Source organism: Mesorhizobium alhagi CCNWXJ12-2, from assembly GCF_000236565.1.
GTDB classification, from domain to species: Bacteria; Pseudomonadota; Alphaproteobacteria; order Rhizobiales; family Rhizobiaceae; genus Allomesorhizobium; species Allomesorhizobium alhagi.
Map to the genome: position 1 here is coordinate 1 of NZ_AHAM01000096.1, position 47077 is coordinate 47077.

The 47077-nt window shown below is 62.9% G+C and carries 57 protein-coding genes; 9 read left to right on the plus strand and 48 right to left on the minus strand.

The features are described 5' to 3' along the window. A partial coding sequence (locus MAXJ12_RS11960; protein WP_008836122.1) for a TolC family protein occupies positions 1-549 on the minus strand: 549 nt, incomplete at its 3' end. A 185-nt stretch (positions 550-734) separates the two neighbouring features. Continuing rightward, complete coding sequence (locus MAXJ12_RS11965; protein ID WP_008836123.1) at positions 735-1409, minus strand: protein-L-isoaspartate O-methyltransferase family protein; 675 nt, start codon at positions 1407-1409, stop codon at positions 735-737. 301 nt (positions 1410-1710) lie between these two features. Here MAXJ12_RS11965 and MAXJ12_RS11970 point away from each other — a divergent pair, with 301 nt between their 5' ends. Continuing rightward, positions 1711-1929 (plus strand): hypothetical protein, encoded by a 219-nt coding sequence (locus tag MAXJ12_RS11970; RefSeq protein WP_008836124.1) that lies wholly within the window; start codon positions 1711-1713, stop codon positions 1927-1929. Here the strand turns inward: MAXJ12_RS11970 and MAXJ12_RS11975 are convergent. Beyond that, on the minus strand, positions 1917-2234 hold the full coding sequence (locus MAXJ12_RS11975) for a hypothetical protein (protein ID WP_008836125.1): 318 nt from the start codon (positions 2232-2234) through the stop codon (positions 1917-1919). The genes MAXJ12_RS11970 and MAXJ12_RS11975 overlap by 13 nt on opposite strands. Before the next feature lie 4 nt (positions 2235-2238). Between MAXJ12_RS11975 and MAXJ12_RS11980 the strand changes: the two genes are divergently transcribed. Then, positions 2239-2448 (plus strand): hypothetical protein, encoded by a 210-nt coding sequence (locus MAXJ12_RS11980; RefSeq protein ID WP_008836126.1) that lies wholly within the window; start codon positions 2239-2241, stop codon positions 2446-2448. Positions 2449-2462: 14 nt separating this feature from the next. Here the strand turns inward: MAXJ12_RS11980 and MAXJ12_RS11985 are convergent, their stop codons facing one another. Continuing rightward, positions 2463-3356, minus strand: coding sequence for an ATP-dependent DNA ligase (locus tag MAXJ12_RS11985; protein ID WP_040585990.1), 894 nt, complete (start codon positions 3354-3356; stop codon positions 2463-2465). Between the two features lie 554 nt (positions 3357-3910). Here MAXJ12_RS11985 and MAXJ12_RS11995 point away from each other — a divergent pair. Continuing rightward, complete coding sequence (locus MAXJ12_RS11995; RefSeq protein ID WP_008836129.1) at positions 3911-4486, plus strand: hypothetical protein; 576 nt, start codon at positions 3911-3913, stop codon at positions 4484-4486. Positions 4487-4718: 232 nt separating this feature from the next. On the opposite strand, the gene MAXJ12_RS12000 is transcribed toward MAXJ12_RS11995, so the two are convergent. From MAXJ12_RS12000 to MAXJ12_RS35145, 6 genes are all read right to left on the minus strand, one after another. After that, on the minus strand, positions 4719-4982 hold the full coding sequence (locus tag MAXJ12_RS12000; RefSeq protein ID WP_008836130.1) for a hypothetical protein: 264 nt from the start codon (positions 4980-4982) through the stop codon (positions 4719-4721). Positions 4983-5032: 50 nt separating this feature from the next. After that, the gene (locus tag MAXJ12_RS12005) at positions 5033-5413 is read right to left on the minus strand and encodes a DUF1515 family protein (protein WP_008836132.1); all 381 of its coding nucleotides are present in this window, start codon (positions 5411-5413) and stop codon (positions 5033-5035) included. A 125-nt stretch (positions 5414-5538) separates the two neighbouring features. Further along, entirely contained in the window at positions 5539-5832 is a 294-nt protein-coding gene (locus tag MAXJ12_RS12010) for an SNARE-associated domain-containing protein (RefSeq protein ID WP_008836133.1), read from the minus strand. Further along, on the minus strand, positions 5832-5966 hold the full coding sequence (locus MAXJ12_RS39615; RefSeq protein ID WP_008836134.1) for a hypothetical protein: 135 nt from the start codon (positions 5964-5966) through the stop codon (positions 5832-5834). Before MAXJ12_RS39615 ends, MAXJ12_RS12010 begins: the two co-directional genes overlap by 1 nt. Continuing rightward, positions 5966-6286 (minus strand): ubiquitination-like system serine protease family protein, encoded by a 321-nt coding sequence (locus MAXJ12_RS12015; RefSeq protein ID WP_008836135.1) that lies wholly within the window; start codon positions 6284-6286, stop codon positions 5966-5968. The genes MAXJ12_RS39615 and MAXJ12_RS12015 overlap by 1 nt, the downstream gene beginning before the upstream one ends. Then, entirely contained in the window at positions 6286-7401 is a 1116-nt protein-coding gene (locus MAXJ12_RS35145; RefSeq protein WP_008836136.1) for an N-acetylmuramidase domain-containing protein, read from the minus strand. The genes MAXJ12_RS12015 and MAXJ12_RS35145 overlap by 1 nt, the downstream gene beginning before the upstream one ends. A gap of 509 nt (positions 7402-7910) precedes the next feature. Here MAXJ12_RS35145 and MAXJ12_RS12025 point away from each other — a divergent pair. Both MAXJ12_RS12025 and MAXJ12_RS12030 read left to right on the plus strand, forming a co-directional pair. Continuing rightward, on the plus strand, positions 7911-9725 hold the full coding sequence (locus MAXJ12_RS12025; RefSeq protein ID WP_008836137.1) for a tetratricopeptide repeat protein: 1815 nt from the start codon (positions 7911-7913) through the stop codon (positions 9723-9725). Positions 9726-9737: 12 nt separating this feature from the next. After that, a complete protein-coding gene (locus MAXJ12_RS12030) occupies positions 9738-9947 on the plus strand; it encodes a hypothetical protein (protein WP_008836138.1) in 210 nt (69 codons plus the stop codon). Here MAXJ12_RS12030 and MAXJ12_RS12035 read toward each other — a convergent pair. From MAXJ12_RS12035 to MAXJ12_RS12080, 11 genes are all read right to left on the minus strand, one after another. Next, positions 9944-13186 (minus strand): hypothetical protein, encoded by a 3243-nt coding sequence (locus MAXJ12_RS12035; protein WP_139043871.1) that lies wholly within the window; start codon positions 13184-13186, stop codon positions 9944-9946. The two genes, MAXJ12_RS12030 and MAXJ12_RS12035, sit on opposite strands and share 4 nt — an antisense overlap. 77 nt (positions 13187-13263) lie before the next feature. Further along, entirely contained in the window at positions 13264-15939 is a 2676-nt protein-coding gene (locus MAXJ12_RS12040; RefSeq protein WP_008836140.1) for a DUF6950 family protein, read from the minus strand. Positions 15940-15947: 8 nt separating this feature from the next. Continuing rightward, entirely contained in the window at positions 15948-16550 is a 603-nt protein-coding gene (locus MAXJ12_RS12045; protein WP_008836141.1) for a hypothetical protein, read from the minus strand. After that, the gene (locus MAXJ12_RS12050; protein WP_008836142.1) at positions 16550-17287 is read right to left on the minus strand and encodes a hypothetical protein; all 738 of its coding nucleotides are present in this window, start codon (positions 17285-17287) and stop codon (positions 16550-16552) included. The genes MAXJ12_RS12045 and MAXJ12_RS12050 overlap by 1 nt, the downstream gene beginning before the upstream one ends. 1 nt (position 17288) lies before the next feature. Continuing rightward, positions 17289-20594 (minus strand): phage tail length tape measure family protein, encoded by a 3306-nt coding sequence (locus tag MAXJ12_RS12055; RefSeq protein ID WP_008836143.1) that lies wholly within the window; start codon positions 20592-20594, stop codon positions 17289-17291. Next, a complete protein-coding gene (locus MAXJ12_RS12060) occupies positions 20591-20896 on the minus strand; it encodes a phage tail assembly chaperone (RefSeq protein WP_008836144.1) in 306 nt (101 codons plus the stop codon). Before MAXJ12_RS12060 ends, MAXJ12_RS12055 begins: the two co-directional genes overlap by 4 nt. A gap of 23 nt (positions 20897-20919) precedes the next feature. Further along, positions 20920-21339 carry a hypothetical protein gene (locus MAXJ12_RS12065; RefSeq protein ID WP_008836145.1) on the minus strand — a complete coding sequence of 140 codons (420 nt, stop codon included), beginning with the start codon at positions 21337-21339 and terminating at the stop codon, positions 20920-20922. Between the two features lie 100 nt (positions 21340-21439). After that, the gene (locus MAXJ12_RS12070) at positions 21440-22909 is read right to left on the minus strand and encodes a phage tail tube protein (RefSeq protein WP_008836146.1); all 1470 of its coding nucleotides are present in this window, start codon (positions 22907-22909) and stop codon (positions 21440-21442) included. Positions 22910-22984: 75 nt separating this feature from the next. Continuing rightward, the gene (locus tag MAXJ12_RS37610) at positions 22985-23158 is read right to left on the minus strand and encodes a hypothetical protein (protein WP_157999630.1); all 174 of its coding nucleotides are present in this window, start codon (positions 23156-23158) and stop codon (positions 22985-22987) included. Continuing rightward, a complete protein-coding gene (locus tag MAXJ12_RS12075; RefSeq protein ID WP_008836148.1) occupies positions 23158-23568 on the minus strand; it encodes a hypothetical protein in 411 nt (136 codons plus the stop codon). The genes MAXJ12_RS37610 and MAXJ12_RS12075 overlap by 1 nt, the downstream gene beginning before the upstream one ends. After that, positions 23568-24194: a hypothetical protein gene (locus MAXJ12_RS12080; RefSeq protein WP_008836149.1), complete on the minus strand. Its 627-nt coding sequence runs from the start codon at positions 24192-24194 to the stop codon at positions 23568-23570. Before MAXJ12_RS12080 ends, MAXJ12_RS12075 begins: the two co-directional genes overlap by 1 nt. 53 nt (positions 24195-24247) lie before the next feature. Between MAXJ12_RS12080 and MAXJ12_RS36705 the strand changes: the two genes are divergently transcribed. After that, positions 24248-24469 (plus strand): hypothetical protein, encoded by a 222-nt coding sequence (locus MAXJ12_RS36705; RefSeq protein WP_139043872.1) that lies wholly within the window; start codon positions 24248-24250, stop codon positions 24467-24469. A gap of 8 nt (positions 24470-24477) precedes the next feature. Here MAXJ12_RS36705 and MAXJ12_RS12090 read toward each other — a convergent pair whose 3' ends face one another. From MAXJ12_RS12090 to MAXJ12_RS12200, 23 genes are all read right to left on the minus strand, one after another. After that, the gene (locus tag MAXJ12_RS12090) at positions 24478-24828 is read right to left on the minus strand and encodes a hypothetical protein (RefSeq protein ID WP_008836151.1); all 351 of its coding nucleotides are present in this window, start codon (positions 24826-24828) and stop codon (positions 24478-24480) included. Between the two features lie 229 nt (positions 24829-25057). Next, positions 25058-25495 (minus strand): hypothetical protein, encoded by a 438-nt coding sequence (locus tag MAXJ12_RS12095; protein WP_008836152.1) that lies wholly within the window; start codon positions 25493-25495, stop codon positions 25058-25060. 3 nt (positions 25496-25498) lie between these two features. Next, positions 25499-26122 carry a hypothetical protein gene (locus MAXJ12_RS12100; protein WP_008836153.1) on the minus strand — a complete coding sequence of 208 codons (624 nt, stop codon included), beginning with the start codon at positions 26120-26122 and terminating at the stop codon, positions 25499-25501. Positions 26123-26134: 12 nt separating this feature from the next. Continuing rightward, the gene (locus MAXJ12_RS34370) at positions 26135-26602 is read right to left on the minus strand and encodes a hypothetical protein (RefSeq protein ID WP_008836154.1); all 468 of its coding nucleotides are present in this window, start codon (positions 26600-26602) and stop codon (positions 26135-26137) included. After that, positions 26595-28001 carry a class I SAM-dependent methyltransferase gene (locus tag MAXJ12_RS12110; protein WP_008836155.1) on the minus strand — a complete coding sequence of 469 codons (1407 nt, stop codon included), beginning with the start codon at positions 27999-28001 and terminating at the stop codon, positions 26595-26597. The genes MAXJ12_RS34370 and MAXJ12_RS12110 overlap by 8 nt, the downstream gene beginning before the upstream one ends. A gap of 63 nt (positions 28002-28064) precedes the next feature. After that, positions 28065-28487 carry a hypothetical protein gene (locus MAXJ12_RS34375; protein ID WP_008836156.1) on the minus strand — a complete coding sequence of 141 codons (423 nt, stop codon included), beginning with the start codon at positions 28485-28487 and terminating at the stop codon, positions 28065-28067. An 81-nt stretch (positions 28488-28568) separates the two neighbouring features. Continuing rightward, on the minus strand, positions 28569-29867 hold the full coding sequence (locus MAXJ12_RS12120; protein ID WP_008836157.1) for a phage major capsid protein: 1299 nt from the start codon (positions 29865-29867) through the stop codon (positions 28569-28571). 9 nt (positions 29868-29876) lie between these two features. Further along, the gene (locus tag MAXJ12_RS12125) at positions 29877-30599 is read right to left on the minus strand and encodes an HK97 family phage prohead protease (protein ID WP_008836158.1); all 723 of its coding nucleotides are present in this window, start codon (positions 30597-30599) and stop codon (positions 29877-29879) included. A 6-nt stretch (positions 30600-30605) separates the two neighbouring features. Further along, positions 30606-32357, minus strand: coding sequence for a phage portal protein (locus tag MAXJ12_RS12130; protein WP_008836159.1), 1752 nt, complete (start codon positions 32355-32357; stop codon positions 30606-30608). A 10-nt stretch (positions 32358-32367) separates the two neighbouring features. Next, entirely contained in the window at positions 32368-34041 is a 1674-nt protein-coding gene (locus tag MAXJ12_RS12135; RefSeq protein ID WP_008836160.1) for a terminase large subunit, read from the minus strand. Between the two features lies 1 nt (position 34042). After that, on the minus strand, positions 34043-34534 hold the full coding sequence (locus MAXJ12_RS12140; protein ID WP_008836161.1) for a hypothetical protein: 492 nt from the start codon (positions 34532-34534) through the stop codon (positions 34043-34045). Between the two features lie 81 nt (positions 34535-34615). Beyond that, positions 34616-34924, minus strand: coding sequence for a hypothetical protein (locus tag MAXJ12_RS12145; RefSeq protein ID WP_008836162.1), 309 nt, complete (start codon positions 34922-34924; stop codon positions 34616-34618). Continuing rightward, entirely contained in the window at positions 34924-35238 is a 315-nt protein-coding gene (locus MAXJ12_RS12150; RefSeq protein ID WP_008836163.1) for an HNH endonuclease signature motif containing protein, read from the minus strand. Before MAXJ12_RS12150 ends, MAXJ12_RS12145 begins: the two co-directional genes overlap by 1 nt. 127 nt (positions 35239-35365) lie before the next feature. Then, on the minus strand, positions 35366-36049 hold the full coding sequence (gene nusG, locus MAXJ12_RS12155) for a transcription termination/antitermination protein NusG (protein WP_244421485.1): 684 nt from the start codon (positions 36047-36049) through the stop codon (positions 35366-35368). Beyond that, the gene (locus MAXJ12_RS34380) at positions 36018-37247 is read right to left on the minus strand and encodes a helix-turn-helix domain-containing protein (protein ID WP_008836165.1); all 1230 of its coding nucleotides are present in this window, start codon (positions 37245-37247) and stop codon (positions 36018-36020) included. The genes nusG and MAXJ12_RS34380 overlap by 32 nt, the downstream gene beginning before the upstream one ends. Before the next feature lie 2 nt (positions 37248-37249). Continuing rightward, positions 37250-38458, minus strand: a complete 1209-nt coding sequence (locus MAXJ12_RS12165) for a phosphoadenosine phosphosulfate reductase domain-containing protein (protein WP_244421486.1) — start codon at positions 38456-38458, stop codon at positions 37250-37252. 2 nt (positions 38459-38460) lie between these two features. Continuing rightward, positions 38461-38994 (minus strand): hypothetical protein, encoded by a 534-nt coding sequence (locus MAXJ12_RS12170; RefSeq protein ID WP_008836167.1) that lies wholly within the window; start codon positions 38992-38994, stop codon positions 38461-38463. Further along, positions 38991-39497, minus strand: coding sequence for a hypothetical protein (locus MAXJ12_RS12175; protein WP_008836168.1), 507 nt, complete (start codon positions 39495-39497; stop codon positions 38991-38993). Before MAXJ12_RS12175 ends, MAXJ12_RS12170 begins: the two co-directional genes overlap by 4 nt. Beyond that, positions 39494-41449, minus strand: coding sequence for a DNA cytosine methyltransferase (locus MAXJ12_RS12180; protein ID WP_085983932.1), 1956 nt, complete (start codon positions 41447-41449; stop codon positions 39494-39496). The genes MAXJ12_RS12175 and MAXJ12_RS12180 overlap by 4 nt, the downstream gene beginning before the upstream one ends. A gap of 29 nt (positions 41450-41478) precedes the next feature. Then, positions 41479-41970, minus strand: coding sequence for a hypothetical protein (locus tag MAXJ12_RS12185; RefSeq protein WP_008836170.1), 492 nt, complete (start codon positions 41968-41970; stop codon positions 41479-41481). Then, a complete protein-coding gene (locus MAXJ12_RS12190; RefSeq protein WP_008836171.1) occupies positions 41967-42290 on the minus strand; it encodes a hypothetical protein in 324 nt (107 codons plus the stop codon). The genes MAXJ12_RS12185 and MAXJ12_RS12190 overlap by 4 nt, the downstream gene beginning before the upstream one ends. Beyond that, entirely contained in the window at positions 42287-42589 is a 303-nt protein-coding gene (locus MAXJ12_RS12195) for a hypothetical protein (protein ID WP_008836172.1), read from the minus strand. The genes MAXJ12_RS12190 and MAXJ12_RS12195 overlap by 4 nt, the downstream gene beginning before the upstream one ends. After that, a complete protein-coding gene (locus tag MAXJ12_RS12200; protein ID WP_008836173.1) occupies positions 42582-42875 on the minus strand; it encodes a hypothetical protein in 294 nt (97 codons plus the stop codon). Before MAXJ12_RS12200 ends, MAXJ12_RS12195 begins: the two co-directional genes overlap by 8 nt. Positions 42876-42976: 101 nt before the next feature. Here MAXJ12_RS12200 and MAXJ12_RS12205 point away from each other — a divergent pair, with 101 nt between their 5' ends. Both MAXJ12_RS12205 and MAXJ12_RS12210 read left to right on the plus strand, forming a co-directional pair. Then, positions 42977-43171 carry a hypothetical protein gene (locus MAXJ12_RS12205; RefSeq protein ID WP_008836174.1) on the plus strand — a complete coding sequence of 65 codons (195 nt, stop codon included), beginning with the start codon at positions 42977-42979 and terminating at the stop codon, positions 43169-43171. 51 nt (positions 43172-43222) lie between these two features. Beyond that, positions 43223-43654, plus strand: a complete 432-nt coding sequence (locus MAXJ12_RS12210; RefSeq protein ID WP_008836175.1) for a type II toxin-antitoxin system HicB family antitoxin — start codon at positions 43223-43225, stop codon at positions 43652-43654. Between the two features lie 23 nt (positions 43655-43677). On the opposite strand, the gene MAXJ12_RS12215 is transcribed toward MAXJ12_RS12210, so the two are convergent. Both MAXJ12_RS12215 and MAXJ12_RS39845 read right to left on the minus strand, forming a co-directional pair. Next, positions 43678-44343, minus strand: a complete 666-nt coding sequence (locus MAXJ12_RS12215) for a DNA adenine methylase (RefSeq protein ID WP_341872531.1) — start codon at positions 44341-44343, stop codon at positions 43678-43680. Next, positions 44330-44575: a DNA adenine methylase gene (locus tag MAXJ12_RS39845; RefSeq protein ID WP_341872532.1), complete on the minus strand. Its 246-nt coding sequence runs from the start codon at positions 44573-44575 to the stop codon at positions 44330-44332. Before MAXJ12_RS39845 ends, MAXJ12_RS12215 begins: the two co-directional genes overlap by 14 nt. Positions 44576-44619: 44 nt before the next feature. Between MAXJ12_RS39845 and MAXJ12_RS12220 the strand changes: the two genes are divergently transcribed. Further along, entirely contained in the window at positions 44620-45216 is a 597-nt protein-coding gene (locus tag MAXJ12_RS12220; protein ID WP_008836176.1) for a COG1361 family protein, read from the plus strand. Between the two features lie 5 nt (positions 45217-45221). Here the strand turns inward: MAXJ12_RS12220 and MAXJ12_RS12225 are convergent, their stop codons facing one another. Further along, positions 45222-46772, minus strand: a complete 1551-nt coding sequence (locus MAXJ12_RS12225) for an MT-A70 family methyltransferase (RefSeq protein ID WP_008836177.1) — start codon at positions 46770-46772, stop codon at positions 45222-45224. Next, the gene (locus MAXJ12_RS12230) at positions 46769-47035 is read right to left on the minus strand and encodes a DUF2312 domain-containing protein (RefSeq protein ID WP_040586010.1); all 267 of its coding nucleotides are present in this window, start codon (positions 47033-47035) and stop codon (positions 46769-46771) included. The genes MAXJ12_RS12225 and MAXJ12_RS12230 overlap by 4 nt, the downstream gene beginning before the upstream one ends. Positions 47036-47077 lie beyond the last annotated feature (42 nt).

Genomic DNA, 47077 nt, shown 5'->3' on the forward strand with positions numbered 1-47077 from the left:
ACGGCTGGCGTCGGCCTGGGCCACGTCGGTGCGGGTGCCCTCGCCGACCTCGAAGCGCGAGCGCGCCGCGCGCGCCTGCTCCGACAGGAACTCCAGATTGCGCTCCAGGAGCACCGCCACCTGCCGGTCGCGAATGACGTCCATATAGGCGCTGGCCGCGTTGAACAGAATATTCTGCTCGGTGTTGCGCAGGCTTTCGTTGGAGGCAAACACCCGCGATTCGGCGGCCGCGACATTGTTCTTTGTCTGGAAGCCGTCGAACAGCATCTGATTGATCTGGACGCCGAACTGCCCGGTGGTGATCCTGGTACCCATTTGCGAGGAGTAGTCGATGCTCGCCACGCCGTTTATCTGCGGCCGGTAGCCGGATTTGGCGATGGCGACGCCCTCGTCGGTCACCCGCACGCCCGCGCGGGCCGAATTCAGCTCCGAATTGAGTTGGTATGCCTTGGTGAGCGCACCGAATATGGTTTCGGCGGATGCGGTGAGCGGAGAAAGCGCCGTCGTTGAAAAGAAGATCGCGGCAAGAATACCCTGGCGTACAGACACGAGTAGAACCCCTCATTCATTTCAACAGAAACCGCGCCGGCACACCACCTTGGCGGCTGCCGGCTTCAAACGTGTTTCACATTTTACGCCGTCGCTTCCGTCCCCGGCCGCGAAAATTCGGCAACGATGGTCCAAACCCCAAGGCAACATGGCGATGCGACAGGCGCAAGACAATAAGTATCGGTTCAGAATTCAAATGTACGGACGCGTTCAAACCCCGGCAGTGGCTTAATTGCCGCATTGAAGGCGCCGCGTCCGCTGACCTCGCCAGCCGTTTTCAGATAGACGCGGGCAACACCGTCATTGCCCTGCCCGACCACGACCACCAGACGTCCGCCCTCCTTCAACTGATCGAAGAACGCCTGCGGCACCTCCTCCACGGAACCGCCGACGAAGATCACGTCATAGGGCGCCTCCGAGGCATAACCTTCGCGTAGCGGCCCCTGGACCACCACGACATTGTCGTAGCCGAGTTCGGCAAGGGCGTCGGTGGCGAATTCGGCGAGCCCGGCATCGCTTTCCAACGCGATGACGGAACTGGCGAGCCTGGACAGAACGGCCGAGCAGTATCCGGTGCCGCAGCCGACATCGAGCACGAAGTCGGAGGGTTTTACCTCGGCCAGTTGCACCAGCTTGGCGAAGGGCGACGGCTCCATCAGATAGCGCGGGCCGCGATCGCCGTCCCGCGCCGCGATCTGGATGTCTTCGTCGATATAGGCGAGGCTGCGTTGCATGGTCCTGACGAAGCCTTCGCGCGGCACGGTCAGCATCGCGTCGAGCAAGGCCGGATTGGTCACGTCCGTCGTGCGGATCTGGCCGTCGACCATTTTCCGGCGCTGTTCGGAATAGTCAGTGTTCATGTCCAAACAACCCGCTGGCGGCGCATTTCAAACGCGTTTTCATTCCGGGTAGAACGGACAGCCTTCACGTGCTGAAGGCCGCGGCGGCATTGGAGGCCTCGCCCGGAAGCCGCTATCTGTGTCAGTTCAACCACTTGCGGCACGGTGTGGCAAAATTCGCGTTCTCCGTCAATCAAGGACTTAGCAGACGCGCTGCCACACCCAAATTGACACTCTGTCCGACGAGGCAGTCCTGGCGGACTTGAAGCGGCTCGACGAGAAGGGCACAATCTTCGACGGGTGATGATGGAGAGAGACGGTGATGCGCGGGCTGAAAGGAAAAATGCTCTACGCGGCGGTCAAGCCGTTCATGGGCCGGCCAAACACGCCAGAGACCGTAGAGGAGATCGGGGCGGCGCTTGAGAAGGCCGAACAAGACTACGCGGCCTTGATCGCCGATTTGACGCGCGAATTCACGCCGGAAGAGCTCGAAAAATTTCTGCTTGGCGAATTCACGCCGGAAGACCGTCACTTGATGTAGGGATTGACCCAGCCGCTCGGCCCTGTCGGCGGCGAGATGATGATGCCGACTTTCTTCCCGCCGCACTTCGAGCATTTCAGCTTCGGCGCGAGATCGTCATGCAGGACCGAATGATCAGGCCCTAGCCTTTCCCGCAACTTCACCAGGTCGAGTGTCTGATTGTGCTGGCAGTGCCAATTGTGGCAATGGGCGTGCAGCGTGTAGTCGCCGTCGATTAGCTCCTGAACCGTGGTGAACCTGATCATCGCGAGAAAATAGCGCGAGTTCGGGCGACAGGGAACATTCTCGCCATCGCACCGTTTCAACGCGATGGCTGATCCGATTTCCCTCGACGACACGATCCGCTCCGAAGTCCGGCGCGAGATGGAGATCGCCCGGGCCAAGTACGGCGAGAACTTCGAACTGCTCTGCATCGAAGGCAGCTGGGGCGATACGATTGACGATCGCAAGGCGCTGCAGCTGCTGCGCTCGCTGAACCGCACCGGCTCCATTTACGCGAAAGTCATTTGCCGGGTCTGAAAACGCTCGCGGACTTAGTCCTCACGGACCTCAGTCAGCGTGGCATGGCGTAAGCCGCCTTCGCCTTTCAGGAAGCGCACGTGACCTACCAGGCCGGGCTTGATCCATTGGGCGTTCGGCTTATTGATCGGTATTCCCTTCGGCGCCCGGCCGGGCATGCCGGCAACGCGCTCCCAAAGCCGTTCCTTCATGGCGCGGTTCAGACCGATCACAGCGGCCCCAACATAGTTCCGCGAGCCGTCGCCCTTGGCCATAAGAGCCAGCGGTGCCTCGCCGGGTTCCCGCACCACGCCAAGCACCTCGAGGTCAGCCTCCACGAAGCATTTTGCCTTCAGCCAAGATTTCGACGGCCCGCTGCGATAGCGGCTATCGGCGCGCTTCGACACCATCCCCTCGAGCCCCATGGCGTCGACGGCGCGGAAGATCGCCGTGGCGTCACCCTCGAAGCTTTCGCTGAACTGGATCCTGCCCGGCTTGTCCCTCACGAGCTCGGCGAGCTTCGCCCGGCGATCGACGAGCGGCTTCGACCGCAGATCGCGGCCGTCCACGTGAAGGAGATCGAAGGCGACGAAGCAAAGTCTGCTCGGTTCGGCCTTGATGGCTCGGCCAATCGCGTTGAAGTCCGATGCGCCCTTCTCATTGCAGACGATCACCTCACCATCGATGATGGCGGACTTGCAAGGCAGCGCCTGGCCGGCAAGCGCGATCGGCCAGAATTTGGTTGACCAGTCGTGGCCGTTGCGGGTGAACACGCGCGCATCGCCGCGATCGACGATGATCTGCGCCCGGTACCCGTCGAACTTGACCTCATGAATCCAGCCTTCGCCCTCAGGCGGCTGATCCACCAGGGTCGGGATTTGCGGGGGAATGAACTCTAGCCGGGACACGGCAACAGAACGCTTACTCATCACGATGCGGAATCTAGTGATTGCTTTCGCATTTAGGAGTCCCTGAAACGCAAAAGCTCGCGGCCTCCGGAGAGACGCGGGCCGTTTCTGTCTAAGCCTTTTGGCTGAAGTTTACTCTTTCGGGTCGATCTTCGTATGTTCCGCACCAAATCCGGGCGACGCTTGGAATACTTCCAGCGTTGCGGAATTTTTGCGAGACAACGGCGGTCTGCGTCACTATACCATCCCCCAACACGGGGGGATAATCGTTCATTGCATGGACTGGGCGAAAGACGTTTGGACTGCGATCTTTGAAAGTCTCAAAGGGCATCCTGAAGCCACTCTGGCTGCAACTATGGTGTTCGCCGGCGGCGGCATGCTCGCCATGAGCATTAACCCTTGGGCTTCATGCGGCCTTCCCGCCGTCATATATGTGGGTTATTGTTTAAGAATGACCGGGCATGATAAGCATTCGGAACGAATGGCCGAACTTGACGTTCAGAAAATAGAGAAATCTCGCGGGGCGAAGACGAGACAACGCGCCCAGAAGATCCTAGAGCGTAGGCGGGACACAAATGGACGCCGTTAACACCTCAATCTTCGGAACTCCTTTTTTCGAGATCTCGACCGTCATATTCGCGGTGGCTGCGGTCACGGTGTGGTTGACGCTTGTGAGCAACCGAGCAGTGCGGCGAACCGCAGAACTCCAAGCTGCAGAAAAGGCGCTTGCGGCCCACTACGACGCTGCCGATAAGGTGTTGGATGATCCAGCTCTTCCTGAGGAAGCGCGGGACGCGATGGTGGCGCTCGTCGAATTTGTTGCCGATCGGAAGCTCAGTGAACGCTTTGTCGTGGATTTCATGGACCATGACCAGCGCTCCAGTAAGGCCGCACCATGGGCCTCCGAGATGGAGAAGCTAAGGTTTACGCGCTCTGACCTTGTTGAAAACTACCACAAAGCGATGATGTCGGGCCTAATCGCTATGTTTTTGCGTTGGCCCAGCAACACCAAGCACTTCTATCGATTCTCAGCGGAGCTAGCGGCCGACAATCGCCGCGACGCACAAATTGCGGAGCGGATAGCAATGTTGAAGAAGTCCATATTCGGCGAGCGGAACGGCAGCGGAACCTCAATGGCTGCGCACTGCTAGGCCCGCAGAGGGCAATCCCAGATGTTATCTCCCATGCGGGCTTGTTCCGCCGCGGCATTCGGCTCGATCCATGCGCTCGTGCAACGTCGCAACGCCCGGGCCTTTGCGGTCAGCGAGGTGAATTTCGTCAATCTTTGGACGAGAGGATTAACCCCCTGAAACGCAAAAAAGCCCGCGCCTCCGGAGAGACACGGGCTTTAGGCCACCGAGGCGCAACCGCCGCCGGCGCGGACTATTCGATCTTGGTGAAGTCCAGGTAGAATTTCTCGCCGACAGCGAATTTGCCGATCAGTGCCGGGTTGGCGACAGTCAGCGACAGCTCGCCGCACGGCGAGTACCGCGCATAGCTGTTGTCTTCGTCGCTGCCGTCGGAAGGATACGGCCCATCCTTCGCCACGGCGTGAAACTTGAGGGTTTCCTGTGTGGGCGTTCCTTCCGGCGTCGGCGGGTACGGCGTGATTGAAGAGATCCGCATCTTCGCGCGCATCGTGGCCATCCTAGTTCTCCATTCTGATTATGCCCGGGAACCGCCGGGCGCGGATTCTCTCACGGCGGTGGCCGGCCGGTGATCCAGGTGTAGATGCCGATCGCCCAGCCGGCGAAGCCGACGACGGCGATGCCGATCTTGATCAGCCAGTGGCCGAGCGTGCCGGCCCCGAGCGCCTGCTGGCGCAGGGAGATGACATCGACGGTCACCGCCTCTACCCCTTCCACCTTATTCTTGACCGTCAGCATGTCCGTCTCGAGGTGGGTCGTTCGTAGCACCACCTCGTCGAGGCGCCGGTGCACATTGGCGCGGCTGGTGGCGCTCGCCGCCTCCGATTCACCCATGTCGCTCTTGAGATCGTCGACCTTCTCGTTGATTGCCTTCACCGTGCCGGTCAGTTCGCCGAGCATCTTGTAGATTTCGTTCAGGCTTGCTGCCATCAGTCTTGCCCCTGCCCGGGCCAGATCATTGCCAGCACCCCGCCCGACCGCCGGCGCGATCGTTGCCGAGCACGCGCTCATAGCCGGGTCGGTCGGCCGTGATGAGCGCCACCGTCCCGGCCGGGCTAAGGTTGTTCTTCACGAACGGGCCGCAGCTGCTCACAGGCGTCGACTGGCAGGCCGCCCCCACGCAGACCCACCAAGCAAAGATCATAGTCAGACATATTCTGGAGAGCCGCATCGTCCCCCTTCCTTTCCATTGTTGCCTTGCCATCCGCGATGGCCACCTCGGAAATGCGACGGGCGTAGCCAGCGCTATCGCCTACCGCATGGCCGATCCAGTAGGCCGCGGAACCCGCGACGAGCGCCCCGGCCGTGAAGCCGGCCCCGACTTTGATCCAGTCGAACAGGCCGAACATCAGAGCACCAACCAGACGACGGCCGCGCCGATCGCCACGGTCACCGGCCAGTAGTACAGCGCGATGCGCCAAGCGAGGCCGGGCGCTGCCCGCAGGAACACCCAGGCCCAAAAGTCGGGATCGTTGCCGCCCATCAGCATGACCTCCAGACGCCATCAGTCAGGTAGCCATGCCAGTGTCCGACGTGGTGGACGCTCGGCGTAAGCGTCGGCTTTTCGAGAGATCCGTTCCAAGCCCAGGACGGCCCCATTTCCGGCTTGAAGCCGTTGCCGACGTTGAGAGGACCGACGACGCCGCAGCCGCATGGGCAGCAATACCAGAACGCCTGGTCGCCATCGGAATCGGGCTCATCTACTCGAAACGAGCCCGGAACTCTGCCTTTCAGGCCGTCGCGAAAATCCATCCTGTCGGGAACATGTCGCGCGACGACCGGCTCAGTCTTGACCTCGCCCATCACGCCAGCACCGCGTCCGGAACATCGTGCTCCATCACCGGACCGACGTCGCCCTCATCGGTCTGCCGGCTTTTCCACCAGCCCCAGGCTATCCAAGCGAGGCCGCCAAGCACGAGCAGCACAGCGATGACGGAAAGGATTGCGGATATCCATTCCAGTCCAGGTATCCACGATGTCTTTTCAGCTGCCTGCTCAACGGTCTGACGGGCCACCTCGACGCCCGCACCGCCGACAACGCCGCCAAGACCTTCCTTGGCCTCGGCCGTCTCCGTGACGCCCTGCCCGCCGGGAACCTCCTCGGGCGCCTGCTTCCAGGCATCGAGGCGCCGGAACGTCTCAGGACCGGCAACACCGTCTGCCGTGATCTTCTGCGACTTCTGGAACGCCTTGACGGCATCTCTGGTCGACGGCCCGAAATCGCCGTCGACCTTGACCGAGTAGCCCGCGCGTACGAGCAGCGTTTGCAGTGAGCGCACCTTCGCGCCCTTCGAGCCCATCCGCAGCATTCCCGTGGCGCCGGATACCGGAGCATCCCCCGAAAGCCGCTTGTAGGCCGCAGCCATTTTTAGGTGATAGCCGTACTTGCGAAAGCCGGGACCGTTGTAACCGCGGGCAAAGCCGGTGAAGTCGAGGCGGCGCAGCTCGTCGTCCAGCCCGAACTTTTCGATGTAGCGGGCCATGATGTCGATCTGGCCCGCCGCATCTCTGCGCGCCAGGTTTATCATGTCGTCCACGCTGTCGAAGCCGAGCTTCTTCCAATGCGCAGTCATCACCTGGCCAAGGCCGATGGAGATGGATTCGAGCGCAGCCTGTCGGTTGATCTTCGCCGCGGCGGCCAGCAGCCGCCACCTGCCTGCCTGATCCTTCGGGTTTGCCACGGCGCCGGCCTTTGGACTGGCAAGACCCGCCGCGCGCGCCTTGGCCCGATCAGCTCCGGTCAGGCGCTGGTCGAAATAATGCCCTTCGAAGCGGATCAGCGGCTCGCGCTTGCCCTTCACCAGGGCGAACACCTTGCCGGCGCTCTCGACCTCGGCAACGGCCTGGAGGGCGGCAGGAGAGCATTTCAGGCGCGCGGCAAGGTCGCCGATCGCGGCGAGCGTCGGTTCATCGAACATGGCAGTTCCCTTCAACGGATTTGACTTGAATTTCGAAAAGTCGTGAGCAAATTTCTGCCAGCCGGTTCCCGCAGACCGGCTTGGCCCGGCAGTTTGAAAAATGCCCCGACCGAGCTGCCGGGCCGATCTGCCTGCGGCGCTGTCGGAACTGAACTTTCAGAAAATCTGGACGATGTTCGGCGAAGTGTTGGGCCACGGGCCGGTCGGGGGTCGAACCCGGCCTGATGACCGACGCTGACCTGCAACCCCGCCGCACACCCTGATCTGACACCGCCGTTGAGTTTTTTGGAGCGGGCGACAGATCGAGGCCTTGCAATCCAAGGTTTACCAGCTATGTAGCTACGCCGGTTGACGCAACGGCAACAAAAACCTGGGGGGGGGCTGTATCGGAAATGGTCGATCTTGCGCTGCGCGGCGAAAGCCGGCTCGAGAAACAACGTCACGGAATAACTGTTCGCTCGACGGTCTTGTAAACCGCTGGGCCGCCCGACTTTTACTCCGAGTCTCAAATGTTCAAATTCCCGAACGAACTGGACATCCTGGATCTTTACCGCCGTTCCGTGCCCAAGAGGCTGCGGAAGATTGCCGGCCCGCGGCTAAAGGCGATCTATTGCGCAGCTATGGGCATCGACGCCCTGCCCTCCGAAGGCAAAAAGGCGGAGAACGCCGTCGTTCGGTCGGCGAACCAAAAGTTCAAGCAATGGCGGCTGGATGACGCACTGGAGGAGCTGGACATTCTGCTCCGTGAAAACCCTGATCACCGGAGCGGGCTGCATCTCAAGGCCGACGTGTTGGCGCGCAAGGGCGATATCGGATCCGCGACGAAGCTCACAAAGAAGCTTCTCAAATCGCGACCGCTGGACTTGCGCGCGATCCACCGGCTGAAGGCAATGCGCAAGCCTTACACGCATCACGTCGCTCACGCCGAGCGAGCAATAACGATCGAGGGGCGCAAGCCGCAAACCTACCTGGAGTGCGCGCAGTACCTGAATGATGGTGGCTTGGCCAACGATGCTATCCGGTTCGCAACCGCAGGCCTTGGCCTTCCACTCCCCAAAGGAGAGACCAATCTCCGAACTGCCTTGCTGGCCGAGTATGCTCACGCGCTGGAAGTCAACAAGCGGCACCTCGAGGCTGTCGATGTCTATCGTATGATGGACCCCAAAACCCCAGCCTATGCCAAGATGGCATCGCGCTACGCGCTTTGCCTGCTGGAACTCGACCGCGCCGACGAAGCGGAACAGGTTCTCGTCAAGGCATATGAAGGCGGGGCTGTCCCCTACAACGCCGCCTTGGTGCACACGCTGAATCGGCAGGGCCGCATTCTCGACTGCCATAAGCTCTATCGGGCGCGAACCTCGTCGATGGCGGTCAGTGAGCTGCTCAGCTGCGGGAAAGACCCTACTCAGATTGACCTCAAGAGCGGCACTTACGCCGACAAGAAATGCCTTTTCATCGTCGAGGGCGGCCCCGGCGATGAAATCCGCCTCTCCACAACCTATAACGAACTTGCCGGTATGGTTGGCCAAGCCGTCATAACGTGCGAGCCTCGCCTTGTGAGCCTGTTCCGCAGAAGCTTCCCGCAGGTCGAGTTCGTTTCCGTGACGCGCCATCGGAAGGAATGGCTAAATGTTTCAATCGAAAACCGATCGAAACTCACCGACAACCGTCTCTATAATAGCGTTTCGAATGCTGTGATCGACAAGGCGCAAGAGTGCGCCTTCACATGCACCATGCTCGACACGCTGGCGGACACCCGGCCGGATCGCCAATCATTCCGGAACCAGAGCTTGCTGACGCCGGATCCCGAGTTAGTCCAAAAGTGGCGAGGGCTTTCCGCTCGCCGAGCACAGGTCGGGCTGGCATGGCGCAGCCTGCTCCTATCGAAAGACCGTAACCACCACTACCTTCTGGCGTCCGACATTGCACGGCTTGGCGGCCTGGTTGACGCCGATTTCTGGTTGCTCCAACCGCAGGCCGATGACAAGGAAATCAGCGAATTGAGGTCCTCTGGCCTTCATGTGAACATCCCTGGTATCGACCTCAAGGATGACTTCGAGGGACAGGTAGCGCTTATGGCCTGTCTCGACGCCGTCATTTCCCCCCTGACCGTAACCGCCGAACTGGCTGGCATGGTTGGCGCACCCACCATTATCATCGGCCGATCCCAGCAGGTCATCTGGCGACGCAATGACGACGGGTCCGATGTGTGGTATCGAAAAGCCCGCTTTGTGACCGGTCAGCCCCTGCATGACGTTCCGAGCCTAGTTCGAAACATCGCAACAGAGTTGTCTGCCGTCACTCGGCGCAGCGACGTGGCTTGAAAAGGAAAGCACATGAAGTTCTTCGGCGGAGCCTTCGCTTCCCATATTGTCGATCAGGAAATCATCGACGACCTGAGCGAGGACGAGTTTAACGAACTCACCCGGTGGGTGATTCCGGTTTTGCCGGACGAAGACGATGAGGTCTTAAATGAGGACGCGGAACCGGCTCATTTGTATTCCTACGAACCGGCCCCTCGCTCAAAATACGCGCGCCGTCGCTAGAGCGTCGCGATGGCGGTCACGGTGCAATCCGCCGCGGCATTGTGCGTCAACAGGAATCCGGCCGCTGTAATGTTGCTGGCCGACCCCGCTGACACCGTTACAGCCGGGGCGCGGTGCATCCTGGGTATGAAAGGCACAAACACTTCGCCGTTGGCAGAACGCGCCGTGAATGTCTGCGTGAAGACACCGCAACGCTCCTTCTCAAGGTGGTACGGCCCGAACTCAAACGGCGTCGCATCCGCACCGATCTCCAGCTTTACTAGTTCGATATCGAAATAATCATCCGCCGCAGTTCCCACCGGCGTCCACAGCCACCGCACCATGATTTGGTTGATGTCGGCATCGAGTTTCGCAGGGGTGAGGCGGAAGGTCTGCCAGTTTTCCGTCAGCGTCACCCCTGACGAGGAAGTCCCGACAGCAGTATCGCCCGTTCCGAACGTCCCGGCGGCGTTCGTTACCACTTGCTCAGACGCGTGATTGGTTTGCCGAAGCTGTGTCGTCAGGAACGAATTGGCCGCCGAGAAACCAGCCGCCTTGCGGGCGCGAAAGGATAGCGTCACCTGCTGGTTGCGCAGCGGCATCGAATCTTCCATGGGCAGGACGAAGGCGAGGTTCATCGCCTGCGTACCGGAATCGGCATCATCGCGCCGCACGCGCATCGCATAGCGCGACTTGTCGCCGGCGGTGCGCGTAATCGTCCATCCGCCGGCATTTGACGTTCGAGAGAAGGTGAACCCGTCAAGGACGGTTTTGCGAGTGGTCCCGGTAAAGGTTTCGCCCAGCGTAGCTAGCCGAAACGCGCCGTTGAAGCACAGATTCGGGTTTGGACGCATTTTGAGGATAGCGGGATAGGACGCGGTCGGAACCGGATCGCTGGACAAAAGCATCAAATAGCCGGTTCGGCTTTGCGTCGAGCCTGCGTAGTCCTCACAGTTGAACAGGCCGTAGTAGCGGCCCCTAATTTTCTCGACCGCGATGTAACCGGTTGGGAAGAACGGCAGCGCCGTGACAACCAACCAGCCGCTCCATCCGCCGACGCCGCTTGCGTTGTAGACGGTATCGGGGTTGGCCGAGGCAATCACCAGGGCGTTGTCGAATTCTGCAACAATCGGCTTATCACGGCGCGAGAAGCACACCGCGAAAATCTTGCCGTCCTCATAGAGCAGTTCGGGCGGATTCGATCCAAGCTTCAAACCGCTATCGCCGATGGCTGACCATGTGGTCATGTCGGACGAGACAGCCACCGCCATGTTCTCGCCGCTGTCGGTACGGATGCCCATGATCCATTTGGATTGCGTGCCGATCCGCGCGACGCTCATTTCCGAGACGGAACCAAAGCTCCCGGCAGGAAGCACGATGTCTGCGACTTCGGTCCAGCTCGCACCATTGTCCGTCGTCTTCATCGCGCCGATAGCGCCGCTTCTGTAGAAGTAGCAGATGAAGCCGTCAGTGTCGTCGCCGCCCGCGCTGGCGGGATATGGATAAATCCGCGAATGGAAATTCGTCGTAGCAGCCGCCGCGGTCACAACCGCGGAGGACCAAGTCACGCCGCTGTCATCCGAATAGATGAACACAGGGTCTTGATGCGAGTTGTCGGGGTTGACCCGCGCCGCCATAACCCCAAGGCGGGCGTTCATTGTCCCGGCGGCAAAGTTCCTGATGTCGCAATCAGCCTGCCGGAAGGCCAGCGTTTGTTCCGACCCCGAATTACCGGCTCCGGTCGGGAGCTTAAACGTGTTGCCCATGTCGTCAGTGCGGGCGGCGAGTAGGCGGGTTCCGGTATCCTCGTTGCCGTGCCCCGGTGCTTCGCGCCACAGGTAGACAACGGTCCCGCTTGCCGGAAGTGGGAACTGCGCAACGTTCAGACCGCGATAGACGCGCGGCTTCGGGTCAACAAACTTGACGGTCGGCGCAGGCGTTTCGAAGGGGTGGGAACGCGGGTTCCTGTGGCGCCGATAAATCTCGGTCCCGACCTTGAAAGCGCCATTGTAGTAGTCGTTGCCGTTCGGAATGGCCGTGACGAGATAAGTCCTGCCGCCCAAGTCAACAGAAATTCCGGTTCGGGCAAGTTCCAGCGTGCTGAAAGCTGACGTGTCGTTAGTGGTGCCGTCTCCAACGAAATTGATGTCCCACAACGCCTTGAAGTCGCCCGCGAATACATCGCCAGCAACGCCTTGTGGGTCATAGGTCGCCTCAACCATGTCGCCAGTGCCTGCGCCTGGCGTCCCCGAGGGCCCACGAACATCAAGTGCGTCTGCGATATTTGCGACGAGTCCAGACAGGCCGATATACCCTGTCGTGACCGGCTTTAGGCCCTCGCCGCCGACCCAATCCGCTACCGCTAGGACGCGGCGCTCGCCGTCGTTGGCCGCGCGAATTATCGGTGACCAGCCGAGCATGCCGCTAATGAGGCGGAAATTCGCGCCGGATTTGTACCCGGTGACGATCGATCCTTCCGATAGGCCGCCGACGCCAACAGCATCACCCCCGGTGGTTACAATTGTGAGCGGCGCGCCACCGTTGAAGGAAACGGTGACAGGCGTTGCCGTGTTCGTCGCTGAAATTGGCAGCACGATCATCGCCTGCCCGTCTCCGGTGGGGACGGAAGTCGGCGTCGTGGCGGTGATGGCGTTCGTTCCGCCCGTATTAGTAGCAAGCAAGAACTGCACGCCAAAATTGTTGATGAGGCGAAACGTGCTCCCAGATACATAGCCCGAGACGATCATCCCCGCCTTGAGATCGCCGGCCTTCAAATCCTCGCCCGCGTTATTTTTGATCGTCAGAGGTGAGCCACTGTCGAAGGCGACGGTGACCGGGCTGGCTGTGTTTGTCTCAAAGATGTTCAGCGCGATGAGAGCGGCACCATCCGCATCCGGGATCGGCGTGCTCGTGGTGGCGACGATCGCGTTGGATGTCCCCGCCCCGGCGTCCGTCGCCTTGATGAAGCTGTATGGCAGATCGCCAAGCCTGGTCCATGAACCGGATCCTGACGCTCCCGACTTCTGATAGATGCCGTTATTGGCAACAGTTGCGTCACCGATAACCCATGCCATGACATTAGCGGCATAGGTAAGCGTGGCGTCCATGGTAGCTTTGCTGGCGAACACAGCAGAGCCAGCAGCACCGCCGAGGATCCCAGCCTCTACGTAGGTTCCCCACGCCCTGATCTGGTATTTCGGCGGGTTGTGAGGCGATCCAGACGGACCGTCTTCCCAAATCGTGTTGGCATTCTCGACCAAGGGATCGCTCCAATGCGTGATGCCCTGCCGGAGATAGCAGGGACAAAGGTTTCAAGTTTTCAGGGGGGAGGGCTGGCTCAGCTGACGATCGCGGCGTCAGGCCCGGAAAGGGGCCCGGCGATTCCGGATCGATTCAGAGGTTCGGCGTAGATGTCGAATGTACCCGTGGTCGAAACCACCGGGATCGCGTAGGAGACCCCCGGCGAAACCGCCGGGGTCGCCATCAAGTCGGTGGTGCGGTTCAGGACGCCGCCAGAGGCCACCCGGTAGATCGCCACGCTGGAGAGATGGCTATCGTTGGCGGTCCCAAAATTGGCGACGAACTGGCCGGTTCCGTCCGATGCGGTGAAGGAAAGCAGCGCTACCGGCGGTGTCGCATCCACGGTTGCCAGTATCTCGACAATGGGTGTCGACCAGTTCGATACGGTTCCGCCTGACGCCTGGACGGCGGCTTGGGCTTCGAGCAGTTCGTCGGCCGGAACAGGATTGGTGTTCAGAGTGACAAGCCCCGCCGACGCTTCGACGTCGGGGAAATCCTGTTCAATCCAGGTACCCGCCACACCACCGCCGATGTCCTTGACCCGATAACGGACGAGTGGAGTGACCGACTCCTCCGGTGGCTCCAGGATGACGACACGGATGTAGACCGAGCTACCGTTGCCGACCGCCGTCACAGTGTCGATCGTGGGGGTCGTCAGCTCGCTTTGCGTCGGTTTCGCGGGGATCGGTGGCGCCGCTCCCTCATCTGTCGCTGGGGTCCAGTTGTCGATATCTGTTGGATGCTTCTTCCACTCCATCTGGAAGCCGCCCTGCATCAGGGCGAGGATCGAACGGCGGTTCTCGACGATGACGTCGTTCAGCGACGGGATCCGATACGTGGATTCCACCCTCACCCAGCGGGCATGGATCGCGTTGACGGCCGATAGTCTCAGATCGAAGTTGCCGCTCTTTTTCTGCTGGAGCCGCTTCCATTCGCGGAGTGTCAGCCTCTTGGCCTGCCGCCAGTTATGGACCCAGCCCAGATCGGCCTCAGCGGAGAGCACCCTGCCGACCTTGGCCTGATCGCTCGGGCTCTCGATGTAGTCGGCAACCGCCGTCGAATAGTCGGTCGCCGGATAGGTGAACCGCGGGACGAGGCGGTTGACCTCGTCCTCCTCGGGAACATCGTACTGGACGAAGTGGCCGACGATGTCGGCATCCGTGATGGTCTCCACGAGCTCTTCGCGGAACTTGCCGACCGTGAGAACAAGCGTACCGTCGCCATGCTGGGCGAGATGGCCATCGCAGGCCGCAAGGAACGAGTTCAGGATGCCGATCGGGTCAGTTTCGGTGGTCGCCCAGCCGTTGACCTCGTAGCGCGGTTCGGTGCCGCCCGCGGCGCGGGGCACCTCCTCGTCGCAGATATCGGCTTCTTCTTCCCAGCGCTCCTGGACCGGAACGATGGCCTTCGTGTAATCCCAGCGCGGTCCATAGGGGCAGAAGCAGAGCCACCACACCATGCAGAGCGCCGGGTTGCGGGAAAACTCCCAGGTCGAGTCATCCTCGGGATCCTGTACCGGATCGCGGAAATCCCACACCAGAGCGAGATCGGCGGCCACCGAGGGCTGCGGCGCGCCGTGCGGGAATCTCTTCTGATAATCCTCGGCGCCAGGCGCAACGCACATCATCCCTAGCGACGCGGTGCCGTCGCCCCGATGGTCGTCGGTCCAGATGCCTTCCGCCTCCAAGGCATCGACAATCACGTCATATGCGGTCTCAGTGGCCAGCCCGAGACGGGTATCTATCCAAATCCTGTCAGGACGGTAGCGGCCGTCATTGGTGCTTGCGGCCGATACGAAATTGTCTCCAGCGACCGTAATGGTGTCGTCATGGAGATAGATCGCGTTGATGGCGCTGATCTTGTGGCCGCAGAGAGCTGTGACGGCATAGAGCCGGTCGGCCTTGGACTCCCAGAGCATGTAGGCCCCGGCGATCCGGTTCGTCCCGACCCCAAAATGAACCGGAGGTATGGCCTGCACCTTCGGAGACTTGCCGTCCGCAGGCTTCGGCGGCTGCGGCATCGAGGGCGCCAGCAGCGCATTGAGCCCAACGGAAACCGCTGTTGTCGCCAGCGCAGTCAGACCGGTGGTCAGGAAGCCGATGGCGGCGTTCGACAGCCCCGGCAGCGTGGCCGTGATCGCGAACAGGAAGAAGCTTTCGATGATGCCGGTCTGCTGCTGCTGCGCAGGCTGCATCATCATGGTGGAGCCCGCGAATTCCTGCGAACGGCTCCTGATAGTCCCGCTGTAGCTGACCTGCGGCGGCGGCCCCAAGTCGCGGACCGCGGCATCACCGAACCGCCAGACCTCCACCGTCTTGAACTCCCGGGCGACCTGGCCGCGTACCGAACGGCCAACCCACAGCCCGCCGGCCCTGACGACCGGAGCCGGTTTCAGAACACCATCCGGCAGCGTTGGGGCAAGAACAACACCGATGTCGCCGTCACGCGGCTCCGCTGCGATCCTTATCCAGCCCGTCGGACGGAGCTGCTGGTCGATGAAGCACGCGAACCCGCCGGCGCGGAGAACGATCCGAACAGCCTCTTCCTCGGTCGAGTATGATCCCCTGATACCGACGCCAGGATCCCGGCCGGTGAGCTCGAAGGCCCAGTTCGCGACGAAGAGGGTGCAGTCGTCGCCATCCCAGCCCGACGCTCCGCCGCCCCAGCGCCAGCGTTGCCGGCTGGCGGCCTGCAGGTAATCTTGAACGTTCATGGATACCGTCAGAACCTTGGCCAGACCGGAGCGACGCCACGTTCAAGACGCGAGACGCCGTCGCAGAACAGATCGGTGGGATGTTCCGCTTTGTGGTGGACAGGCGACCACAACACCTGTGATTGCCGATCCCTCGTCGTAATGCCGAACCCGACCGATAGCCCCATGGTGACCGACGGATTGTCGGTCCCGGTGACCGGCGGTGATGCTTCAGTCAGGTACGACGCCCGCCCGGTGATCAGTGGAACGATGGAGCTCATCGGCTGATGGTCCTGGTCGAGGGTTGTGATTCCGACGTGGAAGTCACGCCCCCTGACGTCCAGGGCGTCGAAGTCGACCTTTGCCGCGGTTGCGGGATCGATGCCGCTGATCTGGAAATCGGCGCGGTCCGCGATGCCGTTGATGACGGCCTCGAGGCTTGGCACTTCCCGGAGAACGCCCCCGCCGACATAGCGTTCGGACGTCGAAGGATCGATGCTATCGATGCCGGCCGGGATATCGTTGATCCCGAGCCAGAGCCGCATCGGGTCATCGGTATCGAGCCTCAAGAATACGCCGAGCTCGTGGCTGCCGCGCAGCGCCTCGATGACGTTATCGGGGACGCGTGCCATCAGAATGCTTCCGTGAACTGCAGTGTCGGCTCCGAAACCCAGAAGCCTTCAGCCTCCTGCGGAAGCGTGAAGCCCGCCGGAAACTTCATGACGCACCGCGGCCGCGCGAACTCGAGGCGCTGCCCTACAGTGATCGCCTCGCGGAGCGGAACATCGATCGCAACGGTGTAGATCGGGCTCTCCGCTGACGGATCATTGATATCGCGGATTTCCCATGGCCGTGACGCCCGCCAACCCTTGGTCTCGTTGTAGATCGAGAACCAATCCGAATGCCGGAGCAGACGGGCGGCACCGAAGAGCTGGAATTTGATGACCCCAGCATTGTATGTCGCCGCTTCCGTTACCTCGCCCCACACAGTCGGCTGGCTATAGCCGGAGCCGTCCGAAAAGGTGGAGCCGTCCGAATGCGGGATCTCCGAAATGATCGGCTCCGGCCCGCCGTTGGCATCGACCGGGAATGGTCCGACCCAATCGGTTAGAAGTGGGACGTTGACGAACCGGAACGAGCCATTGAGACGTGCCGCGATCCAGTTCACGTATTCATGCTGCTCCCGGTAATGGGTGAAACATTCCTGGTAGGAGGCGGTGACGATCGGGCCACCGCTGAGGCCTATTGTGATGCCCTCGCCGAGGCCATTTCGGCCGCCCTCAAGTCCGCCGCCCTGTGTATCGAACGAGAACCGTTTCGGCCGCAGGTAATCGATGTCGATCGTCGGCACGTTGATGTAAACGGCCATCTCAGCCCATCCGCTTAAGCCGCTTATAGCGGTGGTCGTCGGCCGCGGCTCCGCCCTGGCGCTGGCGATAGCTGTAGTTGCTCACGGCCTTAGTCGAGGCCTGGTTGGCGATCGGCGGTGCGTCTGATTGCACGACGCTCTCGACGAACGGTCGCAGGTTGCCGTTCTTCTCCGAGATGCCGATCGTGATGTGCTGGCTGCCGCCACCGACCACCTCGCGGGCATGTGCCATCGACTTGAAGACCGGCTCGCCGCGGCGAAGGATCGCCGGAACTTCGTCGCCCGCGATGCCGCCATTGTGGAGGCGGGGTGCACCGATGAAGACGCGCGGATCGACGCCGTAGCGCATCGAGCTTGCATAGCCTGCGATGCCGCCGCTGTGGAAAAGGCCTACACCGCCGCCGGCGATGAAGGATGTCGCCAGCGGCGAAATGCTCATCATGTGGCCGACAGCACCGCCGAGCCCGCCGAATGCGCCCATCAAACCGGAGAACCAGCCGCTTCCACCCGCACCGCCACCGATGCTCATCAGCGCGTTGCCGAGTTGCCCCAGACCGCCCGCGAAGCCGCCCAGGCCCTGCGTGGCCGCCGCAGCAGCACCGCCCAGCTTGCCGACACCTTCCGTTGCTCGCCGGACATCGAGCTTGGCAGCATCAATCCAGTCCAGGCCGACGCCTCCGGTGCCGAGGCCTGGGCCTCCGGTATTTCCGGAGAGCATCTCTAGCTGGAGGCCGCTGGCACCCATTCGGGTGGCGCCAGTGGCGAAACCAACATGCCCGCCGGTCTGACCAATACCGAAGCCGTTCGGCTTGACGAGCACATCGCCCTTGAGCACCTGGGATGGGTCGATCTTCGTTCCCCAGTTCAGGAACGAGTTCGCGGTCAGGCTGCCGGTCCCGTCGACGCCGATCTGCTCCAGCGATGAATTGACGAAGGCCGCGCACCACGCGGTCTGGGCCGCATTGAGATCGACGCCACCGGCTTTCAGAAATGAGTTTATCTGGCCAGGGTTCTTTTCGCTGAGACCCAAAAGGTTGGAGGCAAGGTCGACCGCGCCGCCGGCACCTCGCGAGACCGCGCCTGCAGGGGCGGAGAAGTTGTCGTTGGCCGCTCCGCCCAGCACTGCGCCAATGATCCCGCCACCGGCCGCGACGCCGCCAGTCGCGCCTCCCTTCCCGCCGAGAAGCCAGCTAGACAGCGACGATGCCAACTGTTCGAACAGCCGGTCCAGTTCCTTGTCCATCTGCTTGTTGAGCGCGTTGAGGAGTGAATTCCCCAACGCCTCCCCGATATCGCCACCGCTCTGGACCAGCTGCGACCTGAAGTCGGAGAAAAAGCCCTTGATGCCGTCGCGGAGCTGCGTGAACTCATCCATGGCGCGCATCTGCTGCGCTTCCGGGGAATTCAGATCGACGGCAAGGCCGGCGCTGCGAAGGCGAGAGGCGATCTGCTGATCGATCGATGAGCGGCCAAGTTGATCCCGTTCGAAGGCGAGATCACGGTTGAGGTTCGCACGCGCGATCTGCTCCGCGTAGCGGCCGTACTCGGCCGCCTTCTCTTTGATCAGCGCAAGCTCTTTTTCGTCGGCCGCAACACCATTCCTGGCCGCTTCCTCGCGCAGCTTTGAGGTCAGATCGTACTCCATCCGGAGACGAGCGACTTCGCCGGCGGTCTGGCCAATGAGCGAGATTTCAAGCTGCTGTTGCGCCATGGTGGCGTCGAGCGAGCGGGCGCGTTCCTTCCGGGCTTCGGAAAGCCCAATCTCGGCTTCCGCCAGCGCCAGCTTGCCGGCGAGGTCGATGCGGTCCGCGCGCGCGGCTGCGCTTTCGCTGTCGTTATACTGTGCCGCGGCGGCCGCTCTCGCAGCGGCGGAACGTTCCGCTGGCGACTTGGCGGTCATCTGAAGGAAGCTGGCGTTGGCCGCGTCTCTACGGCGCTGTGCCGCCATGCGCTCCTGGCTTTGGAAGAGCGCCAGATTGCCCATATCCTCGCGGTTAGCGGTGCCCTGCGACAGCAGCATCCCGTTCGGACCGACGGTGTTGAAAAGCTCATTCTTCAGCCGGTTCGCATCGGCTAATGCTCGGGCGAAGGCTTCGACCTCGCGCAAGGCGTTGGCGATCTCGCCGGCAAGCCCCCTGATCCCGGTATTGCCGCTCGCGGCGCCCATCTCCTCGAGACGACGAACGAAGCCGATAATGTCCGGGCTACCCTCCCGGGCTGCCTTGATCATGGCGTCGATGTCGGTCGACAGCATCTTGAAGAGTTCCGTCCCCCGGAACGCTTTCGGTCCGCCGATCTCGTCAAGCCATTCCTCGGTGGCGCCGGTGATCGTGCTGCCGATTGCCGAACCGCCGAACATCGTCGGCTCAGTCATTTCGCGGAGCCGCTTCTCCATCGCCGCGATGTTGGTGGAAAGACCGAAGCCCGCCGCGCCAGATGAGCGCTTCCCGTAGGTATCGGCCGCGGTGGCTGCCTTGCCCCAGACTTCCTCGATTCTCTTAACTGCTGCCTCGTGATCCTTGAGCACGTCAGACGACTTTTTGGTCTCATCGGCGGATTTCGAGAAATATTGGATCGCCGCCGCGGCCGCCGCGGTCATCCCGACAGTGATCAGCATCGTGGGGGAAACGAGCGACATCAGACCCGAGGCAAGAGCGGATAGCCCGCCGCCCATCTGCATGACCATCGCGAGCTGGGGACCCTGCTGGAGGGCCGTGGCAATAGGCGACTGGCCCATCATCGCCATCATGGCAATGTCTTGGACCTGGAAAGCGGCGTTGCTCGCGTTGAAGTTGCCACCCCCGCGAAGCGCGTTCCCGGCCCCTCGAGCGTTCTGGTTTGCCGCAGCGTTGAGCCTGGTCGTAGCCGCCGCTGCCGTGTTCGCGGCTACTGCCTGGGCTGAAAGCCGTGCCGTCGTCGACGTGATCGCGGCTGCGAACTCATGCTGTCCCTTGGCGGCGAACTGGGCTCCATCGCCGAGCTGGCCATACTTGCGGAAGATGCCCTCAAGGATCGGCTCGGCCTGCGACATGCTGATCTTGCCGGCGTCGATGCCGCGCGACAGGCTGTTTACCGCGCTCTGCATGCGCTGCGCCGAGGCGTAGCCATCGACATACTGCCGAGAGAGCCTGGCCAGCACATCACCGGCCTGGCTGATCTTGGTGTCGGTCTGCTGGATCGCGGCGCCGACGCCCTGCGCCGATGACGTCATAGCTTTGTCGGCAGCTACCTTCTGGTTTGCCCCGGCGACATACTTGGCGGGATCCATGTCCGCCGAGACCCGAAGGGTGCGAAGTTCAGTCGTCATGTCTCCGCCTCCTTCTGTTTCCGGGCCACATGTTCAAGCCATTCGTCATCGATCGCCGACAGCATCCGCCTGAACAGGCTGAAATCGGCTCCGATGATGTCGTTGTCGCGGGCGTATTGGCTGATCGCCGCGTAAGGGATCGGAGTTTCGCCGCCGAAGGCACCGAACTGGCGGTCAAATCGGAGCGCATCCCAGGCCCGCCAGTACAGGCTGTGCCAAGGCTCGGATTCAGCCTCTTCGGGCTGGTCGTCGATCGCGATGAATTCGGCCTCGTCGGGATTTTCCTCGGCAAGGCGCTGCAACCATCCGTTCCGGCCTTCCTGGCTCAATCGCCAGAGGAAGGCCGATCGGAGTTTTTTTCCGCTTCCTCGACGAACTCGAGTTCCACCTCCGATAGAGTGCCGGCACACCATTCCACGGCGGCAACAACGTTCCGGTACTCGGGATCGGGGAGGATTTCGCCAGCCTTCTCGGGGCTATACGGCACGTCGAGACCGCGCCAGCCGTGCAGGATGTGGGTGTGATAGAGTTTGCCGAGTTCTGAACTGAGAACATCCTTCGGGACCGGCTTCTTCTTATAGGTCCGCGCCAGGCGCTGGAACATCAGATCCCGGGCAATCGTGAAGGCCGGGAGATGGAGGGAGGAGACGTTGAACGCAACGCCCGGCCAATCCGGGAAATCTACCCAGTCGCCCTTGGCTTCGCGCGTCAAATCGGCCTTCAGCGAGGAAAGCTTGATGGTCATTTGTCGGAGATCCTTTTGTCGGAAGGGGTGGCGACGGGTCCGACAACCCGCCGCCTATCTGCGCGCAGAACCTTGTCCCCGGTGTCGGCCGGGGATTTCGTCAGACCTCAAAATACTCGAGGCGATCCAGGATGGCGTGCGCCGAGGTCAGCGTGTCCTTGCTGGCCTGGCTCGAAAGCGGGAGCATCGCATCCGTGTTCTTCGCGGTCGCGTTAGGCGCCCCATCGGTATAGGTCAGCCGCGGAACGGCCCAGATCATCGCCTGGCTGTCCTTCGCGATCCGGATGTTGATGTTCGTCGCGGTGCCGGCAAAAAGCTTCGTCAGCAGCGCGTTGGAGCCGAAATAGGTTTCCAGCGAGACACCGACGTCGACCGATCCCTTGCCGATATCTTCCGGCCCAACGAGGCCGTCGGAGCGGATGCCGCCGATCGGACGGAGATTGTTGTTGATGGTGAGCGTCGCCGACCGGATGTAGTTCGGGCCGCCGACGGGGACGCCGTTCTCCGCGATACGGCCGACATTGACGGCGGCGGCCATGATCGCATTGGTGGTCGCGTCATCGGGCGAGGCATCGAGCGAGGTCGTATCCTGGGTGCCGGTGAGACCTGAGAACGTCAGGGACCAGGTGGCGATCTGCTCGGTCACGAACCTGAACTCGCCCTGGCCGGCCACCATGCCACGCTGCGCGATATAGGTCGGGACAGACTGCCCCATAAAACCGCGCTCGATGGTCTGGCCCAGCGTGAGAAGCCCGTTCTTGAGTTGGTCGCCGAACCAGACCTTGATGGTCTTGCCGGCGCCTGCATCCGTGGTCCAGCCGGTCGGCAGGTTGTCGAGCGTCAACTCTGTGGCCGCAATAGCGGTGATGCGGGCCCAGCCATTGCAGGCAGCTGTTGCGAACTTATCGGCGGTCGCGGTGCCGCCGATCTTGATCCACTGCCCGACTGCGAGCCCAAGCGTGGTGAGGTCCAGCGCGGTGGAGCCGAGACCCGCGGCGAGAGCGGTGATGTCGCCGGAGGCGCCCTGGAAGCCGACAACCTTCATCCTAGCTGCTGCAGGTGGAGCTGCTTCGGCGACGAAGCCGGCGCCCAGGAATGCCGGGACAGTCGCGGATCCGGTGGTGCATTTGAAGACGCCGTTGTTTTCGTCGGCCGTGAAGCCGCTGAGCAATGCGAGTTGGCCGGCAACGAAGGCATCGCCGGTGGTCACGGTGACGACATCCGTGGTGTCGGTCACCGCCGTGATGACGCTGTCGGCTGTGCCGTCGTTGTCGCGAACCGGCGTGTTCACCCATTCCTTGCAGAACAGGGATTCGAGCCAGTCCGAGAACGGCGAGTTGTCGACCGGGAATGAGAGCTCGCCGTTAATCGCGCCCTGGTTCTGCTCGTTGACCTTGATCGGGTCGGAATTCATCCGATCGTCGCGGATCTCCTCCGACGTGACGAATTGCGGCGCGAACCGCAGCTGCTCACCGGTGAGGCGGGCAGTGCGCATGCGCGGCGTCGTCGGCGTCACACCGAGCGTGGTTTCGCGAACGCTGGTTAGGCGCAATCTGTTCGAGTCCGACATGACATTTCTCCATGGCAAATGGCGCCGCGGTCAGGCCGGCCGGGCGAAAACACGGTTGAGGATGTTTGGGAGGAGTTAGCCTGCGGCTTTGCCCTTGCTGGGCTTTGGCTCCGGCTTATTGTCGCCGACGAAGCCGCGGGCGAGGAGATCTGCGAAGGTGAAGGGGCGAAGATCGTCCGCAGGGCGGACGACGTCACCGTCCTTGAAGTGGCGTTGCCGGGTGTTGAACGGTTTCAGCGCGGTTTTCATCATTCGTCCCTCTGCCAGGTGATTGTCGCCGTCATGGCGTAATAATTGCCGAACTCACGCCCGGGCTCGCCGGCGCCGATCGAGGCCTCGCGGAAAGTCACAGATCCGATGTCCTCGCCGCGGAAGAGGTCAACGAGCTGGCGTGCTAGCTGCCTGGCCGTCCCGCTTCCGATGCCGTTCGGCGTCATGACGTGAAGATAAAGCTGTCCGACCTCCCGCCAGAGATTGTCGGTTCTGGGTTCCGCCCCGATCGACGCCTGGTCAAAGAAGTCGCCATAGACCTCGACATAGACGAAATGCGCCGGCACGTCGGGCAGAGGATAATCCTCGTTTTCGAAGACGAGCGGCGTTTCCGTCCATTGAGCGCGGAGGCGCTGTTCGATGGTCTCGAAAGCTTCTGGGCTGGACATCAGAGCGTGTTCACGATGATTGCGGGATAGGTGATCGGCATGCCGGCCAGGCGGTCCTTGCGGGCGCCCGACCGCTTAAGCCGGTATGGGATCATCGCATGCACGCCAGACTTGATGTCGAGGAACCTGGTCTCAAACCGGGCAACTGCTCCGAAGCGGCGAGCCAGAACGTTCTTGGTGCCATCGAAGAGACGGCGGCGCGGGATGCCGAGCCGTCCTGTTTCAACCTTCCTCACGGTCGGGCTGAAGTTTGTGATGATGACCTCCCCCTCAGCCGGGATCGACTTGAAATCGGCCACGACAGCACCGCCGGCAATCACGATGAATGATGAGGCGAACCGGCCCGACTTCCGCGGTGCCCGCTTCTGCAACTCCGCCAGCGCCGCATTGATGATCAGCGGCCAGTTCGTGAATTCGTAGACGATCGGGCCCGGGGCAACGACGCTTTCCTCCGGAGCGCCTGCCCTGCCGTTGACGTATCGCTCATATTGAGGCGACGCCCCGGCCGCGATCGCCTTTGCGAGTTCGGCGCGCGCGAAGCGGGCGAGTTCCTTCGAGATCGCCTCCGGCTCCAGCCCGGCCGTCGCGATGCGGAGATCGCGTTCGAATGCCTCGAAACCAGCCATTAGGCGGCCTCGATACGGTTGGCATGCTCCAGGCGAACCCAACTCGGAGCGTCGTGCCTAAACTTGATTTTCACATCCCCAACGAGCACCCGCATTGCGAAGCGCGCCTCATCGCCTTCACCCTGAATTACAGGCCGGCCGTTCTCATAAGGATGGACAATGACGGCCCGCTGCTCTTCGTCGGCAGTGATGACGTGGTCGACCGGCTCACCGTCGAGGTAAATGACGGCGAAGCGGCTTTCGGGCCTGTAGCCTGGGTCTCTGTCGCTCGCTGAAATGCGCATCAGCCCCTCACCTGCAGTTCATAGGCGATCAGCACACCCGCAACCCGCCTGGTGCTGTCGTCGGCAGCCTCGATGTTGAGCTCCTTGCCCCGGACAACGGCCTTGTCGCCCTTCTTGAGGTCGAGAGGCACTTGTGCGGCGATGAGATCATCGGCCAGCACGATAAGCTTGCGGTCGCCCTGCTGTATGGTCCCGACAAGCTCTTTCGGCTCATACCCGGTGACCCGGGCCAGCACGGGCGCATCGAAATAGGGCCGGTTGGCCCCAGCCCCGGTGTACCGACGGATGACGATCTCTTCGAACGCGCCGAGGGCTCGGCGATAGCTGGCCTTGATGGAGTCCGGCGTCATTTGCGCGGGCTCGGCGGAGGCCCGATGTCGGGCGCCTGAAAAACGATTACCCAGCCAGGTGCGGCGTCATGCCAGGGATCGCTACGACCGCTGTATCGGCGCCACTGGCCAGCCACGCCGCATTCGCATTCTAGCCGGACTTCGCTGCTGAACAGCCGTTTGAAGCGTGCATCAGGATCACGTCCGCAGCGGGGACACGAGGCTATACGGGTGCGCGGCTGGTAGCCCATCACCGCACCGCCGCGCGGACCGATACCGACGTGTTGCCGGCATAGGTGCCTGTGCTGGTCACCTTGGCCCGCAGCCGGTCGCCGAGCACGCCGTCGACCTTGCCTTCGACCGACAGGGCGGCAACCGCGGCAACCGCCGCGGCGGCTTCAGCTGACAGATTGGAGGTTTTCGAGGCGTTCGCTGTCGTGAAGTCGAACCGGCAGACGTCGATCCAGTCGCCGCCCTGGTTGATGCTCGTCTGGACGATGACGGCGCAGGTCGTGCCGCCCGAGCCATAGACGAACTCGCAATACAGCGTGGCCGATGCCATGCCTTCCAGGCGGTCGATCAGTTCCTGGGCGACGCCGGCCGCGGAGACACCATCCGTGATGACGGAATCGGTCACCGCCGCCGTGATGGTGGCAGTGCCGAGATCGTATATGCCGGGACGTTCCATGGATCAGATCCAGTGCTGGATGTAGGGGCCGAGAAGTTCGATGACGTCGGCGGGAGCGAGAGGATCATCAGCGGGCGCAACCCACCATTCCTTCTCGATGAGTCCCGGGATGTTTTCGCGCTTCAGCCCCGGCTCCTGTGTCGCGTCGGCCGAGAAGATGCGCACCATGCGCGCAGCGGCATCCTTGAGATCATCGGGAACCGTCGCCCAGCCCGCGGTGTAGGCAACGACGATCTTGCCGCATCGCCAGCATGCCGGATCGTCACCGGAAAGCCGGAGAAGCATCCCCGGTGAGGCGTCGACCTCATAATCGGCGGCATCGACCGCTGTGCCGTCTTCCGTCACTGATGCCACAGATGAAACCGGAAGCCTCGAAAGGATGAGGCAATCGGCAGACCGGTCGAGGCGGAAGGTTTCGCTCAAAACCTCCTCGCGCAGCGTCGCCGGTGTCGCTCCTGCCGTAGCAACCCTGCAGATGCGCGCGATCGTCGCGGCCACCCTGGCGCCAACAATCGCCAGCTCGGCGTCGCGGCTGCTGTCCGAGACACCGACTGCGGCGCGCAGCTCGGCGACCGAAAGCAAGTTGCGATCGGCCGCCGGCGTCGTGACAGTGAGGATGGAGCGCACCGGAGGCCTCGTTTATGCAGCAGCCGGTGCGGTGCGGGCAGCCATGATCTTGTCGACCATGGTGGCCTTGTTGTCGTCGGTTTCCACCGCGATCTTCTCGGCGTCGGCGAGCTCATGCAGTTGCGCGTTCGTCATCTTGGTGAGATCGGCGCGCATCGCCTCCAGGGCCTTTGCGGCGTCTTCAGCAGTCACGGCCGCTTCGATTTCCTCAGGCGTGCTCCGCGAGGCATAGCCTTCCGGCGGATATTTCGACGCCGGATAGCCAGCGGCGACGTACTCGGCGATGGTGGGTCCATCATCGCGAAGAACCTCGGTCTTCTTCCCCGCCTTCAGGGCCTCGACATACTTCTCGGCTTTCAGCCCGTCGAACAGCCCGGCCGGAACCTCGTCATCGGTGCCCTTGACGATCTCGCGCCCGTAGGCGGTACCATCGGCGACACGAACGGTGCGCAGTACCTTCACTTTCAGCATGTCAGACATCGGTAGTTCCTTTCGATTGGCCCTCCACGAGCCGGTTGGGATGACGGGAATGGTCGTACCGGCCTTCGATCTCCTCGGCGGATGGCAGCCGGTCGTGCACGGCCATGGTGACGCGAACGGGATCCTCGCCGCCGCCATCGAAACTGAGATCGACGGTGTCGTAACCGTAGATGCGCTCAGTGATCGGAGCGTTGGCATCCATCAGCGAAGTCGTCTCCGGGAATCCGATTTCGATTCCCCGAGCTTTCGCTATGCCGAGGTGGAATTCGACACATCCCCTGCCCTTCTCGGCGTCGTGGCTGTTGCGGTAGCTGAAGTCGCAGCCGAAAAGGCTGATCTGGCGGACGCCGATGTGCACCGCGTATGCCACCGCATAGGCGGCCGTCGAATTGAAATAGGCGATGCCGCAGGAGTTGATGACATCTTCCAGCGGGAAAGCTTCCAGCCCCGGATAATCGGGATGAGGCCGGCTGGTATAGATCGGGCCAGGGTGCCGGCGCATCCACTCAAGCATCTTGGCGATGTTACTTTCTGGTCTCGCGGCGGCGCGGACCTCCTGGACCCGGACGTCATCCATGTGGAAAACGCGGTCGCATTGGAGAACGCCGCCGACGGCATTGATGCCCCAGACCTCGTCGCAGAGTGCGTGACGGCCGCCGAGCCGTTTAGTGAGGTCGACGAACGTCTCCAGAGACGGTCCAAGCCCCAAGATAACGACATGGGCAGGGACTGCGCGAACAGTTGGGTCCGGGAGAGGCTCAACGCTCGGCCGGCCATCAATGTCGGCGCGTTGCGCTGTAACCACAACCGTCCGACCCTCGATGTCACGCTCGACTTCCGAGGTCGGTCCTCTCTGGCCGTACCAGCCGGTGACCCGCCAGCCGGCGCTTTCCAGTAGCGCGGCGAATTCAGCCCGGGTGTAGTGGCGGTGATGGTGAAGGATCCTGCCGCGGTGCGGAAACACCGTCTCGTTGGGTACGCTCGCGATCAGATACGGCGCGACTGCATGGAGCGCCCTCAACATCGGGAGCGGATCGGCGAGGTGCTCGATTGTCTCAAAGCAGACCGCGGCATCAAATGAATCATCTTCGTAGCCGGCCACATCCATGACATCGCCGACCTGGAGCCGGGCAGTGATCGCAGCGTGATGTATCCGACCGAAGGCAACAGCAGCCTCGCTGCGGTCCATTCCGAGGACATCATTGCCGGCTTCGGCGAGGAGAGCGGCGCCGTAACCGATGCCGCAGGCGAGATCGACGACGCGTTTCCTGCCGCCGATGACGCCGGCCGCGAATTGGTATCTGGCGACGTGGTCCCGCCGGATGCCTTCCAGCGTTTCCGCGACCTGGCGCTCGCCATTGTCCAGCGCGTCGGCGCCGGCCGTGATGTGCATGTTCATGTGGGGAAGCCTGTTGTCGGACAGGAAAGGGAAACGCGCCGGCCGGAACCGGCGCGCTATGGATCAGTCGGCTGGCTTGCTGGCGGCCTGCTGGATCGCGTCGACATGCACGGGCGTGCCGGCCGTGGCTGTCGATTTCACGCTGCACTGAACGTAACGCTTGCCGCCCTTGTAAGCGACTTTCTTGGTCACGTTCATGGTGGTGCCGGAAGCGCGGGCGCCGGCGGCGATGCCGGCTCCGGCTTCAGTGCCGATCAGATCGGCGTCGGCAACGGAAGTCAGGGCGCCAGTGGCGTCGCCTTCCTTGACGGTGACCGTGAACACGGCCGTCGAGGAAGTGATCGCACCGTAACCGACCGAGAAGAGCACCGGGCCGATATAGCCCTTGCGATCGATTATCTTGCCGGTCTTGCCGGTACCGGTGGTGCCAACCGCGACGGGCGAGATGACGCGCTGCGCGTTGAGACCGCTGTAAAGGTCGTCCATTTGAATTCTCCATTTCGGAGTTCAGGGGAAGGGTGAGGATGCAGGCCCGGGCCAGCCGAAACCGGCCCGGGCTTCAGGCCATTAGAGCGTGGCGCATTCCAGCTTGCGGATCGCCTCGGCGAGAACCACCTTGCCACCGTTGCGACGGCGGAAGATGAAGCGGATGTTGCCGCTGGTCGCCTGGGTGTAAGGATCCCGCAGCATCTCCATGGCGATGCGATCAACCATGGTGTAGGCCCGCTTGAAGTCGCCATAGGCGATCGGGTAGAGGCCGGCGCCTTCATTCGGCATGTCGGGGAACTCGACATAGGGATCGCCGTCGATCGTGTTCGGGCGGCCCTGTGCGATTCCCGGCATCCAGATGTAGTTTTTGTCCGCATCCTTCAGTTTGCGAACCGAACCGATCGTGGTGCGGTTCATGATCCACGACGCGTTCTTGGCATACGCGGTCTTCAGCGCATGCTTGAGCGTGAGGAGACCGTTGGCCTGGCCATCGGCATCCGCGATCGTGGCCGCCGATCCGGAGTGGTTCTCGCCAACGCCGGCGTTGGTCAGGATACCCTCCATCTCGCCGACGCCGGTACCGGAGACGAACTCCGCCCCTTCCTTGACGGCGAACTGCTCCGACGCCTCCTCGCGGATCTCGGCTTCCATGTCGAAGGCCGAATCCTCGAGCATCTGGTTGGAGATGTCGATCAGGGCGTACATCTCCGGCGCCACGATCTCCTCGAGGCCGTAGGCAAGACCGGTCGTTTCGGTCTTCGCGCCGTTCTCGTGGACACGGCGGGCCGCGAACTGGCCGGTCCGCTTCGGCTGCTGGATGGATTTCCCGGCAGTGTTGCGGATGCGTGCCAGGGCGCGCGCCGGGCTGAGCTCGGTGACGCCCTTGATGATGTCGCGGACGTACTCGGTCGGGGCAAGATAGCCGCCGGCCGTATCGGTACCGACATTCAGCGCCTTCGCCTCGTTGGCTACGTCAGCCAAGATCTTCTGTTCGTCCGCATTGAGATTCAGCACCCCAAGCGCGTGGGCACGGATAACCGCAAGGCCCCAGGCGCCGTGGCGAGCCTTGGTCTCGACCTCGTTGCCGCGACCGCGTGCATTGTCAGGCAGGCGGGCCAGCATGACCTCGATGCGATCGGATGCCTCCTTAGCGGCCTTCGCCTGATCGGCGGCAACCGTCAGCTTCTGGTTCAGGCTCTCGTACTGCGAGAGCGTGGTTTCGATCTTGGCGAGCTTGTCGGTCGTGACCGGGTCAGCGACGCCCTTCTTCTCGACTTCCTTTAGCCGAGCGTCATTGGTTTCCTTGAAAGCCTCGAAGGCGGTCATGACCGGGGTAACCGCGGCGTCGACCGCGGCTTTGATTTCAGTCGGATCCATAATGGACTCCTATTTCTGGATGAGGGTTGCGAGCTCGCCGAGGCGTGCCCGGATGTGATCGCCTATCCCGTCCTCATCCCGAGGGTCCGGCTTAGCTTTGAAGCCGCCAGCGGCGATCGCTTTGGCGGCGCTGTGCGAGTAACCGCCTACATCCCGTAGGAAGTCCTCGAATTCACGAATTGTCTTGATCTCATCGGAGAACGATTCCTCGGCCGCCGCAGCCTTCATGCTGTAGACCCGGGCCAGGGCGTTCGACGGATCGTCGACGAGGGAGACCTCGCGCAGCACGGCGGCCTTGATGAAGCGGGCCGGCTCTCCGGCCTTGCCGCTGCCCTTGCGGGCTCCGTAAGGCGCAACCCGGTAGCCGATGGAAAGACCCTTCAGGGCGCCTTCCTTGAGCTGGGCGTGGGTCCATTTCCCTTGCTCGGTGTCCAAGCCGATCAGCCTGCCCTTCACATGCAGCCCGTTCGTATCCTCCGACATATCTTCCCAGACGCCGATCGGCTCATGGCGGTTCCCCGTCATGATGCCGTGCATCTTGTACATCGGTGGGAAATTGCCTTTGTCGCGCTTGCGCTCCAGCAGCGATTTCGCGAACGCGCCCGGCTCGATGAGGTCGCCGTGGCTGTCGATGTTCCCGAACACCGCCCCGTAGCCCTCGAATGAGCCCGCCGGCGCGCCTTCGTCGGCGAATTTCACCTCGAAGGGTGTCCCGATGCAGCCGAAATCCATTTTCCTCTACTCCGCGTTGCCCGCTTGTCGGCGCGGCTTCCAGTTTTCATCTACCTCGGCAAAAATCTCCGGTCCGAACCGCAGCTCGCCGCGGTACGGCTCAACCTTGTCCAGATCGACGTCCCCAGCGTCGTAACTGATGGTGACGTGAGGCTGATATTCCGGCCAATCCCACGAAGCGCCGGCTTCCCGGATCGACATGTGTCGCCAGGACAGCTCAGACGACGCGAATTTGAGGGCAACTGTGCCCTCCCTTCCGACGGCCTCGACGACACGAGGTCCTCCCGCCGGAACAATCAGATTTCCCTTGCTGTCCCCGAAGGTCCAGGCCTCGCCGATCGTCATCCAGTCGAGACGTGCCCGACTGTAAGCGATCGTCACATGCAGATCGTCGGCGGCAAGCGTCTTCCCGAAGCCCTGAGCGCGAGCCCATTTCAGAACAGCAGCGGCGTTCAGCAGGCGCCGGCTGACGTAAAGCGTACGGGGCGTACTGGATTTCGCCTCCGCGCCGGCGGCCGAAGGCTCCCCTGGTTGCTGGCCGGCCGGCGCCATCGTGGCTGGCTGCCAAACCTCGTCCATCTTCGGATCATCGTCCGGATTCCAGCCGTCATCCTCACGGATTTCGTTGGGCTTCAGCCAGCCCGGCGATGAATTGGTGCCCAGCGCCGCCTTGTAGTACTCGGTGCGGTCCTTGAGAGAACCGCGAAGCAGCTCCGAGCTGTCGACGCGGCAGTGGTAGCCGGCTTCCCTCTCCTCTTTGGTCAGGATCTGGGTCTCCACAGCCGAGCGAACAGCCTTGATCCATGGCTGTAGGCTGTAGCGGACATGCGCCTCGAGGAAAGCATCGGCGCTGGCAAAGGTCGGCGATTGGTCGCCGGCATGGCCGAGCATGATCGGGAAGACGCCTAGAAGGCGCGCGATCTCCTCGATCTGATGTTTTCGGGTGCCCAGATGCTCGGCGTCGACGCCGGACTGGGCGACCTGCTTCCATTTCAAACCGCCCGCCGTGACTGGGGTATTCCCGGTTTGCGAAACGCCGCTGAAGCTCTGCTGCCACTGCTCACGCAGGATATCAATCTGCGCCTTGGTGAGCTTCTGATCTGTCTCCAGAACCCCGCTCGGGCGGGCGCCGTTGGCGTGCAGCCGCGCATGGGTCTCCTCGGTGGTGCGCGCGAGACCGATCGCCTCCCGGCCTACAACCGACGGGTCTAGCCCTTTGTATGGCGACCACGACGGGCCAGCGATGTGGAAAACCTGGTCGGCCCCGACCGTTGCGAAGTCGCCACCCTCAAAAGTGAGGTCGTAGGTAACCCGGTTGAAGCGATCCGGCAGATTGATCGACGCGCATTCCGGCCTGATCGGGATCATCTCCCGCAGCTGGCCATTGACCACGACCTTGTAGGAGATGCCGTTGCCGGCGCCAGCGGCATGCATCAAGGTGGTGCGCCAGAACTGAAAAGCATCCTGCAGGTTGTTGGCGCGGTTGAGCAGGACATCGTAGGCCGGATGATCGGTCGCCGGTTCCGTACCGCGATCCGTCGACCTGTGCAGCTCTACGGGCAACTGCGCGATGCCTTCGGCAATCACCAGGATGCCGCGATAGAAAGGCGTCACCTGCAACGACGTCGAGATCGAGACCTGTGCCCCAGACTTCGTCGGAATCCCCCAGCCGCCGTTGATCGCGGCCCAGAGTTCGGGCGAGAGGTCGACAGCCTTGGCCTCGTTGTCGCGGCCAAATAGTCGTGAGAACCAACCCATCGGCCGCCTTTCAGAGTACGAATATTTCGGCGGAGCCGGCCGCTTCAGGGTTCTTGACCATCACGGTGACCGCGTCGAAAAGCGCCATGACCGGATCGATCTTCGCATCGCCGGCATTCTGTTTCGTCGCCCGGATCGCGGTTGCGGTCGGCTCGATCTTGAGGTTCGACACGGACCAGGCCATCAGCTTCGATGCGGAATGCTTCAGCGTCCCATTGGCCAGCTTCCGTTCGGCCGTCTTGATCGCGTTCATCATCGCGTAGCCCTGCGGCGCACCAATGACACGGCCGTCTTCCTGGGTAATGCCGATCTCGGCCAGCGCTTCGATGAACTCGCCGAGGCCGGCCGGGTCCACTGCCACCGCGGCAAGGATGCCGGTATCATCGATCATCTGTACGATCTCGATGATCTCGGAGATGTCTTTGAGTTCGTCATCGACTATGGTGAGTTCGCCCGCTTCCGCGAAATCACGCAAGCGAGACGCGATGGTCTGGCGGCGCTCCAGCACGCCTTCGTGGCACCATGCATGCGACCAGGACAACCATTCCCGCGTTTCGCCATGACGGCCGGTGACATTCAAACCGAACAGATCGTCAAGGCCGCCGCCGTCGATACCGACCACAACGACGTCGCAGTGCTCGAGGATGAATTCGAGCGTGATCGCCGGGTCCTCACTACGCTCCCAGAACTCGGCGCCAGGCCATCCATCTGACTTCAGGCCAATTCCGATCTCGATGTTGAGATGCTGGCTGGCCCAAATCCGGATGTCTTTTTCGCCCTTGGTCCGCTCCGTTTCCCAGTCCCTGACCAGGCTGTCCAAGCGCATCGAACGGCCGAGGTTCGGCATTACCATTGGCCAGAGCGCAGGATCCTGCCACTTGGCCTGGTCGCGCGCGATATCGGCCGGGAATTCGTAGAGGACCGGCAGCATCGACCGGACGATCTGCCCCTTGAACTTCCCGTCGCGGATCTTGCGGGCGGTGATTAGCTCGTCGCGGAAGGCGCCAGCCGGCGGCTCGTCGCTCTGCGTCGTGATGATCAGGAAGAACCCTTCCGAGTTCTTCTCCAGTCCGCCCCGAATCTGCCGGATCACCTTGGCCGCATGCGGGTTGCGGCCGAGCAGGTGGAGTTCGTCGAGCAAAACGACGACCGGCATCGCTCCGGTCAGAATGTTGAGGTCGAAGGTCTTCACCTTCATGCTCGACTGGTTGAGCAGATCCCGTATCTCTTTCAGGTGGGGGACCGGGTCAAAGCGCTTTAGCAGTTCAGGATCGGCTTCGATCATGCCGATCGCCTGGTTGTAGGCGCGGTCGGAGATAGCCTGCGTCGGTCCGACGAACAGCATCTCGGCGCGCGGCCGGAGGTTCATCAGCATGGCGGTGATCATCAGCCCGCCGGAATAGGTGGTCTTCGACTGGCCCTTCGGTACCAGCGCCATCACTTCGCGGATCAGTCGCTCGTTGGTGTCCGGATCGCGGGAACCGAACACGGTGCGCACGATGTCGCGGAACCATGGGCCGGCGGCGTCGCGAAGCAGCGGCATGCCAGGCACGTCCGGCAGGCGCAGCGCATCGAAGAACCTGACGGCCAGATCGGCCTCGCGCTGGAACAGCGGCAGGTCAGGGATGAGCGATCGCCCCGAGCGAATCCGCTCTTCCCAATCGACGCAACTCAGATCCCACATGTCAGTTCAGTTTGTCCGCCGCCGCCGCCCGCTGCGCCATCAGTTCTCCCAGCGGCGTGTCGGTGTTCGGCGTCTGCGCCTCGAGCTGCGCCCGTTCCTTCTTGCCGAGCTTCTGCTCCTTCTTCGCCTTCTCGGCACCGACATGGTGCGCGGCCAGGTGCTGGCCCATCAGATCGTTCCGCTCCATCAGCTTGCGGAATTCCTTCGCCGCGGCGACGTTGCCAGCCTTGGCGAATTCCCACAACATGGAGGCGAGGTTGCCCTCGACCCGGTCGCGCGCCTCGTCGCGAAACTTGAGCTCCCGAAAATAATTCTTCCGCAAAGTCGGCGGCGTGATCGAAAGCGCCTTGGCGATCCGCTCGTTGTTCCAGCCGAACGCCAGCAACATCATGACTTTGTTGCGGTTTTGCTCGGTGGGAATGTGCTGCGGCCGGCCGCGCTTTCCCCATCCTTCCGGGATCGGGTCGCCAAGCAGGTCAAAATTCGCGTCCATCGAAAAAAAACCTCTGAATGCCCCCAATGCGGTTAGGGGCCCCAAAGGCCCCAGAGATCCGACCCCCCACCCCCTTGGGGGTCAGGCGGGCTGCTTCGCTCGGATGACTGCGACCTCTCGCTCGACGAGGGCTTTCACCTCAGGCCTGATGTTGCCGTTCGTGAAGCTGTCGTCGATGACGACGTGGCCACCGAGCCCACTGAGCTTGATGACATCGGATCTGTGCTGGACCGTGATCGTCCTGCAGCAGTCAGCAACAAGCTTGCCTCGACGTTCGAAGATGCCCTGTTTCAACCAGCGGCCGATGTCACTCCTGGCCACGATGATGGTTGCACCTTCGTCGGTAAGGCCATCGATCAGCTGCTTGGCCCGATCCATCTGCTCACCCATCAGTACCTCTCCGCCATCCTCTTCGCTCGCGCCGCCGCCGTCTTCTTCGTGTGACATGAGCCGCAAAGGCATTTGACGTTGCGCTTGTCGAGCAGCGCGCCGCCATCCTTCACCTCGACGATGTGGTCACCGAAGATGCGCGTGTTGGTCCGACTGCATTCCTCGCACCGCCTGCCCCGTTCCGCGATGACCTCAGCCATCAGCTTTCGCCACTCAGGCGACAGGTAGAACGGTTCGGCTGTCTTAGGCGCGACCTTCACGGTCCGCGTGTCCATCGTCTTGATGGACGGCCGCATCATCCGGAGCTTGGCCATTGTTCGCTTTTTAAGGGGGAGGAATCGCTTCCATTGCGGTGAGGCTGTCCGCCTCACCTGGGGCCGATGGCGCTGCCACTCAATGTGAGCGTGCGAATCTCTTTCGGCTCGTCCTAGGTGAGATTCGCTAATCCAGTTTGGTGACTTGCGCAAGTTCGAGGTCGATAGCCACGGCACGCCCGAACAGGGAGGCTTCAACCTTGAGCCGCTCGCCCTCACCCAGTAGCACCACGATCGCCTCGAACGACCTGAACGGGCCATCGTCGATCGATACCTTGTCGCCCGCCTTGAGAGCGTTGGTCAGCACCTCGATCGCCTTCGGGTCTTTCTCGATAAAGGCTTGCAGCTTAACGATTTCCTGCTCTTTCACCGGCTTCGGATTGTCCGCTCCGCCGATCACGTCGACCACGCCCTCCAAGGTCTTGAGCCCTGCCCAGGAAGCTGGGCATGATACCACTTTCACGAACAGATAGCCGGGCAGCGCGGGAGCATCGAAGGGCTCCGGACGCTTGCCGTTGCGGCCCCGATGCTTCGGAGGAATGACGCGGCGGGAGGCCATCCAGCGCTCAACATTGGCATCGTCGAGCGCCTTATCCACAGCTTTGTCGCAGCCATTCTCGACGCGAAGCACATACCAACGCGCCTCAGGCCCATCCATGCCCGCCGCGGCGAGCATCGCCTGCTCCCTCCGCGTCAGTGCGATTCGCTGATCGCTCTTCTGCCAGGCGCGATCGATATTGATCGGATCGCCCTTGCGGTCGAGCCAGACGCGTTCGCTCTCACTCAGCCGCTTGCCGTTGACCGCCATCATCGGTGTTTCCCTCGTTGCCCTGCTTCACCGCCTGTTCGAACGCACTCAACGCACCCGGTCCGCCTACCGGGAAATACACCACGGGCTGACGCCCCGGATCCGGAAGCCAAGGCCAGCCGCGCAGTTCGTGCTCCAACCGCCACGCCTCGAATGTGTCGGAGGTGACCGGCACGGCTTCCATCATCGCTGCAAGCGGCTCCAGCGCCGTCGCCACCGTGACGCCCTGCCGGCTTGCCGCCCGATCGTGCATCACGTTGACGCGCGGCCATCCGAGCTTTGCCTGACGCTCCCGCCTCGCCGCCTCGCCCGTCTCGTCCTGCCGCTCCAGCATCTGCCGCAGGAAGCCCGATGGAGGCGGGGGAAGCTGCACCGGCGGCTGCATCAGCTGCTTCAGTCGCCCCCCCTGCCACATCGGCCCGAACGGCGCGGCATCGACGAACAGCGGCTTTTCCGGCTCTTGCGGATCGGCAACCTCGTCGAACAGGTTTTGCCCGAAATAGGTCGAGGGCGCCGGAACGTGGGATTTCTTCTGGGCCTTGAGCAGCGCCAGCCAAGCGGGAAAGCGGCGTTCAGCCTTGTCGCGGTCCTCGGCCGACATGGTCCGCCAGACCTTCATGGCCGGTTCCTTGGGCATGCCGGCGAAGCCAGGCCAGTCCTTCAGCAGGGCCCAGCCGCGAGCCTCGACACGTTTCGGATTTTCTTCCCCATCCTCGCGCTCGCGCTCTCTCTCAATGGAGGGATCAAGGGAGGGGTCTGGAGGGGTTGGTGGACTCCCATTGTCACCCTTAGGCGTCTCCGGTGTCACCCTATTAGGGCCGGTTTTGTCACCCTTGGCGTCCTCGTCTAAGGGTGACTGGGTGTCACCCTTAGGATTGAGGCCACGCTCGGCCGCATAGGCGTCCCAGCCGGCCTTGCTGATCGCCGAAAGCACGTCGAGGTCGAGCGCGTATTCGTTGGTCGAGCGCCGGCCCTGCCCGCCGGCGCGCACCAGCGACAGCAGCCCGATGTCGAGGAATGCCTTGATCTCGCGCTGCACCTGGCGGTCGGAGCATTGCGCCGCGCGCGCCACCGTGGCGATGGCCGGGAAGATGCGCGTGCCGTCGTCCTCGCAGGCGTCGATCAGCTTCAGCAGCACCAGCTTGCGGATGCAGGTGCCCATGTCGGCGCGAAAGCCGGTGCCGAGGAGGAACGCGCTCATCTCTACACCAGAAGCGGCTGCACGGAGCCGTCCGAGAAATAGCTGTCCATGGGAGTGTCGGCCGCCGGCTCGTCGCCGTCCCATCCGTTCGGCCAGGTCTCGGCCGCGATCAGGTCGCGGATGCGGGCTTCCTCTTCATGGTTGAGGATATCCAGCAAAGGACGGCCAAGGCGCTGCGCCACGGCGTTGCATTCCGCCTGAATCGCCAACACGCGATCGAGCCCCATCAGCCGCGCCGCGAATGTCAGCGGGCCCATGCGCTGCGGATTCGCGGCGACCGATCCATCCTTCAGCCGATCGAGGCCTGCCTTGCGGATGCGGTGGCGTGGCTCGCGCAATTCCCGATAGAGCGGCTTCAGCCCCTTCAGCGGCGCGAGATGTGACCACGCCGGCGACGCGACGATCGTATCGAGCGCGAGGTCCTTGCTGGCCAGAGGACAGCCAGCGCAGCCGGTGCGAGCGTTGATCTCGGTCGCTTCGTCGCCGCCGTATGCGTCCGCGATCGCCGCCGTCGCCCAGCCGCCATATTCGGGCATCGGTGCGTAGATGCGCAGCCAGTCCCAAACGTTGCAGACCCGCCAATGGAGCAGCGGCGCCAGCGTCGCGATCCGGCCCCGGATGCCCTTAGCGTTCGGCAGCACCTCCTGATACCAACCCTGCCCGCACTCCGCGCCGTCCTTCCCGCACGACATGGCGATGCGGTCGTCGCGGATTGCGCTTTCGCCCTGGCGGACGCCGGTGATCATCAGGATCTTGCCGTCCAGTTCGCCGAGCCGCGTTTCGAGCGCTTCGGCCATCGGATCGATCTTGATCTGCCGAGTACACCAGCGCAGCGTGTTGTTGTTCGGCGGCGGCACGCCACGCCCGAGGATGTAGACGAGGAACCGCTTGTCCATCGGCGCGCGGACGACCTCGCAGCGGATTCCGCGCGCGACGAGCTGCTCCATGATCCGGCTTGCCGCGATAGCGAGCGGCGGCAGTTCCTGCCGAGTGTCGGCGTAAAAGACGGTTAGGCTCTTCGGTGCCGCAAGGCGGCCGGTATCGATCAGATGGACGATCAGCGTCAGTGTGGCGCTGCTGTCCTTGCCGCCGGACCATGCGATGCCCCAATGGTCATGAGCGGGGCCGTAGGCCTGCATGGATTGCAGCGTGAGTTCGACGGCGTCGTCATAGACGAGCCGCTTCGAACCTTCGAAAAGTGTCGGCTGCAAGCTCAATTCCCCGTCCTCTTCCAGTTCTCGAAATCGCCGCGCATCGCCTTCCAGCGCGCCGCCGCCTGATCGTCCATGTTGAGTTCCTTGCGGCTGTTGATGCCGAGTACCGAGCGCAGCTTCTGGATGCCGCGTGCCGTCGTCAGCGGTTCTTGGAGCCCGTGCCGCGCCGCCAGGAATTCGAGGAATCGCCACTCCGAGCACTTCATCGTCGCTTCGGCCGCATAGTTTTTCCGCATGTCGGCCACCGGCCCGGCCGGCGGCTGACCCTGCCACTCAGGCTGCAGCGCCTTCGTCTTGGCAATGGCCCTGTCGATAAGCGCCAGCAGAAACTGCACCGAGCCGGCCGCGTCGCAGATGAAGGCGATCTCGTCCTCGCTGGCGCCCGGATCGAAGCGCGCGATCGGCAGCAGCATGCCGGTCTTTGTCCTCGCCTCGACAAAGCAGCCTTCGGAATCGTGCACGCGCGTCCACTCAGCCGGCGCGATGCCGGCGAGCTGGTCCCGGATCCGGGCGAGGCGAGCGCCATCCGTCACTCCGCAGCCTCCCCCTCATTTTCACAACCGGTGTGCTTGCCGCCGCCGAAGGCGTAAGTGCGCCACGGCGTCCAGCACCAAGAGCCGCGATCTTTCCAGAAACCCCATTTGCGGCGATCTGGGCCCTTCCACACGATCGTGATGATCTTGCCCGGCTCCGTCGCCCATTCGCCGAGAAGTTCACTGTCAGCCGGCGAAACAACCTTCGCCGCCCGGCCAATTACGCGGTGCGTGAATTCCGCGTTGCGGGCATGAAGGCGGAAACGTTCGACGCGGCGGTATGACTTCTCCCGTCGTTCGGCATCCCAGACTTCTTCCACGTAGGAGACGAGCGGGAACGTCCAGAAATCCCACGGATGGTCATGAGCATCCGGATCGGCGTCACCGCGGTGGAAGATGTGAAGGTGAAGGCGTCCGATACGGAATTGGGTAAGGTATGGCGTCCAATGCTCGCCGTCGGCGCCATAGATTGTTCGGCCGCCGATGAATTGCTTAATGCTCATTCCGCCGCCTCCAGCGCCAGCGCCGGGCGCACGTTGAGCGAGGCCAGCAGCCGCACCATCTCGGGCGGCACGGAATTGCCCACGAGGTGATATTTTTCGGTCTTGGTAAGCCGCCGGCGCTTGCCGTCGATTTCGATCTCGTCAGGCAGCGCACCCGGCTTGAAGCCGTGCGCCGCCGCACCCTCCTCCGGCTCCAGCATGCGCATGCCGATATCGGTGATGACATAGTCCAGACCGCGCACCTTGACGGTGACCAGCCCGTGCCGAGCCTTGGCGGTCAATGCGCCGAGCGGCTCATCTGCCGCCTGGTCCTGCCCGCCACTGCCGTAATACTTCTGGAGGAATGCCAGGATCAGACCGGCATGATTGCCGCCGGCCATTACGGTCGCCGCCGGCTCGGCTATATCGCGGCCTGCAGCATTCGTGCCGCGCAGCGCCAGCATCGAGGCGGCGACTACGGCTTGCTGCGAGCCCGTGGCGGTGCTTGTCGACATCGGCTCGTCCGCAGGCCTGCCAGGATTCACGCCGCCTATCCGCCGGCTGTCATTATTGTGCTGCGCCAGGAACGCCGCGACGATCGCCGCCTTGCTGCCGCCGGCAACCTGAGTGCCGGCTGGCTCTTCGACATCCAGCACGCGCGGTGCCTGGCCCACGCGCTCGCCGTATCCGCTCTGCACCATGGAAACCGCGCAGAGCACGCGGTCTTCCTTTGTCGTCTGCGACCCTGCCGGTTCGTCCATGCCGCGCGGCTCGGATTGCGCCGCCCGTCCGCCGACGCCCATGGTGAATGGCGAAAGCCCGGCCGCCACCACTGCCATGGATGACGAGGTGTGCATCGTATTGACCGGCTCTTCTATGTCGTGGACGCCGTTGCGCGCCGCGCCGCTATGCTGGTCCGTCCGGATCAGCGTCGTTGCCACCAGCGCATGCCCAGCCCCACCTGCCGTGAAGGCGTGCGACGGCTCGTCCGCGGCATAGGTCGGCTTGGCGGAATTGCGCATGACGCCGAGATGCGGAACCACCACGCTCATCTCGCCGCGGTGTGCCGTCGTCAGCGTGCGGAGCGGATCGTCGATCGAATGGACGCGGTCATACCCGCCGGAATGCGTGATCGGCACGATGAACGGCTTTGATGCCGTCACGACATAACGCATGACACCGCGCGCCGTGCGCCGCAGCGTCGCCATGGCCAGGTCCTTCGGTCGCCCGAAGATCGACTTCACTGGCCGCGACCAGTCGATGCAGGTATGCACCCCGACCCATGGCTTCAGGCCTAGCTTTCTGAAAACCTTGCGCGGCGCATGCGTTCGCTCCGGCCATACGATCGGCGAACCGTCGGCCTTGGCGACGCCGAAATAGCGCTTCCGGATCGTTGGAATCCCATGATCGGAGCAGACGATCACGCGGCCTTCGAACGAATAGCCGAGGCCGTGCATGTGTTTCAGCCAGGCGCGCCAGATGCGCCCGCGCTTCTTCGGATCGGGCACAAGCCATTGCTCGTCGACCGGCACGCGCTCGCCGTTGGCCGCGATCGTGCCATCTAGCTTCAACACCCGGCCCGTCGCCGGGTCGCGCTTGGCGATCAAGCCGCCCCATGTCTGGATTTCCGAGACGTTTTCGAGCGTGATGGTTTCCGGCCGCACGGTGCCAGCCCAGCGGCAGACAACCCACGCCAGCGACCGGCGCCGCTTCGACACCGGTTTGCCGCCCTTGGCCACGGAAAAATGCGTGCAGTCGGGCGATGCATGCAGCACGCGCACGCCGCGAGAGCCGCAAACCTCGCGCGGATCGGCTTCGAACACGTCACACTGGAGATGGCGCGTGTGGCGATGCCGCATCTTGTGGACGGCAACGGCGACCGGATCGTGATTGATCGCGACATGAACCGGAAAGCCTGCCAGCTCCAGACCGTCACAACCGCCGCCGAGGCCGGCGAACAGAACGATGGTCATTCGGTTGTCGAGCGGAAACACTGCAGAGTTCAAGCTTCGCCCCCTTCGGCTTCCGTGCCGGCCAGTGTTCTGAAGATTGCCTTGCCGGCGGCAGTCAGCCCCCACGGCGTGGCGCGGCCGGAAAGGCGGCAACCGCGCTCGACCACGCCCTTGCGCTCCAGCGAGGCGATGACGCCGTGCAGGACCGACCCCGACGACATCGAAAGCAGGTAGCTGAGATTGTCCGGCGAGAGCCGGCAGAACCCGTCCGCCTCGGCGTGCAGGCCAATCATGTAGACGACGCCGCGCTGCAGCTTGGTCAGGCCGCTCGCATCGCGCGCCTGGCCGGGTGCGATCTGCTCCGCCGCCGTCTGGCGCAGCAGGTCTTCCACCTTGCGCTCGCCGAACACGCGAAACAGGATCGCGGCGGCAAGCGATGTCGGCGCATCGCCGCGCCGCTTGGCCGCCTGCCTGATTTCTTCGGACAGCGCGCCGGGCAGCGCGACATGCATCGGCTCGGCCCTTTTCCGCGCCGCGCTCATGATACATCCTCTCCGGTGAGCATGCCGGTGCGCCCTGCCCGCTCGATGACGCCGAGCAGCGTCGTGGTCGCACCGGCAAGCGGCATCGAGCCGCCGATGATTCCCCGGTGGCGTGGCCGCGCCATCGCCGCGCGCAACTCGTCGAGATAGGTCCGGCCTTCCTCGAACTGGGCACGGCGGCAACTCTCATCGAACACATCGCGCCAGCGCATGAGCGTGAACACCGGCGCCTCCAGAAGCACCAGCGCGCGCCCGGCGTCGGTCTCGGCCTCGCGCATCTTCTTCACATACGGGTCGAGGCTGTCGGTCGCGTGAGTCATCGTGGGGCAGCCTCGTTTGTTTCACGTCGAACCGACGCTGTAACAGCCTGTTTGAAAACGGCTTTTCGCGTCACACGGCGGCGTTTCACGCCGTCATCGAGAAAGCTCATCGGCTTCAGCCGGAAGGCCCTGCACAGCGTCAGGAAGCTGCCGATGGTGAGGTTCTCGCCGCGCGCGGCGCGGGAGATCATGGCGACGTTGAGCGTCGGGAACGCAGCCGCTGTTTGCCGATACGAAACGCCGTCGAGCTTTCGCGCCACAGCGGCGGCGAAGCGGGCGCGGGCGAAGGGATCAGCCAACGTCCTGCCCTCCCTGGTCGGTCAGCACGACGCCGAAATCGGAAGGGAAATGGCCAAGCACGGCCCACAGCCTGGCGCGCGCTTCAGCGTCCCACAGCCTGCCCATCCACGCCCATTCGATCTGCAGATGCGTCAGGCCGGAAAGCTGCTTCCAGCGCTTTCTTTCCCGCTTGACGGTCGCCTGCATGCCGCAGCGGGAAGGCCTGTCCGCATGCGCCATCACCGCGCGGGCGCGCAGGAAGAAGGCGAGCATGGCCGGCGAGAAGTCTGGCAAGGGCGCGCTCATCCCGCACCTCGCTGCCAACATATTCGCACACATGTGTACGTTTTCAGCTTGCCGTTCGCACACATGTGTGCGAATATCCATGCATAGAAAGGAGGTTTGGAATGAAGCGTGAAGCCCTCATCCGGGAGCTTCGGAAACTGGCCAGAGAACAAGGCAAGTCTTTCGAAGTGCAGAAGAACAGCGGAAAGGGCTCTCACTATCTCGTCAGGTTCGGCGGCAAGCGCACCATCATCAAGTCGGGCGAACTGCGACCGGGATATGTGAAGCTCATCAGGCAACAGCTGGGGGTCGATTGACCCCCAGCAATGAGCCCTGCGCTTCACCAAAAAAAGAAAGGAAAAGGAGCAATGAAGTATGTCTATGCCGCCCATCTCGCGCCGGAAGCGGATGGCGGATTTCTTGTGACGTTTCCGGATGTTCCGGAGGCGATTACCCAGGGCGACGACCGTGCCGACGCCCTGGCCAGCGCCGCAGAGGCGCTGGGTCTGGCGCTGCGCGGCGTTCTGGTAGACGGCGAAAGCCTGCCGGCGCCAGTGGCATCGGGCGGCGACCTGGTGCCGGTCGCGGTCGACCCGGAAACGGCGATGAAGCTCGCCGTCGTCGAGGCCTTCCGCGCCGCCGGCATTTCCAAGACCGAGCTTGCCCGCCGTCTTGGCAAGGCCGAGAACGAGGCGCGCAGGATCCTCGACCCCGACCACGGCACGCGCCCGGCTTTGCTGGCCGCGGCGTTGGCTGCACTCGGAAAGCAGGTGGTGGTCGACGTTCGCGACGCAGCCTGAAACGAGGGCGGTTGGGTGAGCAATCATCCGACCGCCCTTTCACATTCGGCAAACAGCGGCGTGCCATGCCCGCCAGCGCGGACCTCCAGCGCCGCCGCGCAGGCAGGATTGAGCCACAGCACTTCGGTGCGAGGGCGCGCGCCATCGGCCAGCGCTTCCCGCTCGAACCGTGTCCAGCCCGGCAGGGCGCCGTCATAGAGCGGGTGGGGGTAACCGGAGAGCACCACCATGCCGGCGAGGCCGCGCAGCGCATCGAGCAGCGCCACATGGTCGGCGTCGCTCATTTCGTGGCGATATTGGTGCTTGGCGTCGTTGGGATTCTTGCGGTTGCGGGTCGCATGCACATAGGGCGGATCGACATAGAAAAGCGTGTCGGCGCGATCGTGCGCGGCCATCACCACCAGCGCCGGGCGGTTCTCGATCGTCACGCCGCGAAAGCGCCGCACCACCGCCTCGAGCGTTTCGGGGTACCCGGCCCAGTCATGCGCCGGCGTGGTGCCCGACCTGGAAGAGTTGGCGCGGAATCCTGTAGTGCGATGCCCGCGCCCCATGTCGGAATGGGCGTTCGACCCAAATCCCATGAAGGCGCGGATGATCAGCCGGCGGGCGCGCTCTACAGCATCGTCGGTCGGATCCCAGCCAAGCTCAAACTCGGCACGGGCGAAGGGCGTAAGCTCAAGCAGCTGCATGAGCCTGCCCCCCCCCGGTCGGGTCCTGGAGCACCCGGAACAGATTGACCACGTCGCCGTCGAGATCGTTGTAGACCTCGGCGTAGGCGCTAGCCTTGCGCAGCAGCACCGAGGCCGCGCCGCCGAACGGCTCGACATAGATCCGGTGCGGTGGAAAGTGCCCGATGATCCACGGCGCCAGCAGCCACTTGCCACCATGCCAGCGAAGGACGGGACGGGAGGGCGCGTTCATGCCGCCCTCGCCAGTTGTGGACGCAGTGTGCTATTCGGACGGCGATGGGGGAAAATTTCTGGAATTCCGTAGAAATTGTCGGAAGCGCCGCATGTCGCGGCGACCAATGCACCATTCAGGCATGGCTTGTTGCTCTGGGTTCCCTCGGCGTGTTGCTGACGCTGATCGTCCTCTGGCAGACGCTTCGTCACATGCGGCGGTCGAGCGAGCGCCAGTTGCGGGCTTACATGTACGTGGGATCGTCGACCATTTCCGGGCTTGCTGCAGGCAACATGGAAATGAAGCTGGTGATCATGAACACAGGTCAGACGCCGGCTTACAGCGTCAATATTTCTGGCAACTTTGTTGCAGGCTCGCCAACCACGATTGATTTTGAAGCGCAACCGACTGCGACAAAGGCCCTGGGCGACATTGGGCCGGGACAGACAAAAACTCTCAAGTTTAGCCCTGAGGAGCCTAAGCCCGCAGACATCAGGCAAGGAATGCAAGCGGGCGTTTGGAAACTTTTCGTCTTTGGCGTCATTTCTTATCGCGACGCATTTGACCATGACAGGACGACGAAACTCAGGCTCGAAGCACCACCTATCGGTGCGGAAAGCGCGGACCTTGTTGTCTGCGATGAAGGTAACGTCTCCGATTGATGCCATCATGCCGGCACCGCCTTGCTCGGGCGCCCGCGCTTCTTGGTGGGAACGTCAGCGGCATCTGCAATTGGCGCTAAGTTCACGGCGTCGCCGTCGCTGGCGGCCTCGACCATGCGCCCGAGTTCAGCCAGGCGCTGTGCGCCGCCGACGGTTAGTTCCTTGCCGGCCCAGATCAGGCCACGCTCGTTCAGGCTGTCGATCAGCGGCCCCTTGACCGTGACGCCGGCGCCGATCGCGCCGAGCGCCTTGAATTCGGCCAGTTCATCGGCCGTGACCGACGAACTGGCTGACGCTGTTCCCTGTGACTCCGCTGCGCTGTCGACCGCGACGGCGGGGGCTTCTTCAACAGGTGGGGCTTCGGGGCATTCTCCGCTCAGTTGCGGCTTGTCCTCTCGCGTCACTCCCCGCTCGGATTCCTCTCCGGCTTCAAACCCCCAATGGTCCCAGCCCGGCCGGGGCGAGCGGCAGAACATTTCAAGCTTTGGAACGCCGGGATAGAGCCGCTCGATCTGTTCGGCATACCAGTCGGGTTTCGCGGAATGCGCGGCGACGGGATGCTCGGTGCATTTCTGCGGCTGCGTTCCGGGCAGGGGCGCCGGCACGTCGCCGCGCGTGCCGATCAAGAGTAGTTCGAGATTGTCGAAACTCCAGTAGCCGGTGCCAAGCTGCTCGCCTGGATAGACCTTCTTCCAGCCCCAGAAGGATTTGAACGTGAAGCCCCAGGCCTCCATGATGCGCAGGCCGTTGGCGAGATCGGTCACCCAAAGGAACAGCACCCCGTCCTTGCCCGCCGGGCAGCCGAGATCGAGGATCGCCTGCAGGTCCATCGTCGGATAGTGGTTCTCGGCGCTCTTCTCCCGGCCGGTAACCTCGGAATGGACAAGGAACTTGTGTGGCGGGTCGGCGTAGATCACCGGGTAGGTTGGACCGGCCTCGCCGTCCTTCCACCACACCCGCGACGTTGCCTTGCCCCGCTCCGCCGTCAGCTGCATCGTGGCGATGCGCACGGTGTGGCGCAGCTTCTGCTGCTCGGCGCGCAGGCCCTTGGCGACCTTCATCAGTTCGCGCCGATTGTCGGCATCGGGCATGAAGGAGGTCTTGATGGTCTTGCGCGCCGGCTGCTTGACGCCGTCGCGGCCCTCGACCTCTTCATGGTGGCTAATTTCGCCACCATCGACCATGCGCTTGCGAACCGTCTCGACAGTCGAGTGATGAACGCCGAGCATGCCGGCGATCGCCCGCGACGAGATCGAGGGTGTGTCGCGCAACTGGTCGGCGATCACCGCCTGCTTCTGCGCTGTGGTGAGATGCCGGCGCGAAACGTTGAGTTCGCGGGCAAGCTTTCGCTTGTCGGTTTCGCTGAGCCCCTTGCGCACGAAGCGCGGCCAGTCGACCAGGCCAAGGCTTTCGCAGATCGCAACGCGGTGATGACCGTCGAGGATCTCGCCGTCCTCGTCGTATTCAACCGGCACGAGCACGCCGTGCGCGATGATCGACGCCTCGAGCGAGGCATATTCTTCGGCGGAAAGCGGCGGGAGGAGCTGGTATTTCATTCCATCCCCAGCGCAGCTTTGTAAAGGTCAAGGATCGCCTCGGCCTCCTGGCGTTCCGCCTGGTCCATCTTCCGCAGCTTGATCAACGTTCGGACGGCCTTGGTTTCGAATCCCATGGCCTTGCACTCGGCGTAGATTTCCTTGCGGTCATCGGAGAGCGCGTCGATGTCCTCCTGAACGCGCTCGATGCGCTCGATGAAGGCGCGCAGCTGACCAGCGGCCACCGTCTGCGGCCCGCTCGCCTCCTCGGCCTCGGCCTTCATCTTGGAGCCGGGTCGTTCCCGCGCCGGTCCGCGCGGCGTGTA

Excerpts from the sequence above, each read along its gene's own strand:
- MAXJ12_RS11965 (WP_008836123.1), bottom strand. The coding sequence starts at position 1,409 with ATGAACACTGACTATTCCGAACAGCGCCGGAAAATGGTCGACGGCCAG.
- MAXJ12_RS11970 (WP_008836124.1), top strand. The coding sequence starts at position 1,711 with ATGCGCGGGCTGAAAGGAAAAATGCTCTACGCGGCGGTCAAGCCGTTC.
- MAXJ12_RS11980 (WP_008836126.1), top strand. The coding sequence starts at position 2,239 with ATGGCTGATCCGATTTCCCTCGACGACACGATCCGCTCCGAAGTCCGG.
- MAXJ12_RS11985 (WP_040585990.1), bottom strand. The coding sequence starts at position 3,356 with ATGAGTAAGCGTTCTGTTGCCGTGTCCCGGCTAGAGTTCATTCCCCCG.
- MAXJ12_RS11995 (WP_008836129.1), top strand. The coding sequence starts at position 3,911 with ATGGACGCCGTTAACACCTCAATCTTCGGAACTCCTTTTTTCGAGATC.
- MAXJ12_RS12000 (WP_008836130.1), bottom strand. The coding sequence starts at position 4,982 with ATGGCCACGATGCGCGCGAAGATGCGGATCTCTTCAATCACGCCGTAC.
- MAXJ12_RS12005 (WP_008836132.1), bottom strand. The coding sequence starts at position 5,413 with ATGGCAGCAAGCCTGAACGAAATCTACAAGATGCTCGGCGAACTGACC.
- MAXJ12_RS12010 (WP_008836133.1), bottom strand. The coding sequence starts at position 5,832 with ATGTTCGGCCTGTTCGACTGGATCAAAGTCGGGGCCGGCTTCACGGCC.
- MAXJ12_RS39615 (WP_008836134.1), bottom strand. The coding sequence starts at position 5,966 with ATGGGCGGCAACGATCCCGACTTTTGGGCCTGGGTGTTCCTGCGGGCA.
- MAXJ12_RS12015 (WP_008836135.1), bottom strand. The coding sequence starts at position 6,286 with ATGGGCGAGGTCAAGACTGAGCCGGTCGTCGCGCGACATGTTCCCGAC.
- MAXJ12_RS35145 (WP_008836136.1), bottom strand. The coding sequence starts at position 7,401 with ATGTTCGATGAACCGACGCTCGCCGCGATCGGCGACCTTGCCGCGCGC.
- MAXJ12_RS12025 (WP_008836137.1), top strand. The coding sequence starts at position 7,911 with ATGTTCAAATTCCCGAACGAACTGGACATCCTGGATCTTTACCGCCGT.
- MAXJ12_RS12030 (WP_008836138.1), top strand. The coding sequence starts at position 9,738 with ATGAAGTTCTTCGGCGGAGCCTTCGCTTCCCATATTGTCGATCAGGAA.
- MAXJ12_RS12040 (WP_008836140.1), bottom strand. The coding sequence starts at position 15,939 with ATGAACGTTCAAGATTACCTGCAGGCCGCCAGCCGGCAACGCTGGCGC.
- MAXJ12_RS12045 (WP_008836141.1), bottom strand. The coding sequence starts at position 16,550 with ATGGCACGCGTCCCCGATAACGTCATCGAGGCGCTGCGCGGCAGCCAC.
- MAXJ12_RS12050 (WP_008836142.1), bottom strand. The coding sequence starts at position 17,287 with ATGGCCGTTTACATCAACGTGCCGACGATCGACATCGATTACCTGCGG.
- MAXJ12_RS12055 (WP_008836143.1), bottom strand. The coding sequence starts at position 20,594 with ATGACGACTGAACTTCGCACCCTTCGGGTCTCGGCGGACATGGATCCC.
- MAXJ12_RS12065 (WP_008836145.1), bottom strand. The coding sequence starts at position 21,339 with ATGACCATCAAGCTTTCCTCGCTGAAGGCCGATTTGACGCGCGAAGCC.
- MAXJ12_RS12070 (WP_008836146.1), bottom strand. The coding sequence starts at position 22,909 with ATGTCGGACTCGAACAGATTGCGCCTAACCAGCGTTCGCGAAACCACG.
- MAXJ12_RS37610 (WP_157999630.1), bottom strand. The coding sequence starts at position 23,158 with ATGAAAACCGCGCTGAAACCGTTCAACACCCGGCAACGCCACTTCAAG.
- MAXJ12_RS12075 (WP_008836148.1), bottom strand. The coding sequence starts at position 23,568 with ATGTCCAGCCCAGAAGCTTTCGAGACCATCGAACAGCGCCTCCGCGCT.
- MAXJ12_RS12080 (WP_008836149.1), bottom strand. The coding sequence starts at position 24,194 with ATGGCTGGTTTCGAGGCATTCGAACGCGATCTCCGCATCGCGACGGCC.
- MAXJ12_RS12090 (WP_008836151.1), bottom strand. The coding sequence starts at position 24,828 with ATGACGCCGGACTCCATCAAGGCCAGCTATCGCCGAGCCCTCGGCGCG.
- MAXJ12_RS12095 (WP_008836152.1), bottom strand. The coding sequence starts at position 25,495 with ATGGAACGTCCCGGCATATACGATCTCGGCACTGCCACCATCACGGCG.
- MAXJ12_RS34370 (WP_008836154.1), bottom strand. The coding sequence starts at position 26,602 with ATGTCTGACATGCTGAAAGTGAAGGTACTGCGCACCGTTCGTGTCGCC.
- MAXJ12_RS12110 (WP_008836155.1), bottom strand. The coding sequence starts at position 28,001 with ATGAACATGCACATCACGGCCGGCGCCGACGCGCTGGACAATGGCGAG.
- MAXJ12_RS34375 (WP_008836156.1), bottom strand. The coding sequence starts at position 28,487 with ATGGACGACCTTTACAGCGGTCTCAACGCGCAGCGCGTCATCTCGCCC.
- MAXJ12_RS12120 (WP_008836157.1), bottom strand. The coding sequence starts at position 29,867 with ATGGATCCGACTGAAATCAAAGCCGCGGTCGACGCCGCGGTTACCCCG.
- MAXJ12_RS12125 (WP_008836158.1), bottom strand. The coding sequence starts at position 30,599 with ATGGATTTCGGCTGCATCGGGACACCCTTCGAGGTGAAATTCGCCGAC.
- MAXJ12_RS12130 (WP_008836159.1), bottom strand. The coding sequence starts at position 32,357 with ATGGGTTGGTTCTCACGACTATTTGGCCGCGACAACGAGGCCAAGGCT.
- MAXJ12_RS12135 (WP_008836160.1), bottom strand. The coding sequence starts at position 34,041 with ATGTGGGATCTGAGTTGCGTCGATTGGGAAGAGCGGATTCGCTCGGGG.
- MAXJ12_RS12140 (WP_008836161.1), bottom strand. The coding sequence starts at position 34,534 with ATGGACGCGAATTTTGACCTGCTTGGCGACCCGATCCCGGAAGGATGG.
- MAXJ12_RS12145 (WP_008836162.1), bottom strand. The coding sequence starts at position 34,924 with ATGGGTGAGCAGATGGATCGGGCCAAGCAGCTGATCGATGGCCTTACC.
- MAXJ12_RS12150 (WP_008836163.1), bottom strand. The coding sequence starts at position 35,238 with ATGGCCAAGCTCCGGATGATGCGGCCGTCCATCAAGACGATGGACACG.
- nusG (WP_244421485.1), bottom strand. The coding sequence starts at position 36,049 with ATGATGGCGGTCAACGGCAAGCGGCTGAGTGAGAGCGAACGCGTCTGG.
- MAXJ12_RS34380 (WP_008836165.1), bottom strand. The coding sequence starts at position 37,247 with ATGAGCGCGTTCCTCCTCGGCACCGGCTTTCGCGCCGACATGGGCACC.
- MAXJ12_RS12175 (WP_008836168.1), bottom strand. The coding sequence starts at position 39,497 with ATGAGCATTAAGCAATTCATCGGCGGCCGAACAATCTATGGCGCCGAC.
- MAXJ12_RS12180 (WP_085983932.1), bottom strand. The coding sequence starts at position 41,449 with ATGACCATCGTTCTGTTCGCCGGCCTCGGCGGCGGTTGTGACGGTCTG.
- MAXJ12_RS12185 (WP_008836170.1), bottom strand. The coding sequence starts at position 41,970 with ATGAGCGCGGCGCGGAAAAGGGCCGAGCCGATGCATGTCGCGCTGCCC.
- MAXJ12_RS12190 (WP_008836171.1), bottom strand. The coding sequence starts at position 42,290 with ATGACTCACGCGACCGACAGCCTCGACCCGTATGTGAAGAAGATGCGC.
- MAXJ12_RS12200 (WP_008836173.1), bottom strand. The coding sequence starts at position 42,875 with ATGAGCGCGCCCTTGCCAGACTTCTCGCCGGCCATGCTCGCCTTCTTC.
- MAXJ12_RS12205 (WP_008836174.1), top strand. The coding sequence starts at position 42,977 with ATGAAGCGTGAAGCCCTCATCCGGGAGCTTCGGAAACTGGCCAGAGAA.
- MAXJ12_RS12210 (WP_008836175.1), top strand. The coding sequence starts at position 43,223 with ATGAAGTATGTCTATGCCGCCCATCTCGCGCCGGAAGCGGATGGCGGA.
- MAXJ12_RS12215 (WP_341872531.1), bottom strand. The coding sequence starts at position 44,343 with ATGCAGCTGCTTGAGCTTACGCCCTTCGCCCGTGCCGAGTTTGAGCTT.
- MAXJ12_RS39845 (WP_341872532.1), bottom strand. The coding sequence starts at position 44,575 with ATGAACGCGCCCTCCCGTCCCGTCCTTCGCTGGCATGGTGGCAAGTGG.
- MAXJ12_RS12220 (WP_008836176.1), top strand. The coding sequence starts at position 44,620 with ATGGGGGAAAATTTCTGGAATTCCGTAGAAATTGTCGGAAGCGCCGCA.
- MAXJ12_RS12225 (WP_008836177.1), bottom strand. The coding sequence starts at position 46,772 with ATGAAATACCAGCTCCTCCCGCCGCTTTCCGCCGAAGAATATGCCTCG.
- MAXJ12_RS12230 (WP_040586010.1), bottom strand. The coding sequence starts at position 47,035 with ATGAAGGCCGAGGCCGAGGAGGCGAGCGGGCCGCAGACGGTGGCCGCT.